The 57671-nt window shown below is 73.2% G+C and carries 44 protein-coding genes; 8 read left to right on the forward strand and 36 right to left on the reverse strand.

The features are described from left to right. Nucleotides 1-150: 150 nt before the first annotated feature. The 32 genes from ACFYX4_RS37535 to ACFYX4_RS37690 form a co-directional block, all read right to left on the reverse strand. Complete coding sequence (locus tag ACFYX4_RS37535; protein WP_389343734.1) at nucleotides 151-1701, reverse strand: RNA polymerase sigma factor; 1551 nt, start codon at nucleotides 1699-1701, stop codon at nucleotides 151-153. Nucleotides 1702-2152: 451 nt separating this feature from the next. After that, nucleotides 2153-3040: a FadR/GntR family transcriptional regulator gene (locus tag ACFYX4_RS37540; protein ID WP_389343738.1), complete on the reverse strand. Its 888-nt coding sequence runs from the start codon at nucleotides 3038-3040 to the stop codon at nucleotides 2153-2155. Nucleotides 3041-3203: 163 nt separating this feature from the next. Continuing rightward, complete coding sequence (locus ACFYX4_RS37545) at nucleotides 3204-5495, reverse strand: ATP-binding cassette domain-containing protein (protein ID WP_389343741.1); 2292 nt, start codon at nucleotides 5493-5495, stop codon at nucleotides 3204-3206. Nucleotides 5496-5547: 52 nt separating this feature from the next. Then, a complete protein-coding gene (locus tag ACFYX4_RS37550; RefSeq protein ID WP_389343744.1) occupies nucleotides 5548-6306 on the reverse strand; it encodes an NUDIX domain-containing protein in 759 nt (252 codons plus the stop codon). 100 nt (nucleotides 6307-6406) lie between these two features. Next, nucleotides 6407-8227, reverse strand: a complete 1821-nt coding sequence (locus tag ACFYX4_RS37555; RefSeq protein WP_389343747.1) for a DUF4192 family protein — start codon at nucleotides 8225-8227, stop codon at nucleotides 6407-6409. An 85-nt stretch (nucleotides 8228-8312) separates the two neighbouring features. Beyond that, complete coding sequence (locus ACFYX4_RS37560) at nucleotides 8313-8831, reverse strand: flavin reductase family protein (protein ID WP_389343750.1); 519 nt, start codon at nucleotides 8829-8831, stop codon at nucleotides 8313-8315. After that, nucleotides 8828-10456 carry an MFS transporter gene (locus ACFYX4_RS37565; protein WP_389343753.1) on the reverse strand — a complete coding sequence of 543 codons (1629 nt, stop codon included), beginning with the start codon at nucleotides 10454-10456 and terminating at the stop codon, nucleotides 8828-8830. Before ACFYX4_RS37565 ends, ACFYX4_RS37560 begins: the two co-directional genes overlap by 4 nt. Further along, nucleotides 10453-12081: an alpha/beta hydrolase gene (locus ACFYX4_RS37570; protein ID WP_389343756.1), complete on the reverse strand. Its 1629-nt coding sequence runs from the start codon at nucleotides 12079-12081 to the stop codon at nucleotides 10453-10455. Before ACFYX4_RS37570 ends, ACFYX4_RS37565 begins: the two co-directional genes overlap by 4 nt. A gap of 48 nt (nucleotides 12082-12129) precedes the next feature. Then, nucleotides 12130-12930, reverse strand: a complete 801-nt coding sequence (locus tag ACFYX4_RS37575; protein ID WP_389343759.1) for a class I SAM-dependent methyltransferase — start codon at nucleotides 12928-12930, stop codon at nucleotides 12130-12132. Beyond that, a complete protein-coding gene (locus tag ACFYX4_RS37580) occupies nucleotides 12930-13874 on the reverse strand; it encodes a hypothetical protein (RefSeq protein WP_389343762.1) in 945 nt (314 codons plus the stop codon). Before ACFYX4_RS37580 ends, ACFYX4_RS37575 begins: the two co-directional genes overlap by 1 nt. 42 nt (nucleotides 13875-13916) lie before the next feature. After that, nucleotides 13917-15086: a hypothetical protein gene (locus ACFYX4_RS37585; protein WP_389343765.1), complete on the reverse strand. Its 1170-nt coding sequence runs from the start codon at nucleotides 15084-15086 to the stop codon at nucleotides 13917-13919. Then, on the reverse strand, nucleotides 15083-16165 hold the full coding sequence (locus ACFYX4_RS37590; RefSeq protein WP_389343768.1) for an LLM class flavin-dependent oxidoreductase: 1083 nt from the start codon (nucleotides 16163-16165) through the stop codon (nucleotides 15083-15085). Before ACFYX4_RS37590 ends, ACFYX4_RS37585 begins: the two co-directional genes overlap by 4 nt. Before the next feature lie 77 nt (nucleotides 16166-16242). Further along, a complete protein-coding gene (locus ACFYX4_RS37595) occupies nucleotides 16243-17706 on the reverse strand; it encodes an aldehyde dehydrogenase family protein (protein WP_389343771.1) in 1464 nt (487 codons plus the stop codon). Further along, a complete protein-coding gene (locus ACFYX4_RS37600; protein WP_389343774.1) occupies nucleotides 17703-18404 on the reverse strand; it encodes a PIG-L deacetylase family protein in 702 nt (233 codons plus the stop codon). The genes ACFYX4_RS37595 and ACFYX4_RS37600 overlap by 4 nt, the downstream gene beginning before the upstream one ends. After that, on the reverse strand, nucleotides 18401-19087 hold the full coding sequence (locus ACFYX4_RS37605) for a WbqC family protein (protein ID WP_389343777.1): 687 nt from the start codon (nucleotides 19085-19087) through the stop codon (nucleotides 18401-18403). Before ACFYX4_RS37605 ends, ACFYX4_RS37600 begins: the two co-directional genes overlap by 4 nt. Beyond that, nucleotides 19084-20157 carry a hypothetical protein gene (locus ACFYX4_RS37610; protein ID WP_389343780.1) on the reverse strand — a complete coding sequence of 358 codons (1074 nt, stop codon included), beginning with the start codon at nucleotides 20155-20157 and terminating at the stop codon, nucleotides 19084-19086. Before ACFYX4_RS37610 ends, ACFYX4_RS37605 begins: the two co-directional genes overlap by 4 nt. Continuing rightward, nucleotides 20150-21385, reverse strand: coding sequence for a DegT/DnrJ/EryC1/StrS family aminotransferase (locus ACFYX4_RS37615; protein ID WP_389343783.1), 1236 nt, complete (start codon nucleotides 21383-21385; stop codon nucleotides 20150-20152). Before ACFYX4_RS37615 ends, ACFYX4_RS37610 begins: the two co-directional genes overlap by 8 nt. Then, on the reverse strand, nucleotides 21382-22425 hold the full coding sequence (locus ACFYX4_RS37620) for an NAD-dependent epimerase/dehydratase family protein (RefSeq protein WP_389343786.1): 1044 nt from the start codon (nucleotides 22423-22425) through the stop codon (nucleotides 21382-21384). The genes ACFYX4_RS37615 and ACFYX4_RS37620 overlap by 4 nt, the downstream gene beginning before the upstream one ends. Further along, nucleotides 22422-23621, reverse strand: coding sequence for a DegT/DnrJ/EryC1/StrS family aminotransferase (locus ACFYX4_RS37625; protein ID WP_389343789.1), 1200 nt, complete (start codon nucleotides 23619-23621; stop codon nucleotides 22422-22424). Before ACFYX4_RS37625 ends, ACFYX4_RS37620 begins: the two co-directional genes overlap by 4 nt. Further along, nucleotides 23614-24579 carry a sugar phosphate isomerase/epimerase family protein gene (locus tag ACFYX4_RS37630; RefSeq protein WP_389343792.1) on the reverse strand — a complete coding sequence of 322 codons (966 nt, stop codon included), beginning with the start codon at nucleotides 24577-24579 and terminating at the stop codon, nucleotides 23614-23616. The genes ACFYX4_RS37625 and ACFYX4_RS37630 overlap by 8 nt, the downstream gene beginning before the upstream one ends. Then, nucleotides 24576-25826 (reverse strand): nucleotide sugar dehydrogenase, encoded by a 1251-nt coding sequence (locus tag ACFYX4_RS37635; RefSeq protein ID WP_389343795.1) that lies wholly within the window; start codon nucleotides 25824-25826, stop codon nucleotides 24576-24578. Before ACFYX4_RS37635 ends, ACFYX4_RS37630 begins: the two co-directional genes overlap by 4 nt. Before the next feature lie 86 nt (nucleotides 25827-25912). Next, complete coding sequence (locus tag ACFYX4_RS37640) at nucleotides 25913-26851, reverse strand: glycosyltransferase (RefSeq protein WP_389343798.1); 939 nt, start codon at nucleotides 26849-26851, stop codon at nucleotides 25913-25915. Nucleotides 26852-26906: 55 nt separating this feature from the next. Next, nucleotides 26907-27842: a class I SAM-dependent methyltransferase gene (locus tag ACFYX4_RS37645; protein WP_389343801.1), complete on the reverse strand. Its 936-nt coding sequence runs from the start codon at nucleotides 27840-27842 to the stop codon at nucleotides 26907-26909. Continuing rightward, nucleotides 27835-28848 carry a fatty acid desaturase family protein gene (locus ACFYX4_RS37650; RefSeq protein ID WP_389343804.1) on the reverse strand — a complete coding sequence of 338 codons (1014 nt, stop codon included), beginning with the start codon at nucleotides 28846-28848 and terminating at the stop codon, nucleotides 27835-27837. Before ACFYX4_RS37650 ends, ACFYX4_RS37645 begins: the two co-directional genes overlap by 8 nt. 117 nt (nucleotides 28849-28965) lie before the next feature. After that, entirely contained in the window at nucleotides 28966-30390 is a 1425-nt protein-coding gene (locus ACFYX4_RS37655) for a 3-deoxy-7-phosphoheptulonate synthase class II (RefSeq protein ID WP_389343884.1), read from the reverse strand. A gap of 5 nt (nucleotides 30391-30395) precedes the next feature. Next, nucleotides 30396-32276: an anthranilate synthase family protein gene (locus ACFYX4_RS37660; RefSeq protein ID WP_389343807.1), complete on the reverse strand. Its 1881-nt coding sequence runs from the start codon at nucleotides 32274-32276 to the stop codon at nucleotides 30396-30398. Beyond that, nucleotides 32273-32941: an isochorismatase family protein gene (locus ACFYX4_RS37665; RefSeq protein ID WP_389343810.1), complete on the reverse strand. Its 669-nt coding sequence runs from the start codon at nucleotides 32939-32941 to the stop codon at nucleotides 32273-32275. The genes ACFYX4_RS37660 and ACFYX4_RS37665 overlap by 4 nt, the downstream gene beginning before the upstream one ends. Nucleotides 32942-33024: 83 nt before the next feature. Continuing rightward, nucleotides 33025-33837, reverse strand: a complete 813-nt coding sequence (locus ACFYX4_RS37670) for a 2,3-dihydro-2,3-dihydroxybenzoate dehydrogenase (protein ID WP_389343813.1) — start codon at nucleotides 33835-33837, stop codon at nucleotides 33025-33027. Beyond that, nucleotides 33834-35318: an amidohydrolase family protein gene (locus tag ACFYX4_RS37675; protein ID WP_389343816.1), complete on the reverse strand. Its 1485-nt coding sequence runs from the start codon at nucleotides 35316-35318 to the stop codon at nucleotides 33834-33836. Before ACFYX4_RS37675 ends, ACFYX4_RS37670 begins: the two co-directional genes overlap by 4 nt. Further along, on the reverse strand, nucleotides 35315-35629 hold the full coding sequence (locus ACFYX4_RS37680; protein WP_389343819.1) for a phosphopantetheine-binding protein: 315 nt from the start codon (nucleotides 35627-35629) through the stop codon (nucleotides 35315-35317). Before ACFYX4_RS37680 ends, ACFYX4_RS37675 begins: the two co-directional genes overlap by 4 nt. Nucleotide 35630: 1 nt before the next feature. Beyond that, the gene (locus ACFYX4_RS37685; RefSeq protein ID WP_389343822.1) at nucleotides 35631-37250 is read right to left on the reverse strand and encodes a (2,3-dihydroxybenzoyl)adenylate synthase; all 1620 of its coding nucleotides are present in this window, start codon (nucleotides 37248-37250) and stop codon (nucleotides 35631-35633) included. A 10-nt stretch (nucleotides 37251-37260) separates the two neighbouring features. Continuing rightward, nucleotides 37261-38679, reverse strand: coding sequence for a ketoacyl-ACP synthase III family protein (locus ACFYX4_RS37690; protein WP_389343825.1), 1419 nt, complete (start codon nucleotides 38677-38679; stop codon nucleotides 37261-37263). 386 nt (nucleotides 38680-39065) lie between these two features. Here ACFYX4_RS37690 and ACFYX4_RS37695 point away from each other — a divergent pair, with 386 nt between their 5' ends. Then, nucleotides 39066-40385, forward strand: coding sequence for a phenylacetate--CoA ligase family protein (locus ACFYX4_RS37695; RefSeq protein WP_389343828.1), 1320 nt, complete (start codon nucleotides 39066-39068; stop codon nucleotides 40383-40385). A gap of 270 nt (nucleotides 40386-40655) precedes the next feature. Further along, the gene (locus ACFYX4_RS37700) at nucleotides 40656-46313 is read left to right on the forward strand and encodes an SDR family NAD(P)-dependent oxidoreductase (protein WP_389343831.1); all 5658 of its coding nucleotides are present in this window, start codon (nucleotides 40656-40658) and stop codon (nucleotides 46311-46313) included. 686 nt (nucleotides 46314-46999) lie between these two features. Here the strand turns inward: ACFYX4_RS37700 and ACFYX4_RS37705 are convergent. After that, nucleotides 47000-47704, reverse strand: coding sequence for a TetR/AcrR family transcriptional regulator (locus ACFYX4_RS37705; RefSeq protein WP_389343835.1), 705 nt, complete (start codon nucleotides 47702-47704; stop codon nucleotides 47000-47002). Nucleotides 47705-47997: 293 nt separating this feature from the next. Between ACFYX4_RS37705 and ACFYX4_RS37710 the strand changes: the two genes are divergently transcribed. Further along, complete coding sequence (locus tag ACFYX4_RS37710) at nucleotides 47998-49545, forward strand: MFS transporter (RefSeq protein WP_389343838.1); 1548 nt, start codon at nucleotides 47998-48000, stop codon at nucleotides 49543-49545. Nucleotides 49546-49739: 194 nt separating this feature from the next. Here ACFYX4_RS37710 and absA2 read toward each other — a convergent pair whose 3' ends face one another. Beyond that, nucleotides 49740-50408, reverse strand: coding sequence for a two component system response regulator (absA2, locus tag ACFYX4_RS37715; protein WP_389343842.1), 669 nt, complete (start codon nucleotides 50406-50408; stop codon nucleotides 49740-49742). A 64-nt stretch (nucleotides 50409-50472) separates the two neighbouring features. Beyond that, the gene (locus ACFYX4_RS37720; RefSeq protein WP_389343845.1) at nucleotides 50473-52158 is read right to left on the reverse strand and encodes a sensor histidine kinase; all 1686 of its coding nucleotides are present in this window, start codon (nucleotides 52156-52158) and stop codon (nucleotides 50473-50475) included. A 135-nt stretch (nucleotides 52159-52293) separates the two neighbouring features. On the opposite strand from ACFYX4_RS37720, the gene ACFYX4_RS37725 reads away from it, so the two are divergent. The 3 genes from ACFYX4_RS37725 to ACFYX4_RS37735 all read left to right on the forward strand — a co-directional run bounded on the left by ACFYX4_RS37725 (nucleotide 52294) and on the right by ACFYX4_RS37735 (nucleotide 55039). Then, complete coding sequence (locus ACFYX4_RS37725) at nucleotides 52294-53247, forward strand: ABC transporter ATP-binding protein (protein ID WP_389343848.1); 954 nt, start codon at nucleotides 52294-52296, stop codon at nucleotides 53245-53247. Nucleotides 53248-53256: 9 nt separating this feature from the next. After that, nucleotides 53257-54054, forward strand: a complete 798-nt coding sequence (locus tag ACFYX4_RS37730) for an ABC transporter permease subunit (protein WP_389343851.1) — start codon at nucleotides 53257-53259, stop codon at nucleotides 54052-54054. A gap of 53 nt (nucleotides 54055-54107) precedes the next feature. Then, nucleotides 54108-55039, forward strand: a protein-coding gene (locus ACFYX4_RS37735; RefSeq protein ID WP_389343887.1) for an IS5 family transposase whose coding sequence is annotated in 2 segments (ribosomal slippage) — nucleotides 54108-54440 and nucleotides 54443-55039 — 930 coding nt in all. Because the reading frame shifts where the segments join, the coding sequence is not laid out codon by codon here. 340 nt (nucleotides 55040-55379) lie between these two features. Here ACFYX4_RS37735 and ACFYX4_RS37740 read toward each other — a convergent pair. Continuing rightward, entirely contained in the window at nucleotides 55380-55805 is a 426-nt protein-coding gene (locus ACFYX4_RS37740) for a DUF3291 domain-containing protein (RefSeq protein WP_389343854.1), read from the reverse strand. 87 nt (nucleotides 55806-55892) lie between these two features. Between ACFYX4_RS37740 and ACFYX4_RS37745 the strand changes: the two genes are divergently transcribed. Next, complete coding sequence (locus tag ACFYX4_RS37745; RefSeq protein WP_389343857.1) at nucleotides 55893-56543, forward strand: MerR family transcriptional regulator; 651 nt, start codon at nucleotides 55893-55895, stop codon at nucleotides 56541-56543. A 173-nt stretch (nucleotides 56544-56716) separates the two neighbouring features. After that, nucleotides 56717-57595: a BTAD domain-containing putative transcriptional regulator gene (locus ACFYX4_RS37750; RefSeq protein ID WP_389343861.1), complete on the forward strand. Its 879-nt coding sequence runs from the start codon at nucleotides 56717-56719 to the stop codon at nucleotides 57593-57595. The last annotated feature ends 76 nt before the right edge of the window (nucleotides 57596-57671 follow it).

The raw sequence follows: 57671 nt of genomic DNA on the forward strand, positions 1-57671 counted from the left end.
CACCCACCCCATACGACAACGTCGGCCTTCAAGACCACAACCGGGTCTTGAAGGCCAACGTCACGCACAGGCCCGAATAAACCAACAGCATCCCCCGAGGGGGCTCCGGGCCTTGGGCGTCGGGCTGTGGCGTCGGGCTGTGGCGTCGGCCTAGTCGAGGTAGTCGCGCAGCACCTGCGAGCGGGACGGGTGGCGCAGCTTCGACATCGTCTTGGACTCGATCTGGCGGATGCGCTCGCGCGTGACGCCGTAGACCTTGCCGATCTCGTCGAGGGTCTTCGGCTGACCGTCGGTGAGACCGAAGCGCATGGAGACGACGCCCGCCTCGCGCTCGGACAGGGTGTCGAGGACGGAGTGCAGCTGCTCCTGGAGGAGCGTGAAGCTGACCGCGTCGGCCGGGACGACGGCCTCGGAGTCCTCGATGAGGTCACCGAACTCGCTGTCGCCGTCCTCGCCCAGCGGGGTGTGCAGCGAGATGGGCTCGCGGCCGTACTTCTGGACCTCGATGACCTTCTCCGGGGTCATGTCGAGTTCCTTGGCCAGTTCCTCCGGGGTGGGCTCGCGGCCCAGGTCCTGGAGCATCTGGCGCTGCACGCGCGCGAGCTTGTTGATGACCTCGACCATGTGCACCGGGATACGGATGGTGCGGGCCTGGTCGGCCATGGCGCGGGTGATGGCCTGACGGATCCACCAGGTGGCGTACGTGGAGAACTTGTAGCCCTTGGTGTAGTCGAACTTCTCGACCGCGCGGATCAGGCCGAGGTTGCCCTCCTGGATGAGGTCCAGGAAGAGCATGCCGCGGCCGGTGTAGCGCTTGGCCAGGGAGACCACCAGACGGAGGTTGGCCTCCAGGAGGTGGTTCTTGGCGCGTCGGCCGTCCTCGGCGATGATCTCCAGCTCGCGCTTGAGCTTGGGGGCGAGCTTGTCGGCGTTGGCCAGCTTGTCCTCGGCGAACAGGCCGGCCTCGATGCGCTTGGCGAGCTCGACCTCCTGCTCGGCGTTGAGCAGCGGGACCTTGCCGATCTGCTTGAGGTAGTCCTTGACCGGGTCGGCGGTGGCGCCGGCCGCGGCGACCTGCTGCGCGGGGGCGTCGTCCTCGTCCTCGTCGGACAGGACGAAGCCGGCGCTCTCGGTGCCCTCGGGCTCGTCACCGGTCTTGGGCGCGGCGGCGTCCTCGAGGACCTCGTCCTCGATGAGCTCGACGTCGTCCTTCTTGGCGGCGGTCTTCTTCGCCGCCGTCTTCTTGGCGGGGGCGGCCTTCTTCGCGACCGCCTTCTTGGCGGCGGTGGTCTTCTTGGCGGCCGCCTTCCTCGCGGGGGCGGCTTCCTCGGCGGGGTCGTCCACAGCGGGCGCGGCCGGGGCGGCCGTGGCGCCGGCGGTGGCCTTCCTCGTGGTCACGGTCTTCGCGGCGACCGTCTTGGTGGCGGTGCGCTTGGCCGGACTCTTCGCTGCGACGCTCTTTCGGGTGCGCTTGGGCTCCGCGGCACTGACCATCAGCGTCACACCCTCTTCCTCGAGGATCTGGTTGAGGCTGCGCAGTACGTTCTTCCACTGAGTGGCCGGAATCTGGTCAGCTTCGAAGGCCCGACGCACATCGTCGCCGGCGATCTGCCCCTCAGCCTTTCCCCGCTCAATGAGCGCCATGACAGAGACGGACTCGGCGATCTCCGGCGGGAGCGTACGGGATGTGCTGGCCGACACGAACAACCTCTCGGAACGTTGGAAAACGGCTTCCGGCCCCGTCCACTGCGGACAGGAGCCGACCACCGGCCTTGGGGATGGGCCGACGGCGCGGGCGGGGGGCCGGGAAGATGCACAGCGCCTTGTACGGCGTCCGTATTCCCTCCGCGGCTGTCACCTCTTAGGTCATCGCGTTGTTTCCATGAGCGTTACGCCTAATCTTCGTGGCCCGAGTCACACCCCGTAAGCGCTCATAAACGGTCAGACGCGGGCACATAAGGTCACCCGCGACGTCTACCCACGCGACCGCGACCCAACCCGCCTCCTCGCGCCGTCGGACCCCGCGGCCCCGTGGCGGGGCCCTGCGGGGTCCGACGGACGGGGCGGTGGGCCGCCGGCCGCGGCGCGACCGGACGGGGCGGGAGGGGCCGGGAGGGGAGGTGTCCCGACCGCACCGCCCGCGGGGGTGTGCTCAGTGCTCGCGCGGCGCCGGAACGACCCGCTCCACCTCGGGGTGGACGGTGAGCAGCTGACGCATGGCGGCCTCGGCGCCGGCGCCGTCGGCCGCGGAGAGCGCGTCGACGATCCGGGCGTGGTGCGCGAGGGACGCGTCGGTCGGCCGGTCACAGCCGGTGACGGGTCCGCCGGAGACCTGGAGGGCGGCCGAGACAATCCCGGAAAGGTGCTCCAGCATGCGGTTGCCCGCGATCTGGATGAGCATCGAGTGGAACTCGGCGTCGGCCCGGGAGTAGGTGAGCGCGTCGCCCTGGCCCATGGCGTGTCCCATGATCTCGACCATGTCGGACAGCCGGCGCTGCACGTCCTCCCGTCCGTGCCCGGCGGCGAGGCGGGCGGCGAGCGGCTCGATCGTCCAGCGCAGCTCGCTCAGCTCGCGCCGCTGGTCGTCGCGCTGCGGCCCGAAGGCCCGCCACTCGATGATGTCCGGGTCGAGGAGGTTCCAGTCGCTCACGGGGCGCACGCGCGTGCCGACGTTCGGCCGGGCGCTGACCAGGCCCTTGGCCTCCAGGACCCGGAGCGACTCACGGACGACGGTGCGGGACACCTCGAAACGCTGGCCGATCTCCTCCGGCACGAGCGGGCGGTCGGCGCCGAGGTCGCCGGAAACGATCATCTGACCCAGTTGCTGGACGAGTTGGCCGTGCAGTCCGCGTCCGCGGCTGCCCGCGGCACGCCGGCCCACGCGGCCCAGCTCGGGGTCCGCGCCGTCCCAGACGGGAGCTCCGACGCGCTCGGCGACGGGGGCCTCGGCGTAGGGGTAGCGGTCGAGTTCGCCCGGGCCGGCCAGACCGGAGTCGGCGGAGCGGGCGGCGGTCATCATGGTGTGCGCAAGGGTACTCACGGATCCTTTGTCGGCGCTGCCCTCAACTCCCTTGAGGTCTTTGGTGAAAAGCACACGAAAGGGTGATCGCTCACCCCGTCGGAATTGACGCCTTATCGGAAAGAAATGGGCTTTCTACGGGGAAGTTGCGCACACGCGGGGACCAGGTGAGCACGGAGCGTGTTCATCGCACGCGGCTCCGCAGGGTCGTGAGCAGGTACGCGCCGAGGAGACAGGTCAGCGACAACGCCAGTGCGCTGCCGAAGGGTTGGCCGATCACGCGCACCGCCGCGGCGAGGTAGCGCTCGCCTCCGAAGGGCCACTGGAGCAGGAACACCTCGCGCAGCCGCAGCGAGAATCCGGCCGCCGTTCGCACGGACACGCCCTCGACGGCCTTCTGTACGACGGGGACGACGACCACCGGCACGGCCGCGACGGCGGCGAGTCCGGCCGTGGTGGAGCGGAAGACGCCGGCCGCGAGGACGCCGGCCCAGGCGCAGCCGACCACGAGTCCGATCCAGCTCGCGCTCAACTGGAGCCAGTCCGCGGGAACCTGGGCGTGTTCCCGTCCGTAGACGAGGTAGAGCACCTCGGCGTCGCAGCCCACGGTGAGGAACGCCAGCGCCAGCGCGGTGAACGCGGCGACGATCAGCTTCGCGGTGAGCATGCCCAGCCTGCGGGGGACGGTGCCGCGGTCCGCCGCCAGCGCGGGGTGGCGGAACTCGTCCCCGAAGGCGAGCGCCCCGAGCAGTCCCGCGCCGAGCGCGGCGGGCGGCAGCGGCAGTTCGACGGGCCAGGCGGCCAGCAGCCGCGCCTGCGAGGTGTGCCCCATGCGCGCCAGCAGGACGGCGGTGACGGCGGAGACGATCAGCACGATCCCAGCGGTGACGAACCCGGCGCCGACGCCGGCGGCACGGCGGAGTTCGTAGCGGAGGGGACGGAGGGGGCTGGGGGCGGGGCGCACGGAGATGGGCGGCGGCAGAGCGACCAGGTCGTCCAGGGGGCGGGGCGGGGTGGCAGGGGCTGGGGTGGGGGTGGCGACGGCCGAGTTGGCGGAGGTGCGGACGGGAGTTGGGGTGGCCGGGGCGGGGGTGGCGGCCGAGGTGGGGGGTGCGGCAGCGTCGCGGGGGGTGGCTGAGGTGCGGGGCTGTGCCGGGGTGGCCGGATCGGTGGTGTCGGACGTGACGGTGGGCTCGGGGGCGGCCGGGAGGTGGGGCAGCGCTGCGGAGCCCGGGGCGTGAGCGGGGTCGGCGGCGGCCGGCGCGGTGGTGCCGGTGGAGGCGGCGGCCGAGTTGGCGGGACCGGTGGCGGTGGCGGTTGAGGTGGGGACGGGAGTTGGGGTGGAGCGGTCGGTGGTGCCGGCCGGAGTGTGGGACGGATGTGTGGTTGCCGGGTCAGTGGTGCCGGTGGGTGTGTCGGGGGAAGTGGTGGGCTCGGCCGTGGTTCGGGTGGGCGGGTGTGACTCGTCCTGGGGTGGGGTTCGGTTGGGCTGGGGCGATGAGCGTGTGGGGTCGGGGGTGGGTTCCGGTGGCTGGGGTGGGACCGACGCGAGTCGGGCTGCTCGGGCGTCGGGCGCCTCACCATCGTCCGTTCCGGCGCCGGGACCCATGTCGCCCACCTCGTCCGCGAGTTGGTGGACGAGGACGCCGTGGCGGTAGGCGGTCTCGCCGACGGCGGCACAGGTACTGCCGTACACGGACAGGCGGTTGCCGTCCTCCTGGACGACCTCGACCGAACGCTGTCCGGTGCGGGCCTCCTTGGTGAGGACGGCGGCGAGGCGGGCGGCGTGCGGGCTGCGGACGGCGACGCGTGGGCGCAGCCGGGTGCGGGCGAAGTCGCCCACCTCCTGGTCGGCGACGAGTCTGCCCTCGTCCAGGGTGACGACCCGGTCGGCGGTGCGGATGGCCTCCTTGGGGTCGGCCGTGGTCGACAGGACCGTGCCGCCCTGGTCGGCGTGGGCGCGCAGCATGCCGTGCAGCCAACGGCTTTCGCGGTCGGAGAGTCCGTCGGCGGGCTCGTCGAGCACGAGGGTGTGCGGGTCGGCGAGGAGGGCGCAGGCCAGACCGAGCCGGCGGTCCATGCCGCGGGCGAGGGTGCCGAGTCGTTCCTCCCGCAGACTGACCAGGCCGACCACTTCCAGGACTTCGTCCGCCCGTCGGGCCGGGACGCCGGCCGCCGCGCACAGCATCCGCAGATGACCGCGGACCGTGCGGCCCGGGTGCCCCGGCACGTCTCCCAGGAGGACGCCGACCTCACGTGAGGGATGGGCGATGCGGTGCAGCGGGCGGCCTCTGAAGTAGGTGATGCCACAGCCCTGTTGGAGTTCGAGCATGAGTCTCAGCGCCGTGGTCTTGCCCGCGCCCGGCGCACCGAGCAGTACGGTGACGCGCCCCGAACGTGCCTCGAAGGACACGTCGTCGAGGGCGAGCGGGAACTCCTTGCGCTGTTCGCTGGTCAGTCCGAAAGCCTGGATCACCCGTAGCAAGATAGCGCGCTATGTCCGTTTTCTCCGGTATAGCGCGGCTGGTTCACACCTCGGGGCGCAGCATCGGCGGGTTGAGCAGTGTCGCGCCGCCGGCGCGGAAGAGTTGGGCGGGACGGCCGCCCTGCCGCGTGGTGGTGCCGCCCGTGGGAACCAGGAAGCCGGGCGTGCCGGTCACCTTGCGGTGGAAGTTGCGCGGGTCGAGCGCCACGCCCCACACCGCCTCGTAGACGCGGCGCAGTTCTCCGACCGTGAACTCGGGAGGGCAGAACGCCGTGGCGAGCGACGAGTACTCGATCTTGGAGCGGGCGCGTTCCACTCCGTCCGCGAGGATCTGGGCGTGGTCGAAGGCGAGCGGCGCGACCGGTTCGCCGTCCCGGCCGTAACCGCCGTGCTGGAGCAGTTCCTCGACCGGCGCCCAGCGCGCGTTGCTGGCGTCGCCGCCGGCTCTCGGGGCGGGCAGGTCGGGAGCGAGCGCGAGGTGGGCGACGCTGACGACCCGCATCCGGGGGTCGCGCTTGGGGTCGCCGTAGGTGGCGAGCTGTTCCAGATGGGCGCCGTTGTCCTGGACGGGGACTGCGGGGTCGTGCGCGTGCAGTCCGGTCTCCTCGGCCAGTTCGCGTGCGGCGGCCTGGGAGAGGTCCTCGTCGTCCCGTACGAAGCCGCCGGGGAGGGCCCACCGGCCCTGGAACGGCGGCTCGCCCCTGCGGACCGCCAGTGCGCACAGGGCATGGCGGCGCACGGTCAGCACGACCAGGTCCACGGTGACGGCGAAGGGCGGATACGCTGACGGGTCGTAGGGCATGCCGCGATCATAGTCGTCTCCCTGACGATAAACACTCCTTACACCGGCCACCTTCGGTCCCCGCCGGGCAGGGGCCGCCCCTCTCGGTGCGCCCCCCTTCTCACCCCCTGCCCGTGAGTCCGTCGCCGTCGGACGCCAGGTCCTCGGCCCGGTGGCCGCGACGCCGCGCGGGCTTTCCCGTGGGGCGCGTACGGGAGCGGGAGTCGGACCGGCCCTGGGCCGTAGGACGGGCGGGGCGACGCCGGCGGTCGGGACGACGGCCGCCTTCCGGGCACTCCTCACTGAGCGAGGTCACCCCGCCGAGCGGGTTCTCCCCTTCGAGCGGGATCTCGCCGCCCTCCGGGCGCTCGCCATCGCGCGGGCGCTCGGCCCCGTGCAGGCGTTCCGCCCCGCGCGGCCTCCCCTCGCCTAGCGGGGGCTCGCCGGCGAGCGAGGTCTCGCCGCCTTCCGGGCGGTCGGTCTCGCGCGGGCGCTCGGCCCCGTGCAGGCGCTCCGCCCCGCGCGGCCTCCCCTCGCCGAGCGGGGGCTCGCCGCCTTCCGGGCGGTCGGTCTCGCGCGGGCGCTCGGCCCCGCGCGACCTCCCCTCACCGAGCGGGCTCCCCCCGCCGGGCGAGCTCTTACCGCCCTCCGGGCGCACGGCATCGCGCGGGCGTTCCGCCTCCTGCGGGCGCTCCGTCCCGTGCAGGTGCTCCTCTCGGTCGGTGCGTAGGCAGCGGCGTACTGACTCGGGGTTCAGGCCCTCGTTGCAGGCCTGGTGGAGGAGGCGGGCGAAGAGGTAGTCGGGGTCCGCGCCGAGGGCCATCGCGAGGGCCTCGCGGGCCTCCAGTTCGTCGCCGCTGGACCAGGCGACCCAGCCGGCGAGGGTGAGGGGGGCCGCCGCGTGTTCGCCGTAGGGGCCGACGCAGCGGCGGGCCAGGGCGCGCCAGAGCCGCAGGGCGGGGGCGGCCTCGTCGCCCTCCATCCGCTGGGCGGCGCGATCCCGGGTGGAACGGTCCTGGAGGCCCAGAATCAGGGCTGCCGCCTCGTCGGTGGAGAGCAGCCGGTCGTCCCTGCGGTCCGCTTCCAGGACGGCCGTCGCCCGAGGAGCCGCCGCGAAGCGGCGCATGATCGTGTCGGCCAGTTCGATCGTCTCGTCCGCCACGATCGCCCGGCTCGCGTCCTCGATGATCCTGGGCACCAGCGCCATGCTCGCGGTGTCGAGCGCGACCTCCTGCTCCAGCGCGACGCCCGTCTCCAGGGGAAGGAACCGGGCCCTCAGCTCGCGCAGGGTGCCCCGGACCTGGATGCCGGCATAGGTGGCCGCCGCGGCCACCACGGACGTGCCCGGCAGTCCCATCGCGGCGCCCTCGGCCGGGCAACAGCCCTCGCCCTTGCAGCAGTACGACCAGAAGCGGCCGTCGGAGATGCACAGCGCCTCGATCACGGGGACGCCTAGGTCGCCGCACTCCTCGCGCAGCCGCTGGGCCAGCGGGCGCAGCCGTTCCATGGTCTCGCGCCCGGTCCCGCCGCCGCCCGGCTCCTGGCAGAGGTAGGCGACCATCTGTGCGGGCCTGGTTCCCCGGCGTTCACTGCCGCGCACGAGCCCCTGCGCCAACTGCCGGGCCGCGGCGCGCCAGTCGTCGGGACTCAGTGGGATGCCGAGGCGGGCCCGGCCGCCGAACCTGCCCCGGCCGCCCCGGTCGTGCAGGGCGACCAGGACGATGCTGTCCTCGGGCCGGTAGCCCAGCAAGTACGGGAGGGCGTCGGCCAGTTCGGCCGGCGTGCGCAGGGTCACCTGGTGGGGCGCGGCGGTGTCCCCGTCGCCCGCCGGGCCGCCGTGGGACGGGACATGGCCCTCGTACGCCGCCCCTCCCCCGTACGCGGCCCGTCCCTCATACGCGGGCCCGTCGAAGCTTCCGGTCGTTTCGCTGTGATTCGTCATGCCGAGACGATCTCGCGGATCGCGATCCTCCGCTTCGGCCTGTGGACAAGTCCGCCTCTGTGGACAAGTCCGCCCCGTGGACAAGTCACAGCGGTGCCGCGGTCGCCTCCGTGAGCGCGGCGGAGGCGACCGGGCGCACAGCGCCGTGGAGATGGATCAGGCTGTCCCCCTTCCCGCTCCCGTCCGTCGCCGCGTCGGTCACCGCGCCCACGATCAGATGGTGGTCCCCGAGGCGGATGCGGTCGTAGCGGGAGCAGACCAGCCAGGACAGGCAGTCGTCGAGGAGGGGGACGCCGTGGGGGCCGGTGCGCCAGCGGGTGGGAGGGGCGAAGCGGTCGACGCCCCGGGCGGCGAAGCGTCCGGCCAGTTCCGCCTGGTCCCCGGCCAGGACGTGGACGCCGAACCAGTGGCAGTCCTTGACCCGGGCCCAGGTCGAGGAGGTGTCGGCCAGGGCGAAGGAGATCAGCGCGGGTTCCGTGCTGATCGAGGTCAGCGAGGTGATCGTCACGCCCGCGGGGCCGGCGGAGTCCATGGCGGTGAGCACCGCCACCCCGGAGGCATACGGTCGCAGCGCGGTGCGCAGGGCTGTCCCGTCGACGGTCACGGCTGCTTCCCGTCCGCCGTGGCGGGGAGAGCGCTCACGGCACCCCCCGACCCCTCCGCGCCGTCCGCGTCGCCCGAGCCGATACGGACCGGTCGCAGCGCGATCGCCGCCGCCACCGCGACCACCATCAGGATCGCCGACCCGGTGAGCACCGCGACCTGCAACCCGTCCGTGAACGCCTCGACGCTCCCCTGCTTCAGCGCCGGACCCACCGGGTCGGGCAGGGTCTTGGCGACCTCGACCGCCGCCTGGAGCGTGGACCGGGTGGCCTCGGCCGCCTCGGGGGGCAGACCGGCCGGGACGACGTCCTCCACCTCGTTGCGGTAGACGGTGAGCGCGATACTGCCGAGCATCGCGATGCCGACGGCGCCGCCGAACTCGTTGCTGGTCTCCGACAGCGCCGACGCCGAACCCGCCCGCTCCCGGGGCGCGGTGGCGACCACGATGTCCGTCGCCAGCAGGACGACCATGCCCACGCCGAAGGTCATGACGCTCGCGCCGGTCACGATGAGGCCGAGTCCGTCGTCCGGGCCCACCGGGCTCATCACGGCGAAGCCCACGGCGGCGAGGACGAGCCCGGTGCACACCACCACCGCCGGCCGCACCCGCTGGGCAAGCACCCCCGCCACCGCGAGGCCGACGAACAGCGTGCCCACGGCGGGGAGTTGCCACAGCGACGCGACGAGCGGCCGCAGTCCCAGCACCGACAGCGCGTACTGCGAGGTGAGCATCATCATGCCGAGCATCGCGAACTGCACCACCGTGGTGGTGGCGATGGCGGTGCTGAACGCCCGGTCCCGGAACAGCTTGGGGTCGATGAGCGGGTCGGGCGAGCGGCGCTGCCGACGGATGAACAGCACGCCGATCACGAGTCCGGCGACGACCGAGGCCACCGCCCTCGCGTCGAAGTGGCCCTCGGCGAACCGCTTGGCCCCGTAGACCACGGGCAGCACCGCCGCCAGCGACAGCGCGGCGCTGAACAGGTCGAACCGTTCCGGGCTGGGGCTGCGGTACTCCGGCAGCAGGATCGGCCCGAGCGCGAGGGCCAGCAGCATCACCGGCACGTTGATGAGGAACACCGAGCCCCACCAGAAGTGCTCCAGCAGCACGCCGGCGGTGATCGGGCCGAGCATCGCGCCGGCGGCGAACCCGGCGGTCCACAGTCCGATCGCCGCGCGGCGCTGTCCCTCGTCGTGGAACATGTTGCGGATCAGGGACAGCGTGGACGGCGCCAGCGTCGCGCCGGCGACCCCGAGCAGGGCGCGGCTGGCGATGAGCTGCCCGGGGCTGGTCGAGTAGGCCGCGAGGACCGACGCGACGCCGAACCCGGCCGCGCCGAGCATGAGCAGCCTGCGCCGCCCGATCCGGTCGCCCAGCGCGCCCATCGTGATCAGCAGGCCCGCCAGCAGGAAGCCGTAGATGTCCATCACCCACAGCACCTCGGAGGTGGTGGGGGCGAGGTCGGCCGCGACGAAGGGCACCGCGTAGAACAGCACGCTGATGTCCATCGCGACGAGGACGCAGCACAGCACGATGACCACGAGGCCGAGCCACTCGTGGTACGTGGCCCTGCCGTGCCGGTCCTCAGTGTCCTGGGCGGAGGGCGCGCCGGCTGCCCCGGTCATCGCGGACCGCCGCCCGCGACCACGCCGCCGCCCACCGTCGCTCCGGCGACCACGCCGCCGCCCACCGTCGCTCCGGCGACCACGCCGCCGTCCGCCGAAGCGCCCGCCACGGCTGCCGACGGCGACGCCGCGCACGTCGTGCCGGGCGCGGGCGTCTTCCCCGTCACCAGGTACGCGGCCTCGTGGGCGCGTGCGCAGGAGGAGTTGAGGATGCCGGTGTGGCCGTCGCCCTCGACGGTGAGCAGCCGGCCGCCGTCGATCCTCGACGTGAGCCGCTGCGCCCACGGGTAGGGGGTCGCCGGGTCGAAGCGGGTGTTGACGAGCAGGATGGGCGGCGCGCCGCGGACCTTCAGCGGGGCGGGCGGGTTCGCGGCGGGCACCGGCCAGCCGAGGCAGCCGCTGGTCCAGTCCCAGAACTCGGAGTAGCGCCAGGTGTGCGGGGCGACCGCGCGCAGGCGGGCGGCCTGGGCGCGCAGGTCGGAGAAGCCGCGGGTGTCGGGCGCGAAGTCGTGGCAGCCGACGGTCCGGTACGCCTTGTACTCGGGCTGGAGGAACGAGGCGGGGGCGACCAGGTGGGAGGCGTCGGCGTCGCCGGCCTGTCCGGAGGCGGCGGCGAGCGCGCCGGCCAGGAGCGGCCAGGTGGCGGGCTGGGTGAGGTAGGTGTACGCGCCGTTGGCGAGTTCCTCCGCGGTGGCGTGCCGGCCGAGGCCCGCCGCGGGGATGCCGGCGGCGTCGGCGCGCGCCAGGACGGCGTCGTACACGGCGACGGCGTCCGTGCCGCGCAGGGCGCACTGTTCGGCGTCGTGGCACCAGCGGGCGAAGCGCAGCAGCGCCTGCTCGGTGGCGCGGGCCTCGTCGACGGCGGCGCGGCGGGCGGGCAGGGTGTGGTCGACGACGCCGTCGAGGACCATCGTGCGGACCCGGTTCGGGTGGCGCTGGGCGTACAGCGAGCCGATCTCGGTGCCGTACGACAGGCCGAGCCAGGAGATCTTCTCCGCGCCGAGGGCCCGGCGCAGCGCCTCGACGTCGGAGACGACGCTCGCGGTGTCGACGTGGTCGATGAGCGGGCCGGTCGCGGCGCGGCAGGCCTTCCCGGCCGCGCGGTTGAACCGCTTGAGGGTCGCGTAGGCGGCCGGGGTGCCCGGGAACGCGCCGACCGCGGGGTCGTGCAGCGGCGCGGGGCAGGTGACCGGGGTGCTGGAGCCGACGCCGCGCGGGTCGAACCCGATCAGGTCGAACCGGTCCCGCAGCGGCTCGAACTCGGGGGCGGCGGTGAGCAGGTCGCTGTAGGCGACGACGGCCGCGCCGGAGCCTCCGGGGCCGCCGGGGTTGAACAGCAGCGGGCCGATCCGGTGCTCCGGGTCGCGGGCGGGGAGTCTGGAGAGGGCGAGGGTGATCTTCTTCCCGGCGGGCTTCCGCCAGTCCAGGGGCACTTGGATCGCCGCGCACTGGGCGTCGGACACGGCGCCCTCGCCGCAGTCGGCCCAGGCGATCTCCTGCGCGGCGGCGGCGGTCGGCTCCTTCGCCCCGGCCGAGCCCGGCAGGGCCACCGCGAGGGCCGCGGTGCAGGCCGCGACGGCGACGGCCCGGACGCGGCGGGGCCACCGCGCACGATCTTGCGACATGTCTCTTCCTTCGTCAGTCGGACGGCAGTCGGACGCCGGTCGGACGTCTCAGACGTCTTTGGCGACCACGGCGATGAGGGAGCTGCCGGCGGGTGCGGGCAGGCGGCGGGTGAGCCAGTGGTCGACGCGGCTCAGTCCGTACATCAGCTGGTTGACCGGGCGCGCGGGCGCCTTCACGAAGTGGCTGTGCTCGGAGGCGTCCGCCTTGAAGAGCAGCCGGCGCAGGAAGAGCGGCAGCACGGTCCAGGCGTAGTAGTAGCGCATCTCCAGCACCCGCAGCCCCGCGTTCTCCAGGGCGGCGCGCAGGGAGGCGCGATCGTAGCGCCGGAAGTGGCCGCTCAGTTCGTCGAACTCGCTCCACAGGGCCATGAGCGCGGGCACGGTGATCACGCCGCGGCCGTCGGGGCCCAGCAGGGACGCCACGCGGCGCAGCGCCGCGCCCTGGTCGTCGATGTGCTCCAGCACGTCGAGCATCAGCACCAGGTCGTGGTCGGCGGCGCGTGGCCGGCCCTGTGCGAAGTCCGCGACCTCGATGCGGTCGCGGTGCGGTGAGTCGGGCGCGACGAGGACGCGGTCCGGTTCGATGCCCTCGACGTCGCCGAAGGGTTCCAGCCGCCGCCAGATGAACCCGTCGCCGCAGCCGACGTCGAGGATCCGCGCCCGGCGGCCGTTCCACAGGCCGTGTTTGCCGACGTAGTGCAGCACTTGGTGCTCGCGGGCGCGCCACCACCAGTGGGTGCGGTAGATCTCGCCGTAGACGCCGCTGTACGCGGCGTCCATGAGCGTGGAGTCCGCCGTCGGGTCGGCCGCCGGGGCGCCGGGGTCGCGGGGTGCCGGGTCCGCCTTCATCAGCCCTGCTCCGCGACTTCTGCGCCGCCGTCGGCGCCGCTGTCGGCGCTGCTGTCGACGCTGCCGTCGGCTCGGGAGGCCAAGTGGCGGCGCTCCAGCTCGCGTTCGGAGCCGCGCAGCGAGACGATCTCCTCGAAGCTCGGCATGACCGGCTCGTCCTCCCCGCCGACCAGGCTGCGGGTCACGTCCGTCAACAGGGCTTTGAGCGCTACCGGGTTGCGCAGCAGGGCGTGCCCGGAGACGGCGACCTCGATGACGTTGCGCTGGTCGAGGTTGGCGGCCTCGAAGGCGGCGCGGACGTCGGCGATGTCGACCCAGTCGTCGTCGGTGGCGACGAAGTTGCGCACCGGGATGTTGAGCACCGACAGCGCGTCCACGGTGGCGGACATCTCCCACCAGTCGACGACCCGGGTCTCGGCGACGATGGGGCGCGGGTCCACGGAGTGCTTGTCGATCTGCACCCGGGCGGGCAGGTCGTCCAACTCCCAGTCCAGGTAGTCGACGTCGAGCACCTCGACGAGGGTCTGCCGGCCGTTGACCACGCCGAGCATCAGGGCGATGTTGTCGGCGCACTTCTTGTCCGCGGCGAGTTGCAGCACCGGCAGGGCGGACAGGCTGGTGGCGACCATCGAGACCGCGTCGACGCCCTCGCGTTCGCGCACGGTGGCGACGACGGCGGTGAGGGCCTCCATCAGCTGGGTGAGGGAGTAGTCGACGATCTCGCCGTCGCTGAGCCCGACGTGGTCGAGCGCGTCGAACCGGTACACCGTGGCCCCGTTGTACACCAGCATCAGGGCGAGCACCCCGGAGCTGCGCATCCGCTGGCCGAACCCGGGCGCCATGACGACGACGGGTCCGGCGGCGTCCCCGTCCGGCGGGCCGTCCCGCCACACCGCGACGGTGCGGCCTTCCTTGGTCCTGACGTCGAAGCACTCGGTCGGCATGGCTCTTCCCTCCGTTGATGTGTCTCTTGTCCGTCCCGCCGGTCAGGCGGTCCGCACGGTCTCGGCGAGGCGCAGGGCGCAGCCCTGGTGGCTGGAGGTCCGCATCCGGCGGTGGATGTCGACCGTGGTGCCCCGGCGCCCGCACGGGCAGGCGTCGGTCTCGGCGGCGCCGAAGTCCTCCGCGAGGAGGAAGCAGGGGTAGCTGCGCGCCGTCGGGTCGAGGTAGGACATGAGGCCGGTGTGTCCGGCCGGGACCGGGGACAGGTCGTGCGGGTCGCGCACGATCACCTCGACCCACGGCGGGACGTGTTTGCGGTGGTGCTCGCACTCGATGAACGCCGTGTTCAGCTCCACCTGGTTGAACACGTCGCGCACCTGGGACGCCGAGGCCAGGCCGAAGGTGTCCATGGCGAGCGAGCGCAGCTCGTCCGGGTCCAGCCGGGTCGCCTCGTCCTTCTTCCAGCCGCCGCCGGTGATGACCGCCATGCGGTCGCCGGCGGACAGCTTCTGGCTGCTGTCGGACATGTGGCGCAGCAGTTCCGCCACGAACACGGGCGGTCCTGCCACGCACACGAACCGTCCGTCGGCGAGGGCGGAGCCCACGTCGCGTACGGCGTCCTGGAGGCGCAGCACTCCGTCATGGACGTAGGAGCGGGTGGCGGCGAACATCTCGACCAGCGTCATCAGGTAGCTGATCCACACGCCGTCCGCCTCGTGGCGGTGCGGTCCGAGGTGCACCATCTCGCCGTCGTCGTCGAGGTCGACGTCGCCGTAGAGGGTGCGCCAGATGTCGCCCTCGGGGCGCAGCGAGCCGGCCAGCCGTTCCAGGGACGGCTCGTCCCGCCAGACCCTGCTCTGCACGCCGCTGGTGCCGCTGGACTTGAAGACGTCGCAGTCCCGCGCGGGGACGCTGCGCACCTCGACCCGCTTGAACATGCGGGTCGGGAACTGCGGCACCCTGAGCAGACCGGCCGGGTCGTCGAGTTCGGCGAGCGCGAACCCGCTCGCCTCGGCGAACCGGCGGTAGTCGGCGTTGTGTTCCAGGTGGTGCGCCACCGCCGCGGCGACGAACCGGTGGCGCAGCGCGGCCTGGTCCGCGCCGGACATCGCCCACCAGTCGTCGTCCTCGAAGATCAGCCGGTCGAGTTCGGCGAACTCGGTGCCGGTGAGCGGGCCGGACGAGCGTGGCCCCGCGCCGGTCGCAGCGGTCACGAGGTGACTCCGTTCGGCTTCCAGCCGACGCGGGGCAGCACGTCCTCGGCGAACATGTTCATGTTCTCGAGGATCCGGTCGTGGTGGAGGGTGGCCTCCACGCCGAGCTGGAAGTTGCGTACGCCGGTGGCCTCCATGGTGCGGCCGATGCGGTCCACGCACTCCTCGACGCTGCCCACGATGCTGTTGTCCAGCATGTAGTTGGTGAAGTCGGCGTTGGTGCGGTCGCCGCGCAGTGCGGCGGCCTGCCACTCGCCGTACTGGAAGCGGTAGTTGGGGAGCTTCTGGAGCTGCTCCATGGTGAACGCGGCGTCGTCGTGCTCCTGCTCCCACCAGCACATGTGCTTCCAGATCTCGTCCCGCGCCTGCTGGGTGGTCTTGGCGACGTGGGCGACGGTGCACATGGCGTGCGGCACGGTGGTGGGGTCGATGCCGTGGCTCTCGGCGGTCTCGTTGTAGAGGTCGATGATCGAGCGCATCGCCTCGAGGGTGCCGATGACCGGCATGATCAGCGGGAGTCCGCGGGAGGCGGCCCACTCGATGGTCGAGGGGGACTGGCCGACGCCGTACATCGGCGGGTTGGGCCGGGTGAACTGGGTGGGGAACGGCGTCACGTCGGGCAGGGTGATCTCCTGGCCCTCCCACTTGGCGCTGCCGGTCTCCCAGATGCTGCGGATGACGTCGACGTACTCGGTCTGGAGGACGTGCGACTTGGCCGGGTCGACCCCGAAGGCCTCGAAGTCCTTCGGGAAGTAGCCGCGGCCGACGCCCAGGATGAACCGGCCGTGGCTGAGCTGGTCGAGCATGTTGGTCTGCTCGGCGATCCGGATGGGGTGGTCCAGCGGCAGGATGACGACCGCCGTGCCGACCTTGATCTGCTTGGTCTTGCCGAGCACGTAGCCGGCCATGGTGAGCGTGTTGGGGCACAGGCCGTAGCGGGTGAAGTGGTGTTCGAGCAGCCAGGCCGACTGGTAGCCGAGCTCGTCGGCGGCGACGGCGAAGTCGATCGAGTTGTCGAAGACCTCCGTCTCGGTCCAGTGGTCGGGGTGGGCCGTCGTCAGCATCACGCCCATGTCCATGGTTTCTCTCCTTGTTTCGGTGGTGCGTGGAACGGCCTCGATCGGCCGTGGAGCGACGGGAGTTGGGGTGCGGCCCGTCACATGAGCAGGTCGCGCAGCCGGCGGTGCTCCAGGAACTCCGACTGGTCGATCGGGACGACCATCCCCTTGCCGTAGTCGAGGCGCGGGGCCTCGACCGACACCATCCGGGTCATCAACTGGAGCGGCTGGAGGCCGTCGTGGGAGCCGCCGAGCCGGAACAGCGGCGACAGGCCGGCCTCGACGAACCGGCAGGCGCCGCGCCGGGCCAGCTCGTCGCGCAGCCGTTCGTGCAGCGACCACGGGGCCAGGCCGACGGTCTGGACGGTCGGGTCGACCCACTGGGCCACCTCGGCGAGGTCGGCCACCGGATGGACGAACACGGTGCGGGCGGGGGGCAGTTCGGTGACCGTGGCCGGGTCGGTGATCAGGATCGATCCCCAGGAGCCGGTGCGGGTCCGCCCGCCGAGGAACTGCTGGGCGGCGACCTCCATCGACGCCTGGGCGGCCTCGTCGGCGGTGACCGAGGTGCGCGGCAGCATGTCCTCGTAGCGCTCCAGCTCGCTCTGGAGCCGGTCGGCGAACTCCTCGGGTTCGGCGTCGGTGAACACCTGGTGGGTGGAGAAGCAGGCGCGCTGTTCGTACATCGACGCGTCGTGGGCGACGCCGCGGGCGGCCCGCGCCATGTCGGCGTCCTTGCCGACGACGGTGAAGCTGCGCCGGGGGCCGTAGGGGACGACGACCGCCTCGGGCGAGCAGTTGCGGTAGGCGGCCTCGACGGCCTCCGCGCCGCCCCACGCGCAGATCACCTCGGCGTTCGCGAGGAGTCCGCGGCCCAGTTCGCTGTCCCGTTCCCAGAACACCGCGCTCACCGAGCGGGTCACCGGGTGGTCGGGGTCGATGTCGGTGAAGCTCTGCGCCAGCACGACCGCGGTGACGGGCTCGCCCGCGGCGTACTTGAGCACCGAGGTGTTCTTGGTGAGCAGCGCGCGGACCAGCGAGACCGTGGTGGAGTAGGGGACGTTGCCCGGCAGGATGTGCACGCTGCGACCGCGCGGGTAGGCCCGCACCTCGGCGTCCTCGCGGGGGATCCAGCGGTCCATGATCTGCCGGTGGCCCAGCTCGACGGCCACCATGTCGTGCAGGTGCCCGTGCGCGCGCAGCGTCGTCGAGATCAGGTCGGCCTCGGCGTCGGCCATCTGCTGCGAGTAGCCGTGCATGCGCTTGAGTTCACGGATGTAGAGCCGGCGGCGGGCGTACTCCTCGTTGTTCCACAGGTGACCGATCCGGTTGAGGTAGGCGACGATCTCCTGCAACGGGGTCTCGGCGAGGTCGGTCGGCGGGCGGTGCAGCTGCTCGGCGAGGGCCGGGGTCAGCCGCGGGACCGCGGTGCGCGCGCCGTTCGGGAACTCCAGCACGCGGGCGTCGGCGTCGGGCTCGACGCGCCGTCCCCACACCATGAACGGATGGTTCTTGACCTTCGTGGGCGCCGGCGGCGCCATATGACCGGCCACAGCGGTCACCCCTCCTTCGACAGACGGTTGTGTGGGTCCCAGGTGCCGCGCAGCACGCTGAACGCCTCCGCCGCGGCGGTGTCGGCGTGCGCCCCGAACAGCTCGGCCTGGAGGGCGATGGCCTTGAGCGAGCGCGGGTGGGGGAAGTCGCGCAGCTCCGAGGCGTAGGCGCGCATCGCGTCGAGCTTGCAGGCCAGCGTGTCGCTGATGTCGCTGTAGACGGCCGGTACGAAGGGGTCGCGGCCCGCGTAGCCGGCGTCGGTGGCCGACAGCGTGGCGAACCCCAGCAGCCAGCGCACCGGGCTCGCGTGCGGCCGGCACGCGATCATGCAGGCGCGGGCCGTCAGCTCGTGGTCGACGTTGAGGTCGCCGCTGTGGTGGGTGTAGACGGTCTCGGGGGCGAGCCGTTCGACGACCGCGCCGACCTGCTGGGCCAGCGTCAGCAGCGGGTAGGTGTCGAGCCGGTTGTCGTCGAGGTCGAGCCGGTGGACCGCTCGCGCGCCCAGGGCGGCGCGGGAGGCCGCGGTCTCCTCGGCCGACAGGGCCGCGCTGCCCTCGGGGTCCGGGTCCCCGGCCCGTGACGTCTTGCCCTCGGCGAGGATCAGGACGTGCACCTCGTCGCCTGCCCTGGCGTGCCGGGCCAGCGTGCCGCCCGGGCCGATCACCTCGTCGTCGGGATGGGCGACGACGGCGAGCACCGTGCTCATGACGGGGTCCCCCTGACGATGTCGGCGCTCTCCGGCCCGCAGTTCATCAACAGGTCCAGCACCGACAGGTGCGAGACGAACCCGTCGCCGGCCTGCGGGTAGACCGGGTGCGCGTAGTGGAAGGAGTCGATCCGCAGGCCTTCCAGGCCGGCGGGGTCCAGGTAGTTCGCGGCCTGCGGTCCGGCGATGAACGCGTCGGCGCCGAACCGCTCGCACAGCAGCGGGATGATCGTCTGGCGGTCGAACTCCGGCAGGCCGAGCCGGGAGATCCGGTGCACGGGGCAGTCGATCTTGAGCTGGTCGAGGCAGTAGTCGATGAACGGCAGGCAGACCTCGTCGAGGGTGGTGAACCCGGTGGCGTAGTAGGCCTCCAGGAAGTCCGCGTGCAGCCGGAAGTAGGGGGCCCGGCGGTAGGCCATCTGGACGGCCTTCCAGTGCCGGCGCCGCCAGCCGTCGTCGACGAGGCGCACCTCGTCGAGCGGCCGTGCGGCCCGCAGGTCCTCGTGGGCGAGCGGGATGGTCAGGAGCTGCTCGCCGTTCGGGCCGCCGATCTTGTTGCGGTTGAGCATGTTCCGCCGGCCGATGCGGCTGCGGTCGTGGAGGACGAAGAGGTCCGAGCGGGCGATCTTGGCGAAGTAGCCCAGCCAGGGCAGATAGGCCGGCTGGTGCGCGCTGATGATCATCGGGTCCCCTCCCTGTCCGTGCGCGCCCCGTTCCGGCCTCGCGCCCCGTTCCGGCCTCGCGCCCCGTCCCGCGCCGTGCGCTCCCCGTCCCGCCACCGGACGAGGCGTGACGCGGCGGCCACCGCTCCCCAGCCCGTCTTGAACCGCGCCTGTCCCTCGCCGGCCGCCGCGCCGAGGTCGACGGTGCCGACGCCGCGGGCGGCCAGCTCGGTGAGCGCCGACCAGAAGGCGAGGTGCCCGGCGTTGGCGATCCGGCCGCGCTCGCTGGTGAGCTGCATGAGGTGGAACGCGCCCTGCGCCCCCGCCGCCCCCGACCCGCCCGCCGCCGGCTCGCCCAGCGCGAACACCGACGCCGCCTGGACGCCGCCGTCCTCGTCGAGGACCACCGTGGTGACGGCCTGTGCCCCGCCGGCCCCGTCGACCTCACCGGCCCCGCCGACCAGCGGCGCGAGGTCCGTCGCGGTCACCGCCGAGGCGACGCCGTGGCGGGACAGCGTCTCCCGGTACAGGCGGAGCAGGTCGTCCTCGTGGCCGGGCGTCGCGGCCGTGGCGACGAGGCCGAGCGCGCCCGCCCGCCGCACCGCGGTACGGCAGTTGCCCCTGGCCGCCGTCCACACCGCCCCCGCGTCCCCGTCGAGGCGCAGGAGGTAGGTGTCCCGGCCGGGCCGGGCCGGCCACCGCTCGCTCCGCCGGTCCACGCCGGGGAACGCGCCGCGCGGCGGGAGGAGCGTGGTCAGCTGCGTCAGTCCCCGGTCACGGCACACGGCCTCGGCGAGGTCCGCGAAGTCCACCGGCCGCCCCCGTAGGTCGGCGGAGGCGGGCAGCGAACCGTAGCCGTAGCAGCCGATCTGCCCCCGGTCGCCGGACACGCACAGCGGCACCAGCACCTCGTCGCCGGGCCCCCAGCGCACGGCCGTCGGCACGAACCGCAGCCCCGGCGCGTCGGCCAGCCCGAGGGCGAGCAAGTCGCGGCGCGCGAACGGCAGTTCCGCCCGCGCTCGGGTCAGCCGGACGTCCCACGCGGACTCCGACAGCACCGACACGGCGGCCCTCTCCCGCAGTTCAGCCACGGCCGGCCTCCTCGTCCCGCACCGACCGGTCGGCCGCGATCATCGCCCGCACCAGCGACGTCGCCGTGAGCCGCGGCTGCGGCTGCTTCGCCACCGTCAGCACGCGCGGCCACAGGGCATCCGCGGCGGTCATCGGACCCGCCGCGAACCGTGCGTACGGGGCGAGTTCGTGCAGCGGGAAGTAGTTCCAGGTGCTGGGCACGCCGTGTTCGGCCAGGGCACGGGCGAACGCGAAGCGCTGACCGGGCCGTTGGAAGAGCAGATCGATGCCCGGCCCGAGTGCGGGGTCGGCGTCGATCAGCCGGCAGGTCGTCAGGTGGGTCTTCACCGCGGTGCGGACCCGTTCGTGCAGGGCGGCGGCCTCGGCCGCGACGCCGGACGCGGTCCGCAGCAGCGCGGTCGCAGCAGCGACCTCCCAGCGGGACGGGGCGTCCTGGCCCACCCGGCCCGCCTCGGCCGGCAGATGGTCGGCCTTGGTGTGCGACCAGCCGGGCGTCCGGGCCTCGGCGCGCCGGACGGCGGCCCGGACGACGCCGGGGGCGTGCGCCACGAGCCGCGCGGCCACCGCCCGCCGCAGCGGGCCCGGGTCGAAGCCGCGCCGCAGCCGCGCCCCGTCGCCGACGGGCGCCGAGGTGAGGAGCGCGCCGCCGCCGAGCCCGCCGAGCGGCTTGCCCTCGCCGAAGCTGAGCACGAGCGGACAGCCTGCGTCGCGGAAGCGGCGGAGCAGGTCCGGCGAGACGCAGGCCTGCGCCAGGTCGAGCACCACCGTGCCGCCGCGCTCCTCGATCCGCTCGGCGTGCGCGGACCACTCGTCCAGACCGAGCCCGTTGGTCAGCACGACCGCGCGGCCCGTGAGGTCCACCGAGGCGAACGACGGGCCCCGGACGGGGTCCGCGTCCACCAGCACCGGCCGCAGGCCCGCCGCGAGGACGGCGTCGGCCACGGCGGGGCAGTTGAAGGTGGACAGCACGGCCTCCTCGGCGCCGGTCCGCCGCAGCGCGAGGGCGAGCGCGGCGCGCCCGGTCGCGGTCAGCGCGCACGCCGTCCGTCCGGAGTGCTCGCGCAGCCGGGCGGCCAGTTCCGTACGGGCGGGCCGGGGCCGGGCCGCGGCGAGCGCGGTCGCGGCCAGGCGGCCCGTCGTCATGCGGGACGGGTGGAGGTAGCCGACCGGGCGGCGCGGCGGGGGCGCGTACCAGAGGTCGGACGGCTCGGTCCGGTCGAGGATCACGGTCGCGGGGCCCCCGCCGTCTCGTCGCGGTGGCGCGGCCAGTCGGTGCGCCGCAGGCGCAGGGGCATCTCGCCGGATCCGGCGCGGACCCACTCGATGGTCTCGCGCAGCCCGCTCTCGAAGTCGCGGCTGGGCCGGTAGCCGAGCAGGGTGCGGGCCTTGGTCAGGTCGGGCCGGCGCGACCGGATGTCGGGCCCGGTGTGCGGGACGTGCTCGACGGGTGCGCCGGTGCCGCTCAACTCGGCCGTGAGTCGCGCCAGTTCGGACACGGTGACGTCGTTGGTGTCGTCGCCGACGTTGAAGGCCTCGCCGACGGCGGCCGGGGTGAGCAGGGCGCGGATCAGACCGGCGGCGAAGTCCTCGGCGTGGCACCAGGCCCGCGACTGCGAGCCGTCGCCGTGGACGGTGATCGGCTGTCCGGCTACGGCCTGCGCGGCGAGGACCCCGACCGCGTACGCGCCGGTCCTGAGCGGGCCGTAGACGTTGAAGGGGCGCACGATCGCGTAGGGCAGGCCGTCCTCGGTGCCCCGGGCGGCGGTCATCGACTCCGCCGTGACCTTGCTGACGGCGTAGGACCAGCGCGGGTCGTCGGCCCGTACCGACAGCCACTCGTTCTCCTGCGCGCCCTTGGCGTCGCTGCCGTACACCTCGCTGGTGCTGAGCAGCAGGAAGCGGCGCAGCCGGGGGTTGCGGACGGCGTAGTCCAGGGCGACGGCGGTGCCGTCGACGTTGACGCGCAGGGTCTCGCGGGGCGCGCTGCGCACCTTGGCGACGCCGAGCAGCGCCGCCGCGTGGATCACGTGGTCGACCTCGCCGAACCGGTCGAGCGAGCCGCGCTCGGTGACGTCGGCCCGGCCGGTCTCCACGGCGTCCTCGTGCAGCACCCCGGACAGCCAGGCGGGCGTGCCCTCGGGGTCCCGGTTGTCGACCAGGACGACTCGGTGGCCGGACCGGACCAGACCGGCGGCGACCCAGGTCGCCAGGAAGCCGAATCCGCCGGTGATCAGGGTGCGCGGCGCGCTGTCGTGCGGCTTGCTCATGCCCTCCCCCTCGCGTGGGTCGATCCGTGCACGATCGCGGTGACGGCGTCGACGACTCGGTCGCAGTCCTCGTCGGTCATCCCGCGCCACAGCGGCAGCGAGACCAGGCCGGGGAAGGCGGCGTCCATGGCGGTGAACGGCGTCGTGAGCCGCGGGCCGGCGTCGGCGAACGCCGGCAGCCGGTGCAGCGGCGTGTAGTGCACCTGGCATCTGATCCGCCGGTCGAGGAAGCGGGCCAGCAGGTCCTTCTTGGCCATGCCGAGGCCCTCGACGTCGAAGACGACGGGAAACAGATGGTGCGCGGAGCCGGTGCGCCGCTCCCCGGGGACGGCGCGCACGAACGGCAGCCCGTCCAGCAGGGCGTGGTAGCGCGCGGCCAGCCGGGCGCGTTCGCGCCGGGACTCCTCCGCCCGGCCCGCCTGGACGACCCCGACGGCCGCGTGGAACTCCGACAGCCGCAGGTTCAGTCCGGGGGCCTGGATCGTGTACGGCCAGGGACCGTGGTCGTCGGTGTGCGGGCCGGCCGGCTCCATGTTGTGGTTGCGCAACGCCCTTAGTTCGCGCAGCAGTTCGGGGTCAGCGGTGCTCACCGCGCCGCCCTCGCCGGTGGCGATCGGCTTGGCCGGGTGGAAGCTGAAGTAGGCGGCGCGGGAGGCGGGCCAGGACCCCACCGGCCGGGTGCCGTCGTAGGTGGCGCCGGCCGCGTGGCAGGCGTCCTCGACCAGGTCCGCGCCGTAGCGCTCGCACAGGGCGGTCAGCGCGGCCATGTCGGCGCTGTGGCCCGCGTAGTGCACCGGCACCACGACGATCCTGGCGTAGTCGCGGTGGACGCGGTCCAGGAGTTCGCCGAGGCTCGCGGGGCACACGGTGAGGTCGTCGGCGCTCACGTCGCACAGGCCGACGTCCCAGCCGAGCAGCCTCGCCGAGGCGGGGGCGGCGGCGAAGTTGAGGGTCGGCGTCACCAGCAGCTTCGGCCCGGACACGGTGCGGCCGAGCGCGTGCAGCAGGGCGTGGACGGCGCCGGTGCCGCTCGACAGGGTGACGGTGGGCGCGCCGGTCAGGCGGCGGAGTTCCTCCTCGAACCGCGGGACCTGGGCGCCGTTGGTCCAGAAGCCGGACTCCAGCGTCGTCATCAGGGCCGCGGCTTCCTCGGCGTCCCAGTGGGGGCGGGCGTAGGGGAGTTCGGGCTCAGGCATCGCCGCTCCTCGTACAGTCGACGCGGGCCGCCAGTTCCGGGACGGACGCCAGCCAGTCGTAGGTCTCCCAGCAGTTCTTGCGGCTCTCGTAGTCGCTCTCCTGCACCTCGAACACGACGCCGACCGCGCGCGCCGCACCCGCCTCTTCCGCGTCGCCGATCGCCGCGTCGAGCGCCGCCGCGAGCATGCCCGCGAGCAGGTCGGGCGGGACGTCGCCGGCCAGCGGCGGGACGCCCTCGCGGCACTGGTCCGGCCAGGTCGGCATGGCGTGCCCGGAGAAGGACGAGAAGTGCACGTGCTTGAGCGGCAGCGCGGGCAGTTCGAACGGCGGCACGGGGTCCGGGCGCTGCTCCAGCCGCGCGGTCGCGGTCAGCGTCGAGTACGTCACCGCCCAGTGGCAGACGTCCCAGGTGACGCCGACGCGGTCCGAGCCGAGCGCGGCGAGCGGGGCGAAGTCCGAGGGGCGCACGAAGACCGAGTCGAAGTCGATGCCCTGCGCGCCGATGACCGGCATGTTCTCGACGCCGATCCAGATCGGCGCGTCCCCGAGGTGCGCGTCGAGTTCGGCGATCCGGTCCACGACCCGGGCGCGGGCCCCCGCGAGGTCGAACGCGGGCCAGTCGGCCAGCGAGACGAACTGGTTGGCGTGCAGCACGACGCCCTGGGCGCCCGTCTCGGCGGCGAGGTCGCAGAAGCGGCGCAGCCGGTCGTAGGCGTCGCGGTCGGCGACCCAGTCGGCGTTCTCCGTCGGGAAGTGCAGGGTCAGCGCCCTCGCGCCGACATCGGACGCGTACCGCAGGTTGTCGCCCAGCGTCCGCCACTGGTCCTCGTGGACGAGGTCGTCGCCGTCGAAGACGTAGGCCTCGAGGCCGCCGAGCTCCCGGGCCCACCGGGTGTCGATCTGGCTGCGCCGCAGACCGTCGAAGGTCAGCCGCAGCGTGGCGCGCGCACCGCTCACAGCTGTTCGACCTCCGCCGCGTTGAGCATGCCCCGGCAGTCGAGGATCAGGTCGGCGGAGGCGAGCACCGTCTCGTAGTCGATCTCCTCGTGGTCGGTCACCAGCAGGACGGCGTCGGCGCCGCCGCACTCCTGGGCGGTCAGCTCGACGGCGGTGAACGTGTCGGAGACGATGTCGATGCCCAGCCACGGGTCGGTGACCTTGACCGTGGCGCCCAGGCTGACCAGTTCGGCGGCGATGGCGAGCGCGGGCGAGTTGCGGGAGTCCGCCACGCCCGACTTGAACGCCACGCCGAGGATGAGCACGGTGGCGCCCTGGAGGCCGCGGCCGCGCAGTTCCAGCGAGGCGGCCAGCCGCTGGATCACATGGCGCGGCATCGAGTCGTTGATCTCGGCCGCCGCGTTGAGGAGTTCGCTCTTGTGGCCCGCGGAGTTCAGCGCGTGGTTGAGGTAGTGCACGTTGTTGGGCAGGCAGTGCCCGCCGACGCCGGGCCCGTGGTGGAACGGCATGTAGCCGAACGGCTTGGTCGACGCGGCGGAGATCACCTCGCGCAGGCTGATGTTCATCTCCGACGTCGCCTTGCTCAGCTCGTTGACGAAGGCGATGTTGAGGTAGCGGAAGGTGTTCTCCAGCAGCTTGGTGAACTCGGCGACCTCGCAGCTGGAGACGGGCACGACCTCCTTGAAGACCGTGCCGTAGAAGGTGCGGATGGCGTCCAGGGACCGGTCGTCGAGGCCGGAGACCAGCTTGGGCACGTCGCAGAGCACGCTGTCGCGGCCGGGGTCGACCCGGTCGGGGCTGTAGGCGAAGAACACGTCGACGCCCGCCGTCAGGCCGGAGAGCCGTTCGAAGAGCGGCGCGATGTGCCGGCGGGTCGCGCCGGGGAAGATCGTCGACTCGATCACGATCAGGGCGCCCGGCCGCGCGACCTCGGCGACCTGCGCCAACGCGCGGTCCAGGGTGCTGAGATCGGGCTGCTTGTCCTCGGTCAGCGGAGTGGGCGTGGAGATCACGTAGACGTCGACCTCGGGCACGTCGGCCAGATCGGACACCGGCACGTACCGCTTGTTCCCGGTCTCTCTGCGCAGTTCCTCGTCGGTGACGTCGACGACGTACGACCGGCAGTCCCGCAGTGACTCGTAGCGGGCCGGATCGATCTCGACCGCGTACAGGGTGTGGCCCGAGGACGCGATGGCGATGGACAGCGGCAGACCCACGTAACCCTGCCCGATGGCTGCGACTCGCACGTTCCCCCCTTTCGTCTTTCGTCGTAATCGGAATCGGTCGTGGATCTCGTGGTGGTGGCGGCGTTCGTCGCCGGGCGGGCCGGCGGTCAGGGCCGGTCCGCGGTCGACGCCTCGCCTTCGAAGATGGGCAGTTCGGTGTCGGCTACGCGCAGGGAGCGCCGGTTGAACCGCTCCGCGGCGGCCACCGCCCCCAGCGAGGCCGCCGCCGCCAGCCCGGCGACCGCGCGGCCGCCGCGGGAGCGGGAGCGGACGCCGGCGAGCGCGGCGAGCGCCCCGCCGGTCAGGCCGAACCTGCTGAGCACGCCGGTCAGCGCGAGCGAGCCGACCGCCTCCTCGACATGGCCGCGCAGGCCCAGCCGGGAGTCGTCGCGGTAGCTCTTGGGCTTCACGTAGGTGACCGTGCTCATGCCGAGCCCGAGCGCGGCCATGATCGCGCCGACGTTGCCCTTGGTGAACGTCAGCGCGCCCAGCCGGCGGGCCACGTCCTGGCGCATGACGAAGAAGGAGCTGGCGCCGTGCGGGATCGGGCGCCGGCCGAAGCGGGTCTCCAGGAAGTAGAACACCGCCTGTCCGACCAGCAGTCGGGTCGGGTCGTCGCGCTTGCGGGTGGAGGTCACGCCGAACACCGCGGCGACGTCGGGCCCTTCCTGCTCCAGCGCGGCGACGAGCTGCGGCACCACCTCGGGCGGGGTCTGCATGTCGGCGTCGAGCACGCACACCATCGCTCCGCGCGCGGAGAGCATGCCGGCCTTGCTGGAGGCGGGCTGGCCGCAGTTGGGGCGGAGCTGGACCCAGCGGAACTCCGGTGTAGTGGACCGCAGTTCGGCGAGGATGCGCGGGGTGGAGTCGGTGCTGCCGTCGTCGACGGCGAGCACCTCGAAGGAGCGGCCCCAGTTCTTGCCGACCCGCACCGCCCGTTCCACGGCCTCCCGGGCGATGTCCTCCTCCTTGTACATGGGGATGACGAAGCTGAGGTCCACGCCGTCGGCCGAGTCGGTGTGGTGCTCGTTGAGTTTCCGGCTCATGTTGTCCCTACGGTTGTGACCGGCGCTGACGGCCGCCGCCCTGGGGCGGCCCGCGTCAGGCGGCTCGTTTGAAACTGACCATCATCTGGGCGGTGGGCGCGAACCTGGCGCGCAGGAAGTCGACGCCGGCGAAGAGCGCGGTCAGCGGCTCGTACACCCGGTTCATGTAGGCGGGCCGCTGAGGGGTGACCTTGATCCAGCCGCGGTCGCTGAGCCACGCCATCACGCTGATCGCCCACTGCGGGGCGCCCTGGGTGTAGTAGCTGTCCGACTTGGCGAGCCCCACCTGGCGGCCGAGCCGGTCGAGTCCGGGCTCGGTGAACAGGACGAAGTGGCGGGGGCAGTGCAGTCCGCCCCAGTTGCGGTGGCGGAAGAGCCGGGCGTCGACGGTGGCGGTGTTGGGCGTCTTCATCAGCAGGACGCCGTTCTCCGACAGCAGGCCCGCCATCGCGGCCATCACCCGGCGCGGGTCGGGCACGTGCTCGATGATGCTCATCATCAGGATCAGGTCGAACGGCTCGTCCGACGTGAACTCCTCGATGGGCATGCAGTGGTAGACGTGTCCCGCGGCCTCGGCCAGCGGAGCCGCCGCGGCCTGGAGGTCGACCTCGTGGGTGTCGGTCACCCGGCGGTCGGCGCGGCGGACCGTGGTGAGCAGCCAGCCGGCCCCGCCGCCGACGTCGAGCACCCGCAGCTTCTCGCCGGGGATGCCCTTGAGCACCTTGGCGAGCATGCGCACGTCGAGCCATTCCTTGACGCGCTCGGTGAAGGTGGTCGACTCGGCGATGCCGCCGTAGGAGTAGTAGTTGGGCGGGTAGATCTCGTCGAGCCGGTCGGCCGGCGGGGAGTCCAGGTAGACCGCGGTGCACGAGGGGCAGAGCGCGTAGTGGTACTCCTTGTCGCTGGTGAAGTACTCCTTGTCGTACGCCTTGGCGAACAGCTCGACCTCGGTCTCCCCGCAGACCGGGCACGCCATCAGTTTCTCAGCCATGACGGGCCTCCCTTATCAGCGTCCTGATGGCCGTTCCGTATCCGATGCGACTGGCGTCCATCTCCGCGGCGAGCGGGGTGCGGGACAGGAACTCCCCCATCTCCGGGAAGCGGGTGTACGAGATCGCCGGATCCCAGTGGTGCAGCAAGTGCTGGTTGAAGCCGGCCGAGCCGAAGGTCCGCGACACCGGTCCCGTCCCGAACAGCCGGTTGACCGGTCCGTGCGTCTCGACCGTGAAGTCGACGTCGCAGGGGGCCTCCAGATGCCGGTGCTCGACGACCGTCCGCACGGTCGCCAGCAGCGGGAAGACCGCGCCGACGGCGACGAGCCAGGTCAGCGCGCCGAGCGGGTGGCCCGCCAGGAGCAGCCCGGCGACGATCGCCGCGTGCACGGCGAACGAGCGCAGTGAGGCGAGCAGTCCGCTGGACGTGCGGCTCGACGTGCGGCCGGCGTTCTTGCGCTGCTCGCTGTGCCCGCGCTTGCGGAGCAGGACCTCCAGCACATGGATCCCGGTGACGGCCTTGAGCATGTTGAGGACCGAGAGACACAGGTGATAGGTGGTCTCGGTGTCCTCGTGGTCGCCGAGGTGGGCGTGGTGGGTCATGTGCGTGTAGCGGTAGTTGACGGTCGTGGAGCCGTAGAGGATCCACACGCACCAGTCGCCCAGCCGGTCGTTGAGCTTGCGGCTCGACGCCAGGTTGGTGTGCGCGGCCTCGTGGCCGAACAGGAACAGCGAGTGCATCCAGTAGCCGATCCAGCAGGCGGCGGGGACGACGAGCGCGGCGGTCGCCGCGGCCGGCAGCGTCCGTGAGGCGACGGGGACCGCGAGGAGGCCGGCGACCAGGGCCAGATGGCACAGGCCGATGTCGCGCCAGACGATCCCGTAGCGCGGCTTCAGCGTCTTGCGGTAGTCGACCCACCGCACCCCGTCCTCGGAGACGATCGACGGGAGGTGCGGCGAGCCCGGATTGCCCTTGCGCCGGGTCCCGCCCGTGGCCGGCTCCATGCGTTCATCCCCCTTGTGTCATACGGCTGTCCTGCGGGCCGCCGTGCGGCTGTCCGCGGACCGCGGAAACGACGTGGAAAGCACAACACGGCGGCCGACGGGCGGCCTGAGTAGTCACTACTCAATTGCGGGGACGGCCGTGACCTCGGGCGGCTGTCCGGCGGTCAGCAGTTCGGTGATCCGGAAGGCCAGGTCCAGGGACTGGTCGGGGTTCAGCCGCGGGTCGCACACCGAGCGGTAGCGGGTGGGCAGGTCGTCGAGGCCGACGTCCGGGCCGACGCACTCCGTCACGTCGTCCCCGGTCAGTTCCAGGTGAACGCCGCCGGGGTGGGCGCCCAGGCCGCGCAGGACCTCGAAGAACGCGGTGAGTTCGGCGAGGACGTCGTCGAAGCGGCGGGTCTTGTGGCCGGAGGGCGCGGTGACGGTGTTGCCGTGCATCGGGTCGCAGATCCACGCCACGGGCCGGCCCTCGGCCGTGACCCGCTCGACGAGGGCGGGCAGCGCGGCCCGGACGCGGTCCGCGCCCATGCGCGCCACCAGCGTGAGCCGTCCCGGCTCGCCGTCCGGGGAGAGCCGGTCGATCAGGCGCAGGAGGTCGTCCCCGGTGACGGTCGGCCCGACCTTCACCGCGATCGGGTTGCTGATCCGGGCGAAGTACGCCACGTGCGCGCCGTCGAGCTGCCGGGTACGCTCGCCGATCCACAGCAGATGACCCGAGGTGGCGTAGGCGCGTCCGGTGGCCGGGTCGACGCGGGTCAGCGCCGATTCGTAGTCCAGCAGGAGCCCTTCGTGCGACATGAACAGCTCGCCGGGCGTGTACCAGCCGTCGGCGCCGGTGAAGCCGCCCGCGCGTTCGATCTCCTTGGCGAGGACCGCGTGCCGGGCCCGCTCCGGGGAGGCGTGGGCGAAGCTCAGGACGCGCTCCAGGGCGTAGGCGGGGTCGGCGTGCTCGCCGCTGCCGTACGCCCTGACGAGGTTCAGGGTGGCGGCGGAGGCGTGGTAGACGCGGAGCATGCGGTGCGGGTCGGGGACGCGGTCGGCGGCCGTGAAGGCGTGGCCGTTGACCGCGTCGCCCCGGTAGACCGGCAGTTCCACGCCGTCGCGGACCTCGGTGGGGGCCGAGCGCGGCTTGGCGTACTGGCCGGCCATCCGCGCGACCGTGACCGTCGGCAGCGACATCGCGTAGCCGAGGACGGTGGCGAGCTGCTGGAGCAGGCTCGCGCTGCGGCCGAGGGCGGCGGCGTCGACCGCGTCCAGGGACTCGGCGCAGTCGCCGCCCTGGACGAGGAACGCCTCGCCGCGGGTGACCGCGGCGAGCCGGCCGGTGAGCCGGTCGCACTCGCGCGGCACCACGAGCGGCAGGCTCGCCGCCAGCGCGGCGACCGCCTCGTCGCGGGCGGCCGGGTCCGGCCACCGGGGCTGCTGTCCGGCGGGCAGCGCGCGCCAGTCCTGCGCGGCCTGCGTGACCTGCGTGACCTGCGTCGCCTGTGCGGGCGGCGTGGCGTGCGCGTCCGCCGCCGGGTCCGTCGGGGAGTGCGTCAGGGGGGTCACGCGGTGAGCTCCGCTCCGTGCGGCACCGGCGCGAGCGCCCCGGTGACCAGGCCGTCGAGGATCGCCGAGCCGTGGCGGGTCATCACGGACTCGGGGTGGAACTGCACGGAGGTGAAGCCGGGGCCGCGCAGCGCGTGCACCTCGCCGGTGGCGGGGTCGTGCGCCACCTCCACGGGCCCCGGGCACAGCGGGCCGGTCAGCAGCGCGCCGTCGGAGCGGGCGGTGAACGTGTTGTAGAAGTAGACCGGCTCCGGGACGCCGAACAGGTCGATCGTGCGGCGCACGCCCTGGTGGGGGAAGTCCAGCCGGCGCAGCGGCAGTCCGAGCAGCGAGCACAGGATCTGGTGGCTCAGGCACACGGACACGAACGGGATGCGCAGGTTGAGCAGGCTGCCGGTGACGGCGCGCAGATGCGCGATCTTGGGGTGGGTGGCGTCGCGCGGGTCGCCTGGCCCTGGGCCGAGCACGACGAGGTCGTAGCCGCTGATCCGGTACGGCTCGTCGAAGCGGCGGACGGTCACGTCCCAGCCGAGGCTGCGCAGTTGGAGCGCGCTCATCGCGGTGAACGTGTCCTCGGCGTCGACGATCAGCAGCTTGCCGCGCGCTCCCGGCCGGGCCGGGGCGGGGGCGAGCCAGAAGTCCGACAGCGGGGCGTTGCGCCGGTCGAGGGCGGCCCGGATCCGCGGGTGTCCGTCGAGTCCGGCGGGGCGGCGGGTGCGGGCCGGCCGGTGCAGGGCGTCGAGCAGTCCGGCCGCCTTCGCCCGGGTCTCGGCGGCCTCGGCGGCCGGGTCGGAGTCGCGTACGAGGGTGGCGCCGACGCCGATCCGCATCCGGCCCGCCGCGTCCACGTCCGCCGTCCTGATCATGATGGCCGAGTCCATGCGCCGGCGGTTCGCGGCGTCGCGGCCGATCAGCGCGGCCACGCCGGAGTAGTAGCCGCGGCCCGCCGGCTCGAATCTGGCGATGACCCGGCAGGCGCTCTCCACCGGGCTGCCGGTCACCGTGGGCGCGAGGAGCGTCTCGCGCAGGATCTCGCGTACGTCGCGGTGGCTGTGCCCGACGATGCGGTACTCGGTGTGGGCGAGGTGGGCCATCTCCTTCAGGTTCGGCCCGACCACATGCGCGTCGTCGCACACGCGGCTCATCATCTTCAGTTCCTCGTCGAGCACCATGTACAGCTCGTTGGTCTCCTTGCCGTCGGCGAGGAACTCCAGCACCCGGGAGGGGGTCGGGCCGTCGTCCGGGTAGCGGTAGGTGCCGCTGATCGGGTTCATCACCGCGACGCCGTCGTCGAGGCTGACGTGCCGTTCGGGGCTCGCGCCGATGAAGGTGCGCTCCCCGGTGTGGACGAGGAACGTCCAGTACGCGCCGGGCTCCCCGCGCAGCAGCCGGCCCCACAGGGCCAGCGCCGTGCGCACCGACCAGGCGGGGATCTCGGTGAGGTAGGTGCGCTTGAGGACGAAGTTGGCTCCGGAGCCGTGTCCGATCTCCTCGGCGAGGACCCGGCGCACGAGGTCGCCGTAGGCCTCGTCGTCCAGGTCGAAGCCGCCCTCGCCGGTCTCGACGGGCCAGCGCAGCACCAGGTCGAGCACCTCGTCGACGGGCAGCAGGCTCTGCTCGCGCACGGACATGGCGAGGACGGGCTCGCCGTCGTCGTGGTGGTCGTAGCCGCGCTCGCCGATCACCCGGTACGGCAGCACGGCGAGCACCTCGTGGGCGCCGGGCGCGCCGAGGTCGGGCACGGGCAGCTCGGCGGTGCCGGCGACCTGGGTGAACTCGCCGGTGAGCAGGTCGACATGGCCGGGCGTGCCGCTCTCGGGGCGGTGCAGCACCGCGAACGGGCGGCCGGAGTCGGCCAGTTCCTCCAGTGCGGTCACTCGGGGCCTCCCACGGGCGCGAGGGCCGGCGCCGACAGCGCCTGGAGCACGGTGGCGGTCGGCAGGGTGACGGCGCACCGGGTCGCCGCGTACTCGAGGGCCATCCGGTGGTGCTCGGCGGTGAAGTCGGCGACCGCGTCGGCGACGACGAAGGGCTGGACGTCGTGCGCGAAGGCGTCGCACGCGGTGAGGAGGATGCCCACGTGGGCGTAGACCCCGCAGATCACCAGCTGGTCGCGGCCCCGCTCACGGAGCAGGTCGAGCAGGCCGGTGCGGTGGAAGGCGCTGGCCCGCCACTTGGTCAGGACGGTGTCCTGCGCGCCGGGCGCGACCGCCTCGGGGATGCCGCGGTCCGCCGGGGCCCCGGACATGCCGGCGCCCCAGAAGTCCTGGAGCAGCCCGCGCTGCTCGGGCGTCATGCCGCCGGGCTGTGCCGTGTACACGACGGGCACGTCGAGCGCGGCGCATCGCTCGCGCAGCGCGGCGACGTGGGCCACGAGGTCGGTGCGCGGCTGGGCGGCCTCGGCGAACGGGGCGAGGAAGTAGTGCTGCATGTCGTGCACGAGCAGCACCGCCCGGCGCGGGTCGACGGTCCAGGAGGCGGTGTTCGCCGGGAGGTCGGCGGGGTGCGGCATCGGATACGGGTCGATCGGCGCGATCGCCACGTCGGTCTTCCTTTCTGGGTCGGGGAGGTACGGCGCCGTGGGGGCGCGGACGATGACGGTCGCCGTGTGGGGAGGCGTGTGGTTCAGCCGCCCAGGGCCGCTCCGCCGTCCACGGTCAGTTCGTGCATCGTGATGTGGGCCGCACGCTCCGACAGCAGGAACAGGACCGCGTCGGCGATGTGGGAGGGCTCGGCGATCCGGCCGAGGGGGATGCCCACGCGGTAGGCGTCCGGGACGCCCTCGACGGAGGCGCGTTCGGCCGCGTCGCCCTGGAGGGCCGTGAGCATGGGGGTGCGGGTGGAGCCGGGGGCGACCACGTTGCAGCGGATGCCGTGGCCGGCCAGTTCCAGGCCGAGACACTTGGTGAACATGGCGGAGGCGGCCTTGGACGCCGCGTACGCGGACATCGAAGCCCGGGGCGTGAACGCCGCGTTGGAGGCGACCGTCACGATCGAGCCCCGGCCGCGGGGCGTCATCCGGCGGGCGACGGACCGGCTGACGTGGAAGACGCCGCTCGCGTTGACGGCGAAGGTGACGTCCCACTCCTCGTCGGTGAGCTCGGCGGCCGGTCCGCTGCGCAGCACGCCCGCCGCGTTCACCAGGTGGGTGATCGGCCCGAGTTCGGCCTCCACCTCGGCGATCGCCGCGTCCACCGCCGTACTGTCGGCGACGTCGGCGGCGACCGCGAACACGCGGTGCCCGTCCTTCTCCAGGACAGCGGCCAGCTCCCACAGCGCGGTGACGTCCCGGTCGAGCAGCGCCACCGGGGCGCCGGCGGCCGTGAGCGCCCGGACGACCTCGGCGCCGATGCCGCCCGCCGCGCCGGTCACCACGGCCACCCCGGACAGCTCGGCGGGCGGCGTCGCCGGGGGCGTGCGCACGGCCGGGGCGCTCATCGGGTCACCTGACCGAGGACGCGCCCGACGACCTCGCCGGGGATCCGCAGCGCACGGGTCGAGAAGCCGCGCAGGGCGTCGAGGTAGCGCTCCTGGAGGGCCGCCTCGTCGACCTCGACGCTCTTCCCGCCACGCAGCAGGGTGCGGCCGCCGACGATCACCGTGTCCACGTCCGTGGATCCGGCCAGCCACAGGAAGCTCTCCAGCGGCCGGGGGTTGAGGAGGTAGCGCCAGTCGTCGGCCGGGATCAGCAGCAGATCGGCCTGCTTGCCGGGCTCCAGGCTGCCGACGGCGTCGTCCCAGCGCAGGCCCTTGGCGGCGATGCGGGTGCCCATCGCGAGCGCGTCGGTGGGCAGCACCTCGGTCTGGTCGGCGCTCATCTCGTTGTACATCTGCCAGGCGGCGCGCATCGTCTCGGCGATGCCGGCGCTGGGCGTCGAGGAGCCGTCGGTGGACAGCGACACGTCCAGCCCGGCGCGGCGCAGCGCCGGCACGACGCCGGTCTCGGTCAGCGAGGACTCGCCGGACGGGCCGTACTTGCCGGGCGAGTGGCTGATGTGGGCGCGGGCCGCGAGCATCAGCTTCTGCTCGTGCTCGTCGAGGAAGCCGGCGTGTCCGGCGGTCAACCGGTCGTCCACGAGGCCGAATTCGGCGAGGCGGCGCAGCCCGGTCTCGCCGTGGTAGGTGCGCATCACGGCGGCCTCGTTGCGCAGCGCGGCCACGTGGGTGGCGAAGGGCAGGTCGTGGCGGGCCCGCAACTCGGCCATGCCGCGCGCCAGTTCGTCGGTCATGTTGGTGACATAGGCGATGCTGGGCCGGCACCGCAGCCGGCCGGTGGTGTCGGCGGAGACCAGGCCGAGGAGTTCCTCGAAGCCGGCCAGGATCCGGTCGGCGTCGCGGGTGCGCACCCGGCGCGACTGCTCGGGCGGGCAGATCGCGTCGCTCGCCCAGGTGCTGGCGGAGAAGCGGATGCCGAGCCGCCGGGCCGCGGCGACCATGGACGCGGGGCGGTTGAGCGAGCCCATGTCGCCGAGGGTGGTGACGCCGCCGCGCAGCTGGGTCCACATCGAGTACTCGGCGATGGCCTGGGCCTCGTCGGGCGTCATGTCGTCGATCAGGTCGTCGAACCGGTCGAAGGCGGCGGAGATCTGGTGCATGTCGCCGCCGCCGCCCATGAACGCGACCTGGTCGTCGCGGTCCGACACGGGCCGCAGGGCGCCGCGCATCGGCAGGCGCATCGCGAACATCTCGTGCCAGTGCGCGTTGACGAAGCCTGGCAGGACCATCATCCGGCGGGCGTCGACGGTGCGCAGGCCGGCCCGCCGGGCGGGGTCGAGGGCGGCGACCGCCTCGTCGACCTCGGCGGCGGGACCGACGGCGGCGATCCGGTCGTCCACGATCAGCACCGCGCCGCGCGCGTGCACGGACTCCCGGTCGTCGGCGGTGTAGACGGTGCCGCCGGAGATCAGCTGCACGCTCATGACGCCGCCCCGGGCTCGTTCGGCACGGGCTCGTTCGGCGCGGGCTCGTTCGGCGCGGGCCGGGCGAGGGACTCGAAGTGGGTGAGCCACCCCGCGAGGGTGGGCGAGGCGACCAGCGCCTCGAACTCGACCGGGATCCGCTGCTTGCGCCAGCGGCTGACCAGCCGCATGATCTCCAGCGAGCTCAGGCCCAGGACGACGAGGCTGGCGTCCGGCTCGATGGCGTCCTGCGGGATCCCGAGCACGGGGGCCAGCGTCGTCCGCAGCTCCTGTTCGGTGGGGACGGATATGGGGACGGAAGAGGTGTCCACGTCAGCCTTCCTGCTCGGACGCGGCGTGTGCGGCCAGCGCCTTCTTGTCGACTTTGCCGAGGGGGGTGAGGGGGAGTTCGGGCAGGTACCGCACCACGTCGGGCAGCTTGTAGTCGGCGACGCCGAGCGCGTGCACCGACCGCTTGAGCTCGGCGAGCGAGACCTCGGCCCCGTCGGCGACGAGGTAGGCGCAGATCCGCTCGCCGAGGAACTCGTCGGGCACGCCGATCACCGCGGCCGCCGCGACGGCGGGGTGCGCGAGCAGCAGGTCCTCCACCTCGCCGGCGGAGACCTTGTCGCCGCCGCGGATGATCATTTCCTTGATGCGGCCCTCGATGACCAGGTCGCCGTCGGGGGTGAGCCGGGCGAGGTCGCCCGTGCGGTAGAAGCCGTCCTCGGTGAACGCGCGCCGGTTGTACTCGGGCACCCGGTAGTAGCCGCGCAGGGTGTACGGGCCCCGGGTGAGCAGTTCGCCGACCTCGCCGGCGGGCAGCTCGTCGCCGTCCTCGCCGACGACGCGGATCTCGTCGGCCTGCGAGATCGCCTTGCCCTGGGTGGTGAGCACCGACTCGTCCGGGTCGTCCGGGCGGCTGAAGGTGAGCAGGCCCTCGGCCATGCCGAACACCTGCTGGAGCCGGGCGTCCAGGGTGGGCTGGATGCGCTCGGTGAACTCGCGGAGCATGCGCGCCCCGCCGACCTGCACCAGACGCAGGCTGGACAGGTCGGCCTCGGTCCACTCGGCGTCGTCCAGCCAGAGCGCCATGATCGAGGGGACCATCGCGGTGACGGTGGCCCGGTACCGCTCGATCAGCGGGAAGCAGTCCGCCGGGTTGGGCGTGTCGGCGAGGACCACGGTGCCGCCGGTCTGGAAGGTCCCGACCACGCCGGGGCAGCCGAAGGCGAAGTTGAACTCGATGGGCAGCACCGCGAGGTAGACGTCGTCCTCGGTCAGTTCGCACACCTGGGCGGCCCGCTCGGACATGTACACGTAGTCGTCGTGGGTGCGCGGGATCAGCTTGGGCAGGGCCGTCGTGCCGCCGGACAGCAGGAAGAAGGCCACGTCCGCGGGGTCGGGCTCGGGCAGCGGGGCCGCCTCGCCGGCCGCCGCCTCCAGCTCGGCCACCGACACGAAGCCCTCGGCCTTGTCGCCCAGCACGAACAGGGAGGTCAGGGCGCCGGTCTCGGCCTGTACCCGCAGGGCCAGTTCGCGGTGGTCGAAGCCGCGGTGCGTCTCGGGCACGACGTACCCGACCGCGCCGCTCAGCTCGACGAGGTGGGTGATCTCGCTGGCGCGGTGCGCGGGCAGCGAGAACACCAGCTTCGCGCCGAGCCGCATCAGGCCGAAGGCGATCGCCACGAACTCCGGCACGTTGGGCAGCTGGACGACGACCCGGTCGTCCGGGCGGATCCCGTGCGCGGCGAACCCGGCGGCCAGGCGGTCGGCCCAGCGGTCGAGTGCGGCGTAGGTGACACGGCGTCCGCCGTGCACGAGGGCGGTCCTGTCCCCGTACCGCCGCGCGCACTCGCGCAGCACCGCGCCGAGCGTGTCACCGCGCCAGATCCCCTGCTCGCGGTAACGACGGGCGACGTCCTCGGGCCAGGGGGTGCATCCGTCGAGCATCGTCGGGCTCCTAGGCTTCCGGGGTGGCGGCGGGGGCTTCGGCCGGGGTGGCGGCGGGGGCTTCGCCGCCGGTGACGGCCCCGCCGGCTCGGGCGGCTCGGGCGGCTCCGCGAGCTGCGGGAGCGACCTCGGCGGCCTCGGCGCCGGCGGCCCCACGGGCATCGGCGGTGGCGGCCTTGACGGCCCCGCCGGCCCCGCCGGCTCGGGCAGCTCCGCGAGCTGCGGGAGCGACCTCGGCGGCCTCGGCGCCGGCGGCCCCACGGGCATCGGCGTCGGCGGCCTTGACGGCCCCGCCGGCTCGGTCGGCTCGGGCGGCTCCGCGAGCTGCGGGAGCGACCTCGGCGGCCTCGGCGCCGGCGTCCCCTCGGGCATCGGCGTCGGCGGCCATCGCGGCCCCGCGGGCCTCCGCGGCCTCCGTGATGCGGAGGACGGCTGCGCCGGCCTCCATGCCCGTGCTCGCGCCGATGAGGAGCACGTTGTCGCCGGGGCCGACCTGGCCGGTGCGCCACACGTGTTCCAGGCCGAGGAAGAGGTCGGCCGCGCCGGTGTGGCCGATCGTGCTGACGTACTCCCAGACCGTCTTCTCCTCGGGCACGTCCAGCGGCAGCAGGAACATGGCCTCCAGGGCGGGGCGGCCGAAACCGACGTGGCACACCCGGTCGATCTGGTCGAAGGTCAGGCCGGCCTCCTTCAGGGTGCGCTCGGCGATCTCCGACACGCGGTCGCCGAAGTTCTTGATCGGCGGGGCCTGGCCCTCGGCCCACTGCTCGCGGACCTTCTCGGCGCGCTCGGCGAAGTTCAGGCCCCGGCCGCGGGTGACGCCCGGCGGGAAGAGCTCCTCCCCCGCTCGGTGCAGGATCTCCATCGAGGAGTCGGACAGCGAGCCGAGCGCGAGCAGCTCGGCGAAGCCGGAGCGGCGCGAGAGGACCACGGCCGAACCCGCGTCGGCGAGCACGAACAGCCCCGAGGCCCGCCAGCGGTCGACGCCGGGCGTCGAGTAGTTGTCGCCGGTGGTGATCAGCGCCGCGTCGTGCGTGGGGTTGGCCGTCAGCCGGTTGGCGGCGATCTCCAGGGAGGCCAGCATGCCCAGGCAGCCCTGCTTGACCTCGACGGCCGGGACCGGCCGGTCCACGGTGTTGTTGAGGATGTAGTGCACGGCGGACCAGCCGTCGGGGCCCTGGTGGTGCGTGTAACTGTGCAGCAGGACGCCGATGTCCTCGGGGCCGTGCCCGGAGCCGGCGAGCGCGGCACGGGCCGCGTCGATCGCCAGTCGCGGCGCGGGAGTGGACTCGCTGACGGCCGCCGACCGCATGCCCGAGGCCTGCCGGGCCCCCTCGTCGTACAGACCTTCCGCGACCGCGCGCTCGGCCGGGAACAGGGGCGGCAGGTGGCTGCCGATCCCGGCGAGATACAGGTTCGCAGTCCTCATCGAGCCGACTCCTTCGTGGGGTTGGTCCTTCATGGCCGGCGCGGTGGACCGCGCCCGGTGCGCCGGCGCCGTCTCCGCCGGGAGCGGACCGGACCGGACGGGGCCGGCCGGGCCGAGGGCGGGAGGTGCGTCGGCCGCAAGCACAACACCGGTCGCGTCCGGCGCTCATGAGTAGGCGGTACTCAACCGGCCGGGGCCCGGACACCCCCCGTGCGGGCCGGGTCGCGCACGTCGCTCCTGGGGTCATGGGGGCCCGGCGGGGTGGCCGATTTGAGTACCGACTACTCGCGCGTCTGTGCGGGCCCCGCTGCTGTGCTGCTGGCTGCGAAGCCGCCGCACGACGTCCACGGCGGCCCAGGCACTCACGAGGTCACGAGGGAGAACCCATGTCGAGGTCGCGTCCGGAACCGGGCGACTGGTCGAATGCCGCCGAACTCGCCGAGCTGCAACGGGCACAGCTGCCCAGGGTGCTCGCCCAGGCGCTGCGCTCGCCGTTCTACGCGGCCCGCTACCGGGGCCGGGTGGCGCCGCGCACCGCGGAGGACTTCGGCGGCGTCGAGCCGACCACCAAGCAGGACCTGCGCGACCAGTACCCGTTCGGGATGCTCGCGGTGGACCGCGAGGAGCTCGCCACCTACCACGAGTCGAGCGGCACGGCGGGCGACCCGACCGCCTCGTACTACACCGACGAGGACTGGACCGACCTCGCCGAGCGGTTCGCGCGCAAGTGGACCGGGATCCACCGCTCCGACACGTTCCTGGTGCGCACCCCCTACGGGCTGGTGATCACCGGTCATCTCGCGCAGGCCGCCGGACGACTGCGCGGCGCGACCGTCGTGCCGGGCGACGCCCGGTCGCTGGCCACCCCGCTGTCGCGGATGGTGCGCGTCCTGAAGTCCCTCGACGTGACGCTGACCTGGTGCAACCCGACCGAGATCGCGCTGCTGGCCGCCGCGGCCACGGCGGCAGGTCTGCGCCCGGCGGAGGACTTCCCGTCCCTGCGGGCGATGTTCACCGCGGCCGAACCGCTCACCGCGGTGCGCCGGCAACGGCTGAGCGAGCTGTGGGGCGGCGTCCCGATCGTCGAGGAGTACGGCTCGACGGAGACCGGCACCATCGCGGGGCAGTGCCCGCAGGGGGCGCTGCACCTGTGGGCGGACCGCGCGGTCTTCGAGGTGTACGACCCCCGCACCGGCACGCTGGCCCCGTCCGGGCGGGGCCAGATGGTGGTGACGCCGCTGTACCGGGACGCGATGCCGCTGCTGCGCTACAACCTCGCCGACGAGGTCGAGGTGTCGGACGAGCCGTGCGCGTGCGGGTGGGCGCTGCCGACGGTGCGGGTGCTCGGCCGGGCGGGCACGGCCTACCCGGTGGGCTCCTCCTCGGTCACCCAGGAACGCCTGGAGGAGCTGGTGTTCGGCCTGCCGGCGAGCTACGGGGTGCTGTTCTGGCGGGCGAAGGCCCACCGCGACGTGCTGCGCGTCGAGTTCGAGGCGCCGGACGCGGTCCGCGACCGGGCCGTCAAGGAGCTGGGCGAGGCCGTGGACCGCCGGCTCGGCGTCCCGCACCGCGTCACCGGGCTGCCCCCGGGCACGCTCGTCCCCGCCGAGGCGCTCACCGCCCAGCGGGACATCCTCAAGGCCCGCTACCTCTTCGCGGAGGGCGAGGACTGGGACGCGTGGAGCAAGGGGGTCACGTTCGCATGAGGCGGCCCTCCCCGCGTTCGTCCGGCTCCCCGCGTTCGTCCGGCTCCCCCGGCCACGTCCCGGGCTTTCCCCGCGCCCTCGTCACACCCGTCTCCCTCACATCCCCCGCCTCCCCCATCACCCCCTGCTCCCCCACCTCCCCCACCTCCCTCGCCTCCCCCACCTCCCTCGCCTCCCTCTGCTCCCCCGCCTCCCCTATCTCCCCTTTCTCCCTCCTCCTTCCTCCTGTCGTCGTCCGCCGCGGACGACCCGACCGTGAGCGGTGACCTGATGAGCGATCTGTCCCATCTCCCGTCGAACCCCGAGGATCCCATCGCGGTGGTCGGCATCGGCTGCCGCTTCCCCGGCGGCGCCGACTCGCCGCGGGCCCTGTGGGAGCTGCTGATGGACGCGGTGGACGCGTCCGGCCCGATCCCCGAGGAGCGGTGGGCGCCGCAGCGGGCGCAGTCGCGGGAGAACGCGGCCGTGCTGTCCCGGGTGACGTCGAACGGCGCGTTCCTCGACGACATCTCCGGCTTCGACGCCTCGTTCTTCGGCATCTCCGCCACCGAGGCCCGCCAGCTCGACCCGCAGCAGCGGATCGCGCTGGAGGTCGCGTGGGAGGCGCTGGAGCACGCGGGCATCCCCGCCTCGGGCCTCGCGGGCACCGACACGGGCGTGTTCATCGGCGTCGGCACCGACGACTACGGGCGGCGGCTGCTGGAGGACCTGCCCGGCGTGGAGGCCTGGACCGGCATCGGTTCCTCGCTGTGCGGCGTGCCCAACCGGATCTCGTACACCCTGGACCTGCGCGGTCCGTCCCTCGCCGTCGACACCGCGTGCTCGTCCTCGCTCGTGGCCGTGCACCAGGCGTGCGCGAGCCTGCGCGCCGGAGAGGTGCCGGTCGCCCTGGCGGGCGGCGTGATGCTGATGGCGGGGCCGGGTCTGACCACGGTCCTGGACCTCGCGGGCGCCATCTCGCCGGACGGCCGCTCCAAGGCCTTCGACGAGGCCGCCGACGGCTACGGCCGCGGCGAGGGCTGCGGCATCGTCGTGCTCAAGCGGCTCGCCGACGCCCGGCGCGACGGGGACCGGGTCGTCGCGCTGATCCGCGGCACCGCCGTCCACCAGGACGGCCGCACCGACGGCATCATGGCGCCCAGCGCCACCGCCCAGGCGCACCTCATGCGCAAGGCGTACGAGGCGGCCGGCGTCGTCCCGCACGAGGTCGACTACGTGGAGGCGCACGGCACCGGCACCCGGGTCGGCGACCCCATCGAGGCGTCCGCGCTCGCCGCGGTCGTCGGGGCCCGCGGCGAGGACGCCCCGCCGTGCCTCATCGGCTCGGTGAAGACCAACATCGGCCACTGCGAGGCCGCGGCAGGCATCGCCGGGCTCATCAAGACGGCGCTCGCGATGCGGTACGGCGTCATCCCGCCCACCCTGTCGACGGCCGGGCCGCGCCGGGAGATCCCGTGGGCGGACTCGGGCCTGCGCGTGGTGACCGAGGCGACGCCGTGGCCCGAGACCGGCCGGCCCCGGGTGGCGGGCGTGGCCAGCTACGGGTACGGCGGCACGATCGCGCACGCGGTCCTGGAGCAGGCGCCGCGGGACGTCTCCGCCGAGGACGCGGTGGAGACGCCGGGCGCCGGGCGGGCCGGGACGCCCGGGGAAGCCGGGACGCCCGGGGAAGCCGGCACCTCCGGGGAGACCGGGACCCCCGGGGAAGCCGGCAATGCCGGGACCCCCGGGAAGGCACGGACCCCCGGGGAAGCCCGGACCCCCGGGGAAGCCGGGACCTTCGGGAAGGTCGGGACCCCCGGGGCAACCGGGACGTCCGGGAAGGTCGGGGAGGCCGGCACGTCCGGGGACGCCGGGACCTCCGGGGAGGCCGGGGAGGCCGGGGAGGCCGGGGACGCCGGGGAGGCCGGGGACGCCGGGACCTCCGGGAAGGTCGGGGAGGCCGGGGAGGTCGGGAGCACCGCCGCCGGGCCCGTCCTGTACCCGGTGTCGTCGGCGACCGTGCCGGGGCTCGCCGCGCAGGCGGACCGGCTGGCCGGGGCGCTCGGCGCGCACGGCCTCGCCGACGTCGGTCACACGCTCGCCCACCGCAGGGCGCACCTCGCCGCCCGCGCCGTCGTCCTGGCCGCCGGCCGGGACGAACTCGCCGAAGGACTACGGGCGTTGGCCGAGGGCCGCCCGGACCCCGCCGTCGTGACCGGCGAGCCGGCGGGCCGGGCCGGGAACCCGGTGTGGGTGTTCTCCGGCCACGGCGCCCAATGGGTGGGCATGGGCCGCGAACTCCTCGTCGAGGAACCGGTGTTCGCCGCCGCCCTGGACCGGCTCGGCCCCGTCTACGCCGAGGAGCTGGGCATCACGCCGCGCGAGGTGCTCACCGGTGGCGACCTGGGGTCGGTGGACGTCATCCAGTCGATGCTCTTCGCCATGCAGATCGGCCTGGCCGAGGTGTGGCGCCGGCACGGTCTCGCGCCGGGCGCGGTCATCGGGCACTCGGTGGGCGAGATCGCCGCCGCCGTCACGGCGGGCGTGCTGACGGAGGAGGACGGCGCGCGCCTGATCTGCCGCCGCTCCGCGCTGCTGCGCAAGGTCGCCGGCAAGGGCGCCATGATCATGGTGGACCGGTCCTTCGACGAGGTGCGCGAACGCATCGGCGTCGCGCGGGAGGACCTGTGCGCGGCGATCGCCGCCGCCCCCTCCTCCACCGTCGTGGCCGGCGACATCACCGCCGTCGACGAGGCCGCCGAGCGGTGGGCCGCGCTCGGCTGGACGGTCCGCCGGGTGGACTCCGACGTCGCCTTCCACAGCGCGCACATGGACGAGATCAGCGGCGACCTCGCTCTCGCCGTCGCCGATCTGGAACCCCGACCCGCCCGGGTGCCGCTGTACCTCACCGCGGTCGACGACCCGCGCGACGGGCGGCGGCAGGACGCGCACTACTGGGCCGGCAACCTGCGCAACCCGGTCCGTTTCCACCAGGCGGTGCGGGCGGCGGTGGAGGACGGGCACCGGCTGTTCCTGGAGGTCTCCGCGCACCCGGTGGTCAGCCACTCGATCACCGAGACCCTGGCCGGGGCCGGTACCGGGGCCGGGGACGCGCTGGTCCTGCCGAGCCTGCGCCGCAACCGGCCCGAGAAGGCCACGCTGCTGACCTCGCTGGCCGCGCTGCACTGCCGGGGTGTGGCGGTCGACTGGTCGGTGCTGCAACCGGCGGGCCGCCGCACCGATCTGCCCACCACCGCCTGGCAGCACGACCGGCACTGGGTGGACGCGCGCGGCGGGGACGAGCCGCCCGTCGACACGCTGCTCGGCGCGCGGACCGCGGTGCACGGCTCGCGCACCCGGGTCTGGCAGACCACGCTGAACCTGCGCACCCGGCCGTACCCGAGACGGCACCCCGTCCTCGGCACGGAGATCGTGCCGGCCGCCGTCCTGCTCAACACCTTCCTCACCGCGGGCCGTACGGACGTCCTGACCGACGTGCGGCTGCGCCAGCCGGTGGTCGTCCCGCCGCAGGACACGCGTGAGGTGCAGATCGTGTGCGACGAGGGCGGGCTGCGGCTGGTCTCGCGCCGGCTGGGCGCGCCCGACGCGGCGTGGTCGACGCACACGCTCGCCGCGATCGGCGAGTCCGCCGAGCCCGGGGCTCCGGTCGTCGTCACGGACGCCACCGAGGCGCTCGACCCCGGGTACGTCGTCGAGCGGCTCGCGGAACTCGGCGTGGCCGACATGGGGTACCCGTGGACGATCGAGGAACTGCGGCGCGGCGAGGGCACGTTGACGGCGGTCGCGAGCGCGGAACTCGACCGCAGCTGGGCGGCGGTGCTGGACGCGGCGCTGTCCATGGCGTCGGTGATCTTCCCCGGTCCCGGGGTGCTGCGGATGCCCGCACACGTGGACCGCGTCACCCGCAGCGGCCCCGCGCCGCGCCGCGCGCTCATCTCGGTCCGCCTGGACGAGGACCGGCCGACGACGGTGCATGTCGAGGTACGGGGGTTGCCGGAGGCGGGCGACACCCCGGCCGGCGCGGGCGACGCGGCTGCCTCGTGCGACACGGATGTCTCGGGCGTCTCAGGTGTCTCGGGTGCCTCAGGCGTCTTGGCCGACGCGGGCGTCTCGGACGGCACGGACATCTCGGGTGTCTCGAATGCCTCGGATGCCTCAGGCGTCTCGGGCGACGCGGCTGCCTCCGGCGGCTTCGGGGGCGTCGAGTCGCTGGTGACGCTGCGCGGGCTGCATTACGGCGAGCTCGACGGAGAGCTGTCCGGGGAGGAGCAGAGCTCCGGCGGGCGGTTCGAGGTGGCATGGCGGTCGTTCCCGGTGGACGGCGCGGCGCGCTCCAGCCTGGTCGGCCGTACCGTCCTGGTGCTGGGCCCGACCGACGTGGCGCGGGCGCTGGTCCCGGAGGCCGCCGTGCACGGGGCGACGGTGAGCGTCGACCCGGCCGGGATCGCCGACGCCGACCATGTGCTGTTCGCGCCCGACGGCTCCGAACCGGCGGACGTGGCCGTGGAGTTCGCCCGCCTCGTGGCCGGCATCGCCGCGCTGCCGGGCCGCAAGCCGCTGCTGTGGTGCCTGACCCGGGGGGTGCGCGAGGCCGCGGACCTGGGCGGGTCCCCGCTGTGGGGCATGGGCCGGGTCGTGGCGAGCGAGCACCCCGAGTTCTGGGGCGGCGTCGTCGACGTGCCCCGGGGGCCGGCGGAGGAGCTGCCCGCACGGCCGCTGTTCCACCTGCTGCATCTGCGGCCCGCCGAGCCGGTGCTCGCCGTGACCGACGGCGAGGTGTGCGCGCCTCGGCTGGTGCCGGCCGAACCCGCCCCGGACGGGGCCCAGTTCACCTGCCGTCCGGACGGCACGTATCTCGTCACCGGCGGTCTCGGCGTGCTCGGTCTCGAGCTGGCCGGTCACCTCGCGGCGCGCGGCGCCCGCCGGATCGTACTGCTGGGCCGCACGCCGGTGCCGCCGCGCGCCCTGTGGTCCGACGGCGATCCGCGCGTCGAGGCGCTGCGGCGGCTGGAGGCGGCCGGGGTGACCGTGCGCACGGTCGCGGCCGACGTCACCGACGCGGCGGCGGTGCGGGCGGGGCTCGACGCGCTCGACCTGCCGCCGGTGCGGGGCGTCGTGCACGCCGCGGGCACGGTGCACAGCGCGCTGATGCACCGGCTGGGGGCCGAGGAGCTGCGGGCGGTCATGCGGCCCAAGGCGGACGGCGCGCTGGTCCTGCACGAGCTGTTCCCGCCGGGCACGACGGACTTCTTCGTGCTGTTCTCCTCCGCCGGCCCGCTGCTCGGCCTCCCGGGCCAGGGCGCGTACGCCGCCGCCAACTCGTTCCTCGACGCGCTCGCGGCGCACCGGCGGACCGGCGGGCACACGGAGTCGGTGTCCATGGCGTGGACGAGCTGGCGCGGCATGGGCATGGCCACGGCGGCGGAGGCGACCGATGTGGAGCTGGCGGCGCGCGGCACCGCCGACATCGCCCCGGACGCGGCGCTGCGCGCCTTCGACCAGACCGCCGGGCGGGCCACGAGCGGCCTGGTGGCGGTGATCGGCCTGCTGCGCGGCCACACCGGGCCGCGTCCCGCGCTCCTCGCGGAACTGGCCGCCGACGACGCCGCGCAGCCGCAGGAGGTGCCCGACTGGGTCGGTCTGACGGGCGACGAGCTGGCGGAGTACCTGTTGGAGGACGTCCGCCGACGGGTCGCGTCGGTGCTCGGGGTACGGCCGGACGCGGTCGGGGTCCACCGGCCGCTCACCGAGGCGGGCGTCGACTCCCTGCTCGCCGCGGCGATCCGGGTCGCCCTCGAACGCGACCTGGGCGTGGCCCTGCCCGCGACGCTGCTGTGGAACTACCCCACGGTGAGCGAGATAGCGGCCTACCTGGCCGACGTCCTCACAGACGCCCACGCCACCCAGGAACAGCCGACGGCGTAACGACGGAGGGGCCCGACGGCCCACCGCCATCCCCGGAGGGGCCGGACGCAACACCACCCGGCCCCTCTGCCACGCCCACCGCACCCCGCGAGGCGCGGCCGCCCCCACCTCCACCCTTCCGCACCCCGAAGCCCCGCCCTCCAGCCGGGGCCGACGGCAGACCATCGGGCACCACCGACGGACAGCCACGCGATGGCAGCGCCGGGTGCCGGCGAACACCCGCGGGACGGCGGCCGGTGCCGGCGAACAGCCACGGGACGGCAGCGCCGGGGTGCCGGCGGACAGCTGCCTGATGGCGACCGGTGCCGGCGGACAGCCGCGGGACGGCGGCCGGTGCCGGCGGACAGCCGGGCGGGGACAGTTCCAGGCGGGCCTGTACGACCGGCGGGGCGTGGCCGAGCGACGCCGACGCGGTGCGGCGGCCGAGCCGGACCGCGAGGGCGCCCTCGCCGAGCCGGACGCGCACAGCGCGCGCCCGCAGCTCCGCAAGCAGCCCGCCTCACTCACATACGGCCGGCACTCACCCCCAGCGGCGGGCGGCGTCAGCCGTAGCGCGGGGCATCAGCCGCAGCGGGCGGCGCCAGCCGTGAGGGCGGTGCCAGCCATGGCGATGGCGTCAGCCATCGCGGGCGGTGCCATCCGCAGCCGGCGGCGGCAGCCGTAGCCGGCGCTGCCGTGGCCGTGGTTCAGGCCGCCGGAGGCTTCAGCATTGCCTCCGCGCCGTCCAGCGAGCGTTCCACCGTGAAGCGGAAGAAGGCCAGTTCGTGTTCGGCGACGTCCTGCGGAGCCGTGTCGCGGGCGAGCGCCTCGGCGGCCGCGGCGGCGAGGCCGGGGTGGGTGTCGTCACCGGCGAAGGCGGCCATCGCGCGGCCCATGTCCGCCCGCGCCGTGGGGAATTCGCCGCGGTCGTCCTCCACGGCCACCAGCATGAAGGCGCTGTTGAGCAGGTAGCGGTAGACCTGCGTGGCGTGCTCCCCGAACCCGGCGTCCAGCAGCACCTTTATGCCGATGTCGATGGTCGACAGCGCCGAGGGGACGTTGGGCCCCACCACCACCATCCGCCGGGCCACCCCGGGATACCGCCGCAGCACCGCGCGCCCCCCGAGCATCAGCGTGCGGAACCACTCACGCCACGGCACGTCCGCGTCCGGCACGGGTATCCGGGAGATCACCCGGTCGGTGACGCCCATGACCACCGCCTCGCGGTCGCCGACGTGGTGGGCGATGACACCGGGCCAGACGCCCAGCCTCGTGGAGACCTGTCGGATCGACCAGCCGTCGAGCCCATGCTCGGCGGTGAGTTCGAGCGCACTGTCGATGATCTTGTCCGCCGTGATCGGCGGCAGCCCCGCCGAGGCGCGTGACTTGCGTCGGGGCGCTGTCTGCGACATGGCGAAACCACCTGTCCGTAGGGAGTCGTCGGCGCGGTCGCGGCGGTGCCGGCGAGGCGCGTGAATGGATCAACCCTAACCTATTAGCCACTGTCTAAGAGCATGCTGTACGCTATTAGTCACTGTCTAAGAGGGTGCCCGTCAACCCTCTTGCACGTCCCCGACACGTCCGCGGCCCCTCGTGCCGCACCGGGCGACACGCGCGCACGCACCCTCACTTCCGTTCCGCCTCGTCAGACTCCGTCCCGCTCCGTCCCGCTCCGTCCCACTCCTCCCGGAGAGGTCCCACGCCCATGCGCAAATGGATGCCGTTGCTGGCCGTGTGCCTAGGCACCTTCATGCTCCTCGTCGACGTCACCATCGTGAGCGTCGCCCTGCCGCAGATGACCGACTCCCTGGACACGTCGTTCTCCGCCCTGCAATGGGTGGTCGACATCTACGTCCTGGTGCTCGCCGCCCTGCTGATGGCGCTCGGCTCACTGTCGGACCTCACCGGCGCCCGGCGCGTCTACCTGGCCGGTCTCGCCGTGTTCGCCCTCGCCTCCCTCGCCTGCGGTCTGGCGAACAGCAGCGAGATGCTGATCGCGGCCCGGGGCGTCCAGGGCCTCGGCGCGGCGGCCATGTTCGCCACCAACACCGCGCTGCTGGCGAGCAATTACCAGGGCCGTGACCGGGGTGTCGCGTTCGGCCTGTGGGGCGCGGTCAACGGCGCCGCCGCTGCCGCCGGCCCCATCCTCGGCGGGCTGCTCACCGAGCACCTCGACTGGCGGTGGATCTTCCTGGTCAACCTGCCCGTCGCCGCCGTCGCCCTGTACATCGGCGGCAAGCACCTGACCGCCTCGTCCACCCGGAGCGACCGCCGCGTGGACCTGCCCGGCACCGTCGGCTTCACGCTCGCCGCGACCCTGCTCATCTTCGCGCTGATCCGCGCGGGCGAGGACGGCTGGGGCGCGAACAGCACCCTGCTGCTGTTCGGCGGCTCGGCGCTCGCGCTGCTCGCGTTCGTCCTGGTGGAGCGCGGCAAGCGGGACCCGATGCTGGACCTGGGCCTGCTGCGTACCCCGTCCTTCGGCGGTCTGATGATCGGGGCGGTGGTGTTCAGCGCCGCCGCTTTCGCCAACCTGGTGTTCGTGTCGGTGTGGGCCCAGACGGTGCTCGACTTCAGCCCCGTGAAGGCGGGTCTGATCCTGATGCCGCTGAGCGGTATGTCGTTCGTGGCGGCCGGGCTCGCGGGACGGTTCCTCGCCCAGGCGCCGCCGCAGTACCCGATCGGCGCCGGTCTGCTGCTGATCGGCGCGGGCACGCTGATGGAGATGTCCGTGTCCGGCTCCTCGGGCTGGCTCGCGCTGCTGCCCGGCTTCCTCGTCACCGGCCTCGGCGTCGGCATCGCCTCGCCGATCCTCGCCTCGGCCGCGCTCGCCGCCGCACCGGCCGACCGGGCGGGCATGGCGGGCGGAGCCGCCAACACCTTCCGCCAGCTGGGCTTCGCGCTGGGCATCCCGGCCGTGGGCACCCTGATCTCCGGCGTGGTCGCCGACAAGCTCTCCGGCAGCAAGCTGTTCGACGACGCCGACGGCGCGGCCGAGCTGGTCACCGGCGGCCAGTCGGCGGGCGTCCTCGCGGGGATCCCGGAGCAGTCGAAGGCCGCGGCGACGACCGCCATCGAGAACGCGTACGCCGCCGGCCTGGACCGCGCCTTCCTGGTCAGCGGCCTCGCGGCGCTCGCAGCCGGCGTCCTGGTGCTACTGGTAGTACGCCCCTCCACACAGCACCCCCAGACCCCCCCGCCCCAGAACACCCCCCACCCCCAACCCGCCGACACCGCGGCCCGCCCCGCCTAGCCCCACCACAAACCGCTGACGCGGCGCCGTACCCCCCGGGGCGTACGGCGCCGCGTCAGCGGTGACGGGTACCGGAACCTGCCGCTCCTTATTTCCACAGGTCAGAGGCCACGATCACGGATTGAACAGAACGGAACCCACCCGGTGTCATCGGGGGCCTGCGCGACCGGGCCGGCGCAGGTCCCCGACGCCGCTCAGCGGCCGGGGCCGATGTCCTTCACCAGGCCCGCCTCGTAGGCGATGATCGCGGCCTGCACGCGGTTGCGCACCTCCAACTGGTTGAAGATCGCGCTGACGTACGTCTTGATCGTGCCCTCGACGAGGTGCAGACGCTGCGCGATCTCCGCGTTGGACAGGCCGGCGCCCAGCATCCCCAGGACCTCTAGCTCACGTTTGGTCAGCAGCGTCGTGCGCGCGCCCGAGGCCTCCGAGCGTGGTGAGGGGGCCCTGCGCAGTTCGGTCATCAGCCGACGCGCCACCAGCGGGGAGAGGCAGGAGCCGCCGGACGCCACGGCGCGCACCCCGGAGATCAGATCCCGTGGATCGGACGCCTTCAGCAGGAAACCGGCCACCCCCTGGTCCAGCGCCCGCTCGATGTACTTGTCCTCACCGAAGGTGGTGAGGACGATCACCCCGGTGTCCGGATTGGTGGTCCGCAGTTCCCCCGCGGCCGCCAGACCGTCCATCTCCGGCATCCGGATGTCGAGCAGCGCCACATCGGGGCGGTGCTTGCGGGCCAGCTCGACGGCCTCACGCCCGTCGGACGCCTCGGCGACCACCTCGATGCCCGGCTCAGTGGTCAGGATGGAGCGAACCCCGGCCCTGATGATGGTCTCGTCGTCGGCGAGCAGTACGCGAATCATCCGATCCTTCCCTGGTGGTTTCCGCTCATCCGCCCTGCGGGTGGCCGCCGCCGGGCGCGTTGTGTCAGAGCGTGTCCTTGGACGTCAGAACCTCGTCCTCGAAACACAGCCGGTACATCGCGTCGGTGAAGTGCAGAAGGCTCGCGCTCGCCCGGTAGTACTCGCACGTGGCACCGTCCGGGACCAGGGGCTCCGAGACGACCGGTGGCGGCTTCCTGATCCGCCGCGGAGGGAGCACCGGATCCAGCTCCGCGCGCGTCTCGCCGACCCGAATGCGCGCGAAGTCGTCGGGTGAGACGGACGTCGTCGCCGAAGTGAAGACGTAGAGGCCCACGAGGAGCGCCACGATGCCCGCACCGAGCAGCGCCGGGATCAGCGCGGCCCGCCGGGCGTCGCGCCGCAGCCGGGCCCTGGTCCGCAGCAGCGCGGTCCGCGACGCGCTCAGCCACGGTGCGGGCGGAGCGGGGGCGGTGCCGTCCGCCGCCGGTCCGGTGCCGTCCGTACCGGCGTCCGCGCCGGACTGCGGCCAGGCCGCCTCGGGGTCGGGTGGCGCGGTCGCCCTCGACGGCGTCGACGCGGTGTGCGGCAGCCGTGCGTGCACCTCGAACCCGCCCTCCCGCGGGCCCGTCCGCAGGGTGCCGCCCGCCAGGCGGACACGCTCGTCGAGTCCGATCAGTCCCGAACCGCTGCCCGCCGCGGAGGGGCTCCCGCCGTTCTCCGCCCGCTCGTTGACGACCGACACCACGGTCTCGTACGTCCCGTGCGTCACCCGTACGGTGATCGGGGCGCCCGGTGCGTGCTTGGTCGCGTTGGTCAGCGACTCCTGCACCACCCGGTACGCCGCGAAGTCGGACAGCAGGGGCTTACCCGCCCTGAGGGGCGCGCCCTCCTCGTGGAACTCCACCGCTGTGGCGGACTGCTCGAAGCGACGCACAAGTTGGGCGATCGACTCGTGGGCGGGAATCAGCGAGGGCGTGGGGTCCTCGCGCAGCAGCCCGATCACGTCGTGCAGCCGCTCGGTGGCCATGGTGCACCGCTCCCGCAACTGGCCCACGGCTTCGCGGTGTTGCTCGGTGAGGTCGGGGGCCAGTTCGAGACCGCCGGCCAGCAGCGCCATCACGCTCAGCTCATGGCCGAGGGAGTCATGGATGTCCTGCGCGATCCTGGCGCGCTCCTTGAGTCTGGCCTGCTCGGCGATGTAGCGCTGCTTCCACTCCAATTGCTCGGCGTGCTCCCAGCCGGCGTGCGCCAGAGCGGTGCGCCGGCTCCACCGGTTGCCCGCCCACCAGGGCAGGACGCAGGAGACGAACTCGGTCATCAACAGGCTCAGCCAGTCCTTGGCGTCGGCGAAGGCGCTGACCAGTAGGAGGCCGGCCACGGCCACGCACAGGAACACCATGTGCGCGTGCCGGAGCCGGGTCAGCCGGCGGCCCGCGAGAAAGCTCAGCACCGCGGCTGCCACCGCCGGCCACAGGCTCGGCCCGGACCAGGGGTAGAGGAGGGCGAGGAACGCGGCGAGCAGCAGGGAGAGCAACGGTGCCGTGCGCCGCACCATCACCGCGGCCGTGATGAGCAGACACGCGGTCAGCCAGGCCGCCAGGGTGGCCGCGAGCCCCTCCGTGTCGAACCCGGACGGTGCGAGGAGCACAAGGATCAGCAGCAGATCGCCGCGCCTGGCGAAGGGCCGTCCGGAGCCCAGAGCCCCGAGTAAGGAAGCGGTCCGTCGGCGCACTGTCTGCCATTGCTGCATTCCAGCACGCTACAAGAGGCGGTGCGGCCTCCGAATCTGCCGAAAGTCGAATGCGGTCGCTGCCGTTCGCCAGATGTTCCGGGTCCGCCGGCTCCCTAGCGTTGTCGACGTGACTTTGGAAGGAGCCACCAGGCGATGATCACTTTGGACCGACTGAGCAAGCGGTACGGCGACAAGACGGCCGTCTCGGACCTCTCGTTCGCGATCAACCCGGGGAAGGTCACGGGCTTCCTCGGCCCGAACGGCGCGGGCAAGTCGACCACCATGCGGATGATCGTCGGCCTGGACTCACCGACGTCGGGGCGCGCACTGGTCGGAGGCAAGCGGTACCAGGAGCTGCGGCACCCCCTGCGGGAGGTGGGCGCGCTGCTCGACGCCCGCGCCGGTCACCCCGGCCGTTCGGCCTACCACCACCTGCTCGGCATGGCCCGCAGCAACGGGGTCCCGGCGTCCAGGGTCGAAGAGGTCCTGGACACCGTCGGCCTCACCGAGGTGGCGAGGAAGCGCGTCGGCTCCTTCTCCCTCGGCATGGGCCAGCGGCTCGGGATTGCCGCGGCGCTCCTCGGCGATCCCGAGGTGCTGCTCTTCGACGAGCCGGTCAACGGCCTCGACCCGGACGGTGTGCGCTGGGTGCGGGAGTTGATGCGCTCCTTGGCTGCGGAGGGCCGTACGGTCTTCGTCTCCAGCCACCTGATGAGCGAGATGCAGGAAACCGCGGACCACCTGCTGGTCATCGGCCGAGGCAAGATCATCACCGACGCTCCGATCGAGGAGGTCATCGCGGGCAGCTCACTCACCGCCGTCCGGGTCCGGACTCCGCGGCCCGACGTGCTCAGGAGGGAACTGTTGCAGTCCGGCATGCGGGTGGACCAGGACGCGGTCTCCGCACCCGAGGAACTCCTCGTCGTCGGCGGCGACTTGGAGGAGATCGGCGAGCTGGCGTTCAACCATCGCGTCCCCATCCACGAGCTGAGCATGCGCAGGGCCAGCCTGGAGCAGGCGTACATGGAACTCACCGCCGCCAGCGTGGAGTACGGCTCTCCCACGCTCCCCCAGGTCACCGAAGCTCCGGATCACCAGAAGGCGTAGGTGGTAATGATGACGACGACAGCAACGGCCCCCAGGCTCGTAGGCCCCGTCAAGGGCGGCGGATTCAAGGGCGCCGTCGCGTTCGAATGGACCAAGCTCTGGAGCGTCAGGGCGACTTGGTGGAACCTCGCCGTCGGCCTGCTGCTCACCGTGGGCTTCGCCGCAATGGTCGGCGCGTCGGCCGACGCCAGTGCGAAGAAGGGCCTCGACGTCACCATGCCGGCCCCGCACCACGCGTCGCAGGCCTTACTCATCTCCCAGTTGACCGTGGTGGTGCTCGCCACCCTGGCGCTCACCAGCGAGTACGCCAGCGGTTCCATCCGCACCACGCTCCAGAGCGTCCCCGTCCGCGGCCGGATGCTCCGGTCCAAGACGCTGGTCGTCATGGCGGTCGTACTCGTCGCGGGCTTCGTCTTCAGCCTGCTGGGAACCCTGGTGGCCGCCCCCTTGATGGGAAACCACGGCGACTACACGAGCGGCCAACTGCTGGGGACCGCACTCGGCGCGGGCGTGTACCTCGCCCTCCTGGCGGTGATGGCCATCGGCCTCGGCACCGTGCTGCGCAGCGCCGCGGGCACGATCACGATCCTCATCATGGTGCTGCTCGCACTGCCCCAGTTGATGGGCGTCGTCGGAGCCGAGTGGCTGGAGACCGCATCCGACTACATGCCCGGCGTCGCCGGCACCGTGCTGCTGACTCAGGACAACGACCCCTACCGCGGCGGAACCGCGTTGCTCGTCCTCGTGCTGTGGGCGCTCGCCGCCTACGCAGCCGGATCCGCCGTACTGCGCCGACGCGACGCCTAGGACTTGTCCGGCCGATCATGTGACTACTCCGCGTCCGGGTCGTTGATGTGGACATGGGGCGGGGCGATTTGAGCGATGCCGAGTGGGAACGGCTGCGGCCGTTTCTGCCGGTCAGCAACAGGCGTTGCGGCAGGTGGCGGGATCACCGGCAGGTGATCGACGGGATTCTGCACCGGGTTCGGACCGGCGTTCAGTGGCGTGACCTGCCCGAACGGTTCGGCCCGTGGAAGACCGTCTACGAACGCCACCGCCTGTGGTCGGCCGACGGAACCTGGGAACGCCTGCTCCAGCAGGTCCAGGCCGAGGCGGACGCAGCCGGGGAGATCGACTGGGACATCTCGGTCGACTCCACCATCGTGCGGGCACATCAGCACGCCGCCGGTGCCCGCACCGAACCGCCGCCGGCGCCCGCGTCAAAGGGGGACGCAGCGGCAGAACACCAGGGCGAAACGCCGTGGCAGAGCCTCGTCGCCCGCCTGGTGGAGGTGGTGCAGGAGGTGAGGGCCTGGGCCGCTCGCGCGGCGGGTTCACCACCAAGCTCCATCTGAGCGCGGACGCCCGCTGCCGCCCTCTGTCCCTGATCGTCACACCGGGACAGCGGGCGGACTGCACACAGTTCACGCCTGTGCTGGAGAAGATTCGCGTCCCGCGGATCGGGCCGGGCAGGCCACGCAGGAAGCCTGACAGCCTCGCGGCGGACAAGGCTTACAGCAACGGCCCGTGCCGCGAGTATCTGCGGCGCCGGGGCATCCGGCACACGATTCCGGAGAAGACCGACAGCCAGGCCGCCCGCCTGCGCAAAGGGTCACGCGGCGGACGGCCGCCTGGCTTCGACGAAGAGCGGTACAAGAAACGCAACACCGTCGAACGGGCGATCAACCGGCTCAAGCACTCCCGAGCCGTGGCCACCCGCTACGACAAGCGCGGCTACGTCTTCCTCGGAACTGCGACTGCCGCAGCCCTCGCCATCTGGCTCCGTTCATGATCGGCCGGACAAGCCCTAGGCGCTCCGCTGGATTCACCGCGACAGGCGCGTCGATCGTCTGCGTGACCGTCGTGGCTGGTCGCACCCCGCGGCGGAGCCGCGCATCGATACAGCCCCGCGCCCCTCAGGGACGCCGCCGAACCGCAGCCCCTGCCCAGCCGCCGTCCCTGCACCACCGCAGTGCTGTCCTGAGCGACCTTGCCGTGTTCGGGGCACAGAAGCTGGACTCGCCGCCGACAGGCAGATGCGTGGGCGTGCTGCGGAGGCCGCCCATCACTGTGGTGGGCGGCCTCCGGGGCGGTGCCCGGCCCGGGAGCGGGGGTGTCCCCGGGCCGGGGGTTCAGTGGACGGCGGTTCCGCCGTCGGCCGCGTCGGCGCGGGCCTGGTCGTCGATGCGGCGCTTCGCGTCCTTCCAGGCGATCGGGAGCTGCTCGACCGGCGTCTCCCAGAAGGTGAACGTCGAGTGCCGCATCGTCGAGCGCAGGCCGGTCATGATGCTCTTGTGCGGCTCCGTACGCGCGTACGTGTACAGGGCCGCCTTGTCCTCCCAGGCCGACAGCGTGAAGAACACGCCCTTGGTCAGCTGGGCCTCCAGGGACGCCCCGAGGGCGCCGGGCGCCTTGCGGACCTGGCCCCAGGCCGACAGGGACTTCCAGAAGAAGCGCGGTACGTCCTTCATCGACCGCACCTCGAACCGGGAGGCCATGACGAATGCGGTGGTGCTGGGCCGGGCCGGGTTCGGCTTCACCCAAGGAAGAGTGGGCACGGTAGTCTCGCCTCCACAGTTGGTGAGTGGCACTATCTATATTAGACAGTGGCGCTCCCCAATGCCAGTGGATGGAACGGAAAACCTGTGCGCATCTCAGAGCTGAGCCGTCGCAGCGGTGTGCCGACCGCGACGATCAAGTACTACCTGCGAGAAGGCCTGCTGCCGCCCGGTCGCGCGACCGCCGCGACCCAGGCGGAGTACGACGAGCACCATGTGCGGCGGCTGCGGCTGATCCGCGCCCTCATCGGGGTGCGGGGCCTGTCCGTCAGCGCCGCCCGCAACGTGCTGGACGCCGTCTCCGAGGAGGAGACCGACACGCACTCGCTGCTCGGCCTCGTCTTCGGGCTGTCGCCCACCGGGAAACCCGGCGAGGAGAGCGCCGGGGAGGGCTCCCCCGCCCCGGGCGACTCCGAAGCCGGCTCGCTGCTGGCGGAGCTGGGCTGGGACGTCACCGAGCACAACCCGGCCCGGCACGTCATCGACCAGACGCTGGAGACCCTGCGCTCGCTGGGCGTGGACTACGACTGGCGGTCGCTCCTGCCCTACGCCCGGCTCGCGGAGCAGACCGCGGTCCTCGACCTCGACCAGCTCCAGTCGCCGCTGGACCCCCTCGAGAAGGCCGAGCGCGCGGTGCTCCTGACCTTCCTCCTGGAACCGGCGCTGCTCGCGCTGCGCCGGCTCGCGCAGGAAGCCGAGTCGCACTCCAGGTACGGCGAGCCCGGACCACGTGAGTGAAAGGTACTCAACTACGGGCGATCGCCCGCCTTTTCACCGGCGCGCGGCCCTCTCGTCCGCGCACACAAGTGAGTACCGGAAACTCAGGAACGCCCACCCCTCCCCATGGTCTTCTCGGTGCGAGCGAAACGGCGGAACGCCGTTATCGACACGCATCGCGGGGAGGAAAGGAAATGCACTTCCGGATCCTGGGGTCACCCGAGTTGTACGACGACGTCCGCCGCCGGCACATACCGCTCAACGCCCCCAAACAACGCCTGCTGCTCGGCGCCCTGGTCTCGCACCCCCATCGCACCGTGTCGCGGGAGGCACTCGTACGGGAACTGTGGGGCGCGAAACCCCCGCGGAAATCGGCGAGCACCCTCAACGCGCATGTCTCACTGCTGCGCAAGGCTCTGCTGGACCTGGAGCCGCAACGGGCGCACGCGCCGCGGATCGTGGCCCGCGGCTGCGGATACCTGCTGGAGGCCGCGCCCGCCGAGACCGACTTCGGGCGCTTCCGCCAGGCGCTGGCGCGGGCCCGCCGGACGGCGGCCGCCGATCCCGACCACGCCTACGCGACCCTGCGCGAGGCGCTCGGACTGTGGCGCGGCACCGTGCTGGAGGGCGGCGCCCACGGCCCGCTGTGCGCCCAGCTGGCCGCCCGCCTGGACGAGGAGCGCCAGCAGGCCCTCGAGCTGCTCTTCGACTGCGCGCTCCGCACCGGCCTGCACCGCTATGTCGTGCCCGAGCTGGAGGAGGTCGCCGCCGCCCACCCTCGGCGTGAGCGCTTCCACGACCAGCTGATGGAGGCGCTGTGCGGCTGCGGCCGGGAGGCCGACGCGATCGGCGTCTACCACCGGGCCCGCCGCCACCTGCCCGCCGGAGCCGACGGCGCGCCGCTGCTCACCGCCCGCCTGGCGCGGATCGGCGCCCGCTCCCTCGTACCGGCCGCCCCCGGCGCGGACCCGCTCGGCGCCGGCCGGCCCGAGGCGGACCAGGAGGTGCACTCGGTGTCCGGCTATCTGAGGGAGCTGCTCAGCGGACAGATCCTGCTGTCCGCCCGGGGGTGAGAGCCCGGGAAATCCCGACGCCCCGCGAAACGTCCTGCGCCCCCGCTTTCCGGCGGGGGCGCAGGACGTTTCCGGG

Origin of the sequence: Streptomyces sp. NPDC002328 (assembly GCF_042890065.1) — a bacterium.
Classification (GTDB): domain Bacteria; phylum Actinomycetota; class Actinomycetes; order Streptomycetales; family Streptomycetaceae; genus Streptomyces.

What these genes read in the sequence shown, in the direction of transcription:
- ACFYX4_RS37710 (WP_389343838.1), top strand. Translation starts at nt 47,998, where the DNA reads ATGCGCAAATGGATGCCGTTGCTGGCCGTGTGCCTAGGCACCTTCATG.
- ACFYX4_RS37670 (WP_389343813.1), bottom strand. Translation starts at nt 33,837, where the DNA reads ATGAGCGCCCCGGCCGTGCGCACGCCCCCGGCGACGCCGCCCGCCGAG.
- ACFYX4_RS37640 (WP_389343798.1), bottom strand. Translation starts at nt 26,851, where the DNA reads ATGAGCCGGAAACTCAACGAGCACCACACCGACTCGGCCGACGGCGTG.
- ACFYX4_RS37645 (WP_389343801.1), bottom strand. Translation starts at nt 27,842, where the DNA reads ATGGCTGAGAAACTGATGGCGTGCCCGGTCTGCGGGGAGACCGAGGTC.
- ACFYX4_RS37700 (WP_389343831.1), top strand. Translation starts at nt 40,656, where the DNA reads ATGAGCGATCTGTCCCATCTCCCGTCGAACCCCGAGGATCCCATCGCG.
- ACFYX4_RS37565 (WP_389343753.1), bottom strand. Translation starts at nt 10,456, where the DNA reads ATGACCGGGGCAGCCGGCGCGCCCTCCGCCCAGGACACTGAGGACCGG.
- ACFYX4_RS37580 (WP_389343762.1), bottom strand. Translation starts at nt 13,874, where the DNA reads ATGCCGACCGAGTGCTTCGACGTCAGGACCAAGGAAGGCCGCACCGTC.
- ACFYX4_RS37705 (WP_389343835.1), bottom strand. Translation starts at nt 47,704, where the DNA reads ATGTCGCAGACAGCGCCCCGACGCAAGTCACGCGCCTCGGCGGGGCTG.
- ACFYX4_RS37590 (WP_389343768.1), bottom strand. Translation starts at nt 16,165, where the DNA reads ATGGACATGGGCGTGATGCTGACGACGGCCCACCCCGACCACTGGACC.
- ACFYX4_RS37570 (WP_389343756.1), bottom strand. Translation starts at nt 12,081, where the DNA reads ATGTCGCAAGATCGTGCGCGGTGGCCCCGCCGCGTCCGGGCCGTCGCC.
- ACFYX4_RS37690 (WP_389343825.1), bottom strand. Translation starts at nt 38,679, where the DNA reads ATGAGGACTGCGAACCTGTATCTCGCCGGGATCGGCAGCCACCTGCCG.
- ACFYX4_RS37625 (WP_389343789.1), bottom strand. Translation starts at nt 23,621, where the DNA reads ATGCCTGAGCCCGAACTCCCCTACGCCCGCCCCCACTGGGACGCCGAG.
- ACFYX4_RS37550 (WP_389343744.1), bottom strand. Translation starts at nt 6,306, where the DNA reads ATGCCCTACGACCCGTCAGCGTATCCGCCCTTCGCCGTCACCGTGGAC.
- ACFYX4_RS37675 (WP_389343816.1), bottom strand. Translation starts at nt 35,318, where the DNA reads ATGAGCGTGCAGCTGATCTCCGGCGGCACCGTCTACACCGCCGACGAC.
- ACFYX4_RS37695 (WP_389343828.1), top strand. Translation starts at nt 39,066, where the DNA reads ATGTCGAGGTCGCGTCCGGAACCGGGCGACTGGTCGAATGCCGCCGAA.
- ACFYX4_RS37605 (WP_389343777.1), bottom strand. Translation starts at nt 19,087, where the DNA reads ATGATCATCAGCGCGCACCAGCCGGCCTATCTGCCCTGGCTGGGCTAC.
- ACFYX4_RS37685 (WP_389343822.1), bottom strand. Translation starts at nt 37,250, where the DNA reads ATGCTCGACGGATGCACCCCCTGGCCCGAGGACGTCGCCCGTCGTTAC.
- ACFYX4_RS37575 (WP_389343759.1), bottom strand. Translation starts at nt 12,930, where the DNA reads ATGAAGGCGGACCCGGCACCCCGCGACCCCGGCGCCCCGGCGGCCGAC.
- ACFYX4_RS37555 (WP_389343747.1), bottom strand. Translation starts at nt 8,227, where the DNA reads ATGACGAATCACAGCGAAACGACCGGAAGCTTCGACGGGCCCGCGTAT.
- absA2 (WP_389343842.1), bottom strand. Translation starts at nt 50,408, where the DNA reads ATGATTCGCGTACTGCTCGCCGACGACGAGACCATCATCAGGGCCGGG.
- ACFYX4_RS37650 (WP_389343804.1), bottom strand. Translation starts at nt 28,848, where the DNA reads ATGGAGCCGGCCACGGGCGGGACCCGGCGCAAGGGCAATCCGGGCTCG.
- ACFYX4_RS37600 (WP_389343774.1), bottom strand. Translation starts at nt 18,404, where the DNA reads ATGAGCACGGTGCTCGCCGTCGTCGCCCATCCCGACGACGAGGTGATC.
- ACFYX4_RS37750 (WP_389343861.1), top strand. Translation starts at nt 56,717, where the DNA reads ATGCACTTCCGGATCCTGGGGTCACCCGAGTTGTACGACGACGTCCGC.
- ACFYX4_RS37725 (WP_389343848.1), top strand. Translation starts at nt 52,294, where the DNA reads ATGATCACTTTGGACCGACTGAGCAAGCGGTACGGCGACAAGACGGCC.
- ACFYX4_RS37720 (WP_389343845.1), bottom strand. Translation starts at nt 52,158, where the DNA reads ATGCAGCAATGGCAGACAGTGCGCCGACGGACCGCTTCCTTACTCGGG.
- ACFYX4_RS37620 (WP_389343786.1), bottom strand. Translation starts at nt 22,425, where the DNA reads ATGAGCAAGCCGCACGACAGCGCGCCGCGCACCCTGATCACCGGCGGA.
- ACFYX4_RS37730 (WP_389343851.1), top strand. Translation starts at nt 53,257, where the DNA reads ATGACGACGACAGCAACGGCCCCCAGGCTCGTAGGCCCCGTCAAGGGC.